The following is a 57,031-nucleotide window of genomic DNA, read 5'->3' as shown; positions in this document are numbered from 1 at the left end:
GACAGTGTTTCGCTAGCATGTAGTCAATGCCATTCATTGACCAGCTCCAGCGCTGGGCCCGCACCGCGGGCCAGAACGCCGCCGTGGTGGTGGGGGAGCATCGGCTCACCTTCGCCCAGCTCCTTGCCGCCGCCACGTCCACCCCCGGCGCAGCGCAGCTTGTGGAAGTCATTGACGAGCCAACCAGCACAGCCTTGGCCGCCAGATTCTGTGCAGCCGTCTACTCAGGCAAGGTGGCCATGGTGATCGACGCCCAAGGGTCACCCGACCTTCGGCACCGGCTACGCGATGCTGCACTGGACTGGGCCAACGGGGCCGACCATGGGGGATCAGCGGAGCCACCATTTTTGCTGGGACTGTCCTCAGGCACCAGCGGACTGCCTAAGGCGTTCACCCGCAGCAGCGCATCATGGCAAGAATCCATGGGCCGCAGTGTCGAGTTCTTCGAGGTCACAGAACGGACCGTCACCTTGGCTCCGGGACCCCTGGCCGCCAGTATGAATCTTTATGCCTTGGGCGAGTCCATCTATGCAGGGTCCACTTTTGTGGCGCTGCCGCACTTCAGCACCGCGGCAGCATTGGCGGCCATGGCAGAGCACAACGTCAACAGGCTGGTTCTGGTGCCGACAGTTCTGGAGCTACTGGCCGGCGCCGGGTTGCGCACACAACAGTCTGGCCAGCAACTGGCCTCAATCGTGTGCGCCGGCTCGGCACTCTCGGCAGGCGCCTTGGCCTTGGCCCGTGAATGGGCGCCCAACGCAGCCATCCACCAGTACTACGGTGCCGCCGAGTTGGGTTTTGTGGCCGCGTCCGGCGTCGACCGTACCGGGACGCCCGCCATGCCGGAAACCAGTGTGGGTACCGCATTTCCGGGCGTTCAGATCAGCATCCGTGATGGCCACGGGAAACGTGTGGACCGCGGCGTGGAGGGGACCATTTACGTCAAGAGCCCCTATGTTTGCAGCGGCTACGCCTGGGGCGACGACGGACTTGCCTTCAGCTCACTCGCAGCCAATGCGCCGTGGCGTCAAGACGGCCAGGATCGAGTCGAATCGGAACTGGAAGTCGAATCGGATGCGCGGGAGTGGTTTACGGTTCACGATCAGGGACGCCTTGACAACGCCGGACGGTTGCACGTGCTGGGCCGGGCCAGCGACATGATCGTCACGGCAGGGGCGAACGTCTATCCCCACGCGGTGGAGGCAGCCCTCGCAGCCGCCGCGGCGGCCTCCTTCGACGGCCGGCACGTCAGCGTTTTGGTGACAGGGCGGGAGGATCCTTTGCGGGGGCAGCGCCTTGTGGCAGGGCTCTACGCCAGCGAAGGGATTGCAGCGGGCGCGGGGGAACGCAACGCTACCGCGTTGCTGGCCCGCTGCCGTCTCGCTGCTGCCAAACTCCCGGCATCGCACCGGCCAAGCCAGTACTATCTACTGGACGCATTGCCGTTGACGGGCAGCGGAAAGATCAGCCGAGCCATCTTCACACAGTGGCTCAATGAAGGGGACCCCCGTGCACAACGACTCCACTGATCTGGCCCAGGTGACCGGCCACGCCGCGCGGACCACCGCTGTCATTGTTGCCGCCAAGCGCCTGCCCAACGCCAAAGCCAGCGGGGCCTACAAGCACATCAGGGCGCACGACCTTGCCGCTGCGGTGATCAAACCCCTGGTGGCTGACAATGACGTGCTTCCGCAGGACATCAATGACGTCATCCTGGGCAATGCCACGGGCGGCGGCGGGAACATGGCCAGGCTGGCTGCCTTGAGCGCCGGCCTGCCGCACCACGTACCGGGCCTCACGGTGGACCGGCAGTGCGGCTCGGGGCTTGAGGCGATAGTACTGGCCTGCCGACTGGTTCAGGCCGGCGCCGGTGAGCTGTATGTGGCGGGGGGAGTGGAGAGCATCAGCACTGCCCCCGCCCGCGCGCATCGCCATCCCGACGGCACCCTGGAGTTTTATCGGCGGGTGCAGTTTTCCCCGTTAGAACTGGGCGACCCCGATGCCGGTGTGGCGGCAGAGAACGTGGCCACGCACTATGCCATCAGCCGGAGCCGCCAGGACGCGTACGCCCTGGAAAGTCACCGGCGTGCCGTGGCCGCCACCGCGCAAGGGCGCTTCGCTCAGGAACTGGTGCCGTTTGAGTCACTGGCAGCAGATCAAGGGCCCCGCCACAATCTCAACGCTGCGCTGATGGCCAGATTCCCGCCAGTCTTTGTGCCTGGAGGAACGGTGACTGCCGGCAATTCCTGCCCCGACAGTGACGGCGCGGCTGTTGTGGTGGTGACGTCGCTGGCCAAGGCCCGGCGCATGGGCGCCGCTGGACTGCTGTTCCGTGACAGTGCCGTGACGGGCAATGATCCGAACCTGCTGGGCGTGGGGGCCGCCCACTCCACCAGGGAACTCATGGCGCGCACGGGTCTGAGTTCCGCCGCACTGGGCACCAGCCTGATCGAGTTCAACGAGGCTTTCGCAGCCCAGGTCCTGGCCGTTGCCGACCTTTTGGGCCTTGACCCGCAACTCTTCAACCACGACGGCGGGGCGCTGGCTTTGGGGCACCCGTACGGTGCCTCGGGGGCCGTGTCGGTGACGAGGCTGCTGGCCCAGGCGCGCCGAAATGATGAGCCGGGCAGGACTGCCGTGGCCATGATCAGCATGGCAGGCGGGATGGGCATTTCAGCGCAATTCCAGTGGGTAAAACTGTAGCCGCATGCTTGGTGCCGGCGGTCCCATGACTGACCTTCAGGGCCGGGACGCGTCGTCGTCCTCGGGATCACCCAAACCACGGGCGGCCAAGGCTTCCCCCGTGGCGCGGGCATAGCCCACGGTGGCAATCACCACGGGCAGCGAGCGGGCCAAGAGGTTGCGTTCCAAGCCGCGGGCGCGGGCGGCGTCGCGCACATCGCCAAAGGCTCCAATGACAAACGGAATGCTCCGCAACATCAGAGCCACTGTGAGAGAGAAACGCTCCGGATCGGCCCCGAACCGTTCCAGCGGCTTGACCACTGCGGCCAGGCCGTCCAGGAGTTCATCCACGGGTGTTGTGGAGGTGAGCACATTTGACGCCAGCACGGTCGCCACGATGGCCGCCATGACCTGCCAGGCCACCCACGGGCCGTGCTGCCACCACTGGTACCCGGCAATCAGGATCAGGAAGATCAGCATGAGCCGGATGGCGCGCCACATCCGATGCCAACCCAGCCCGGCCACAAAGTGGGCCACCATCACCGCCAACAGGGTCAGGGTTGTCACCACTGCCCCCACCCGGGTTGAGATGATGGGCGATCCCAGGGCGAGCACTGCCACGGCAAACAGCAGGGTTGCCTTAAGCCCCAGCCGCATGCGGTGCAGGGGAGAGGAGCCCGGAACGTAGCCGGCCACCAAGTGGGCGTGGCCGCGCACTAGCCTGCCAGCTCCCGGTACGCGGCAACGCCCTGGTGGGGGTCGCCGTCGAACACCAGGGCACCCTGATCCATGACCAGGACCCGCTCAAAAGTGGCAGCCAGCGCCAGATCGTGGGTGGAGAGAATGATCTGTTGGGGCAGTGCTGCCAAGCGTTCCATCAACAACCTGGTGTTGCGCAGGTCCAGGAGGGTGGAGGGCTCATCGAGCACCAGAATGTCCGGGACCACCGCCAATACCGTGGCCAGCGCTGTGAGTTGCCGTTCGCCGCCGGAGAGTTCGTAAATGCTGCTCTGGGCCAGATGCTCCAGACGGTATTCGTGCAGGATGGCCAGGGCCTGCTCCCGGCGTTCCTTCTTACTCAGCTTCGCCCGGCGCAGGGACAGCTCAATGTCTTCCTGCGGTGTGGGCATCACCAATTGCGAGAGTGGGTCCGTGAAGACAAAGCCAACGCTACGCCGCACGGCAGCAGCCTCGCGGTGGGTACTGCGGCCGTTGACCTCAACCGTGCCCGTGGTGGGCAGGACGAGGCCATTGATGAGCCGCAAAAACGTTGATTTTCCTGAGCCGTTGGCCCCAATCACGGCAATGCGCTGCTGGGTCAGGGTCAGGGACAGTGGAGCCAGAATGGTTTTTGACTCTTTGATGCGGGGATCGCTGGGGGGAATGCTGACACTGGCCTGGGCCAGTTCAATTCTGCAGCTCGGGGCGGGGCTCACTTGCGGCGTCGCACCAAAAGATCGGGGAAGGCCTTGTGCAGGCTCAGGGCAATCACCACAGCCAAGACGTTCTTGATGATGTCTCCGGGAAGGTAAATGGCGTCGGCCGCAATGGCTGTGGGCAGGCTCATGCCCTTGATGACAAAGCCCACAATTCCGCTGGCATGAATGACCACTGTGCCAGCCATGGCGGCCGCAAACAATGCGGCTGCACGCCAGCGGCGCCGGAGCGCCCAGGTGGCGAGCAGGCCCACCACGGCAACACCGAAGATGAAGCCGATGATGTAGCCGGCGGAGGGGCTGGCCAACACGGCCGGACCGGCGCGGAAGCCGCTAAAAATGGGCAGTCCAATGAGGCCCAGCAGAATGTAAAGGCCCACAGCCGCAGTGCCACGGCCGAAACCAAGGACCAGTCCGCACAAGCTGACAACAAGCGTTTGGAGGGTGATGGCCACACCGAGGGGGCCAACATTCACTCCGGGAACGGCAATGGAAGCAGCCAGCAGAGCAGCAAAAACGGCAATGAGTGACAGGTCCATGGCACTCCAGCGTTTCCGCCGTGAGTATAGACTATGGCGCGAGGGCGATCCGCCGGGCTGCCCGCCGGATGTACCCAACGTCTCTTTCATCGACTGTGATGAAGTCATTAGTGCAACTTTCAGTAAATTTCTCCGGGCGCAGGACTTGGTGGCCCGGGAACCTCGTTAGACTGGACAGGTTGTGCAACGCTCGTCTAGCCCGCAGGGGCTCAGGATTCGTTTCGCGGCACATACCCGCTTACGTGAAAGGTTACTACGTTGATATCGGTCCAAGACCTTGAGTTACGTGCTGGAGCGCGCCTGCTCATGGACGAAGTATCATTCCGCATCGACAACGGTGACAAGATCGGACTTGTGGGCCGCAACGGCGCCGGCAAGACCACCCTGACACGTGTTTTGGCCGGTGAAGGACTCCCCGCAGGCGGCAAGGTCACCCGCACGGGTGAGATCGGCTACCTGCCGCAGGATCCGCGCACCCCTGACATGGAGCAGCTGGCCAAGGACCGCATTCTTGCCGCGCGCGACATGGACAAAGTCATCACCAAGCTGCGCAAGGCAGAGAATGACATGGCCAGCGACGACGACGCCATCCGCGACAAGGCGATGCGCCGCTACGACCGCCTCGAGGCGGAATTCCTGGCTGCTGGCGGTTATGCCGCAGAGGCCGAGGCAGCTGCCATTTCCTCGAACCTTGCCTTGCCTGAGCGCATTCTGAACCAGCCTTTGAAGACCCTTTCCGGTGGTCAGCGCCGCCGTGTTGAGCTGGCACGCATTTTGTTCTCCGGTGCGCAGACAATGCTCCTTGATGAGCCCACCAACCACTTGGACGCCGACTCCATCGCCTGGCTCAGGGACTTCCTCAAGAGCCACAATGGTGGCTTGATTGTGATCAGCCACGACACCGAGCTGCTCGAAGCCACGGTGAACAAGGTCTACCACCTGGACGCCAACCGCGCCACGATTGACCAGTACAACTTGGGCTGGAAGAAGTACCTGGCCCAGCGTGAAACCGATGAGCGTGCCCGACGTCGTGAACGCGCCAACGCTGAAAAGAAGGCCGGCGTCCTCATGGAACAGGCCAACAAGATGCGCGCCAAGGCCACCAAGGCCGTTGCCGCCCAGAACATGGCCAAGCGGGCCGAACGGCTGTTGGCCGGTCTGGAAGAAGTACGCGCCAGCGACAAGGTTGCAGCGCTGCGCTTCCCGGATCCCTCGCCCTGTGGCAAGACCCCGCTGATGGCGGAAGGACTGAGTAAGTCCTACGGCTCCTTGGAGATTTTCACGGACGTCAGCCTTGCCATTGACCGTGGATCCAAGGTGGTCATCCTGGGCCTCAACGGTGCCGGCAAGACCACGCTGTTGCGCATGCTGGCAGGTGTTTCAAAGCCGGACACGGGTGAGATCATTCCCGGCCACGGGCTCAAGGTTGGCTACTACGCCCAGGAGCACGACACCCTTGATGTGAACCGCACGGTGCTTGAGAATATGCGCTCGGCTGCAGGCACCATGAACGACGCCGAGGTTCGCGGCATTTTGGGTTCATTCCTGTTCTCCGGCGACGACGTCAACAAGCCTGCAGGCGTTCTCTCCGGTGGTGAAAAGACGCGTCTGGCTCTGGCCACCATCGTGGCCTCCAGCGCCAACGTGCTGCTGCTCGATGAGCCCACCAACAACCTGGACCCTGCCAGCCGTGCGGAAATCCTGGGGGCCTTGAAGAACTACACAGGCGCCGTTGTCTTGGTCAGTCACGATGAGGGAGCAGTTGCGGCCCTTGACCCCGAGCGTGTGGTTCTGTTGCCCGACGGCGACGAAGACCTGTGGAACCCGGAGTACCTGGACCTCATCACGCTGGCCTAGTCCCCAACTGCTGCCCAAACCAACAGAAACTGCCGTGCGCTGACTTCAGCGCACGGCAGTTTCTGTTGCGGTGGTGGTTGCCAGGAGCTGTTCGTAGCTGATGGACAGCATGGCCTGGTGGCTTCCTGCCCCCGCCCACAGCACGGGGTACTGTGCCAATGAGGTGTCCAAAAAGGTGCGGATTGGGCAGGGGTGGCCCAGCGGTGCCACGCCGCCTACCGGCTGGCCCGCATGTTCCAGAACAAAGTCGGCCGTGGCCCGGCTGATCTTGGCCAAGCCGTGCTCACGGGCCACCAATTTGACGTCCACCTTGGCGGCTCCGCTGGCAAGAATCAGCAGGGGAGCGCCGTCGCACTCAAAGATCAGGCTGTTGGCAATGGCTCCCACATCGCAGCCCAGGACGGCGGCGGCGGCGGCAGCGGTGGCAACGGAATCCGGCACCACGATGACTGTGTCGGCAAGCCCTGCCGCGGCCAGGGCTGCGCGCACGTTCTCAACAACGGGGTTGCGGTTCTCTGTGTTTGTCTCAGTGTTCACGCCTGACAGTCTATGACAAGTATCACAGGGTGTGATGGGGTCGCTCAGCGGCTTGAGCGGTTGTTAGAAGCCTTGGGAATCCAGCAGGGCGTCTTCGGCCTCTTCTGCGGTGGGCCGTGAACCCGGCTTTTTGTTCTTGGGCAGTTGGCGTGGATGGAACGCCGAGCCTCGCCCGTAGAGTTCCTCCACGGGGACGCCCGACTCTTCCGCTTCAAGGGCGTCGAACTCGTCGTTGCGCCGTTGCATTCTGGCAGCGTAGCAAAAGCCGACAAAGGCCAGAACGCCGAAGGCTATCCACTGCAGCGCATAGCTCAGATGCGATCCCTCATCGATCGAGGGAGCAGGAAACGCCACCGGGTTGCTGGCGGCGGCTGGTGATTCCGTGGCGAGCTGGCCGTAGGCGCCGGTCTTGATGGGATAGCTGAGTTGGGCTGCGTAGTCGTTAAGTTCAATCGAGGCCAGCTGACCGGCGGGGGCGCTTCGGTCCAGTTTGGGCTCGGCGGGCTTTAGTCGTGCCACCACCGTGACGACTCCGCTTTCAGGCTGTGGGACAACGTCGGGGTGGCCGGGTTGGGTGTAGCCAATGGGCAGCCAGCCACGGTCAATGATGACGATGTCGCCATTCTCCAGCGTTAAGGGAACCAGTACTTCATAGCCGGGAGCGCCATTGAGCGGGCGGTTGCGGACCACCCTCTGGTCGGCTGTTTGGTAGGTGCCCTTCAGGCGCACCTGAGTCCATTCCCTGGCTGGATCGAGCGCCTCAAAGTTGCCGGCCACGGCGTCGTAATCCACAATGGCGCCGGAATAGTTGTTTTGAATCTTTGTGATGTTCTCAACAACCGCATTGCGGCGGTTCATCTGCCAGTTCCCCAACGCCACGCAGGCCAAGGCAAAAACAAGTGCCAAGGCGAAGTAGCCAACCCAGCGGCTGGAGAAAAGAAATTTATACGTCTTCATGAACTAGGCGGAATCCTTAGGGCTCATTGGCAGAGTTTCCTTCCACAGGGAACGGCTTTGAAGGTAGTCCTCCAGCCAGGCCACGTGGTCTTGGCAAGCCAACCAGATCTTACGACGGTCGGCTGTGTGAATCTTGGGATTGTTCCACAGGAGTTGCATGGTGGCCACTTCGCGGCAGCCCTTGCGGGAACAGATGGCTGCCTGGGGTGCATCCTGGGCGGGCAGCAGATCAAAAATATTCACGTCTTGTGCTCCTGCGCGTCCAATGGTTCGGTGTTGACGTATTCGGCGGCGGCCTCGTCGTCGGGAACAATTTCCCCGGTGAGCACCTCGGCGGCTGCCTCATCCGCTGAGGCTTCAGCGCCGGCGTCCACGGCATACATGGGCGCCTCATCCAACAGGTCAACAGTGTCTTGGTGGACAATGTCTGATCCACCGTTGGCAATCACCACAGCCACCCAGGGAAGAATCACTGCGCCGATGACGGGAATCAGCTTGAACCAGCCGTCGAAAATGAAGATGGACACCAAACACACCATCCGAATACCCATGGCTGTGGCGTATTTCACCATGCGCTGATGCATTTCATCGCTATGCGCAACGGCTGCATTGGTAATGGCGGGAACGTCGCGGGCAGGCGCGCCATGACGGTACTTGCTGCGCCGGCCAGCACCGAACTTCGGCGTAGCTGATTGCTCTTTCATCACACTCCAAGGGACCCTTCCATTCTCTCACTGCAGCTGTGCACAACCAAAAGCAAACTGTGTGCCTGCGCGGCTTTCACCGTAGGATTCGTTAACAAAAGCGAATTTCAATGGGCCAGCCGGGTGCCCGCTAGAGGCGCCCGAATGGCTGTTACAACAATGTGTTACAACAATGGAGGAATACATGAGTGCAGCGCAGAGCGCCGAGCGCCAGGGTCGCAGTGTTTTGGTTACGGGCGGCAACCGCGGCATTGGTTTGGCCATTGCCCAGGCATTTCTGGCCAACGGCGACAAAGTTGCCGTGACCTACAGGAGCCCCTCCGAGCTGCCCGTTGGAATCTTGGGTGTCCAGGCCGATGTGACCGACGCGGCGTCCATTGACGCAGCGTTCACCGAAGTTGAGGCAGCCCACGGGCCCGTTGAAGTCCTCATCGCCAACGCCGGCATCACCAAGGACACCTTGCTGCTGCGCATGAGTGAAGATGACTTCACATCCGTCATTGACACCAACCTCACGGGTGCGTTCAGGGTCATCAAGCGTGCATCCAAGGGCATGATCCGCCTGCGCAAGGGCCGCGTGGTACTCATTTCCTCAGTGGTGGGACTGTACGGTTCGGCCGGCCAGATGAACTATGCAGCATCCAAGGCAGGGTTGGTGGGCATTGCCCGCTCCCTGACCCGTGAGCTGGGCTCACGCGGCATCACAGCCAACGTTGTGGCTCCGGGCTTCATCAGCACCGACATGACTGCCGCCTTGCCAGAGGACACCCAAAAGCAGTACCTCGCCAGCATCCCGGCCGCCCGCTTTGCTTCCGCAGAGGAAGTGGCCAACGTGGTGCGGTGGGTCGCCAGTGATGAGGCTTCCTACATCTCCGGGGCCGTTATCCCCGTTGACGGCGGCTTGGGCATGGGCCACTAGACCAGCCCACTCAACACCTGCTCGGGATGCAAAGCGCCATACTCGGTAGTAGCCGGTTGCGCCGATAAGATCTTGCATGAGTCTTTTGTGCGGGTTTGACCGCACATTTTTTGAATATTTATTGCTAAACCTAAAGGAAATGTTTATGGGAAAGCTTGACGGAAAAACAGCCATTGTCACCGGATCCTCACGTGGGGTGGGTGCTGACGTTGCCAAGTTCTTGGCTGCCGAGGGTGCAGCAGTTGTAGTGAACTACCGCCAGAAGGCGCCGCGTGCAAACAAGGTTGTTGCCCAGATCGTTGAAGCTGGCGGCCGCGCAGTTGCCGTGGGTGCCGACCTCACCACTCAGGAAGGCGTGCAGGCGTTGGTCAGCGCCGCGTTGGAGAACTTTGGCTCCCTGGATTTGGTGGTCCTGAACGCTTCTGGCGGCATGGAAAGCGGCATGGCTGAAAACTACGCCCTCCTGCTTAACCGTGACGCCCAGGTCAATCTGCTCAACGCGGCCATGCCGGTCATGCCGGCCGGATCCCGGGTCGTGTTTGTCACCAGCCACCAGGCGCACTTCATCGAAACAGTGCCCACCATGGCCGAATACCTGCCTGTGGCCAAGAGCAAGCGTGCCGGCGAGGACGCCCTCCGTGCCTTGATCCCCAACCTGGCCGCCGAGGATATCTCCTTGGTGGTGGTTTCCGCGGACATGATTGAAGGCACCGTGACGGCAACCCTGCTGGACCGCGCCAACCCGGGCGCCATCGAGGCCCGCCGCGCTGAAGCCGGCCGCCTTTACTCCGTGGCTGAATTTGCTGGCGAAATCGCCGCCATGGCAACTGCCGATGTTCCCACCGGACACACTGAATACGTTGGCGGAGCGGACTCGTTCAAGTAGGGAACACTCCTGGTTCGGAACTGAACCCGGTGTAAGAGATATAAAAAACTCGGGCCTGGTGAACTGCTGTAAGAGCAGTTCACCAGGCCCGAGTTTTTTGCGGTGGAACGGGGCGCGGCGCCTTAGATGTTGGCCAACGCCAGGGCAACATCCAAATTGGGCAGGTTGATCTGGGCGTCAGCGGCCCGGCGCACGGCAGGCTTGGCGTTGAAGGCAACGCCCAGGGCTGCCGCCGCCATCATGTCCAGGTCATTGGCGCCGTCACCAATGGCCATGGTGGCGTCCTGGGCAATGCCGGACTCCCCGCTCCAGGTGCGCAATTGCACGGCCTTGGTGGCGCGGTCCACCACGGCTCCTGTTACTTTGCCTGTCAGGTGGCCGTCAACGATTTCCAGATCGTTCGCCAAGGCGTAGTCCAGACCCAAACGCTGTGCCAGGGGTGCCAAAATCTGCGAGAAGCCACCGGAAACTGCTGCCACCACGTGGCCGGCAGCCTTGGCCTGGGCCACCAAGCGTTCTGCGCCCACGGAGAGCACAATCGCGGCCCCCACCTCGGCCAAGACGCTCTCCGGGAGTCCGGCCAGCGTGGCCACCCGGTGGTGCAGGCTTTCAGCAAAGTCCAGCTCTCCGCGCATGGCCGCCTCGGTGACCTTGGTCACTTCAGCTTCCGTGCCGGCGTGGGCGGCCAGCAGCTCAATGACTTCCTGCTGAATCAGTGTGGAATCAACATCCATGATGATGAACTTGCGGGCCGCGTTCCGCAAGGAATTGGGCACCACGGCCGTGGTGATGTCTTCGGCGGTGGCCTGCGAAAGGGCCGTGCGCAGGGAAGTGAGGGCTTCCTGGCCTGAAATCGCGTTGCTTTCCTGCCCGCAGGACAGCTCAAAGCTGGTGGTCTCAAAGCCGGGGTGGCTCCGGTTTTGTTCAGAAACGATGGTGCAGCCATGGTCGGCGAGCACTGCGCGAACCTGGTCCAAGGCTTCGGGGGAGAGCGTTTGGCCATAGCTGACTGCGGTGTATGTGGAGGGCATGAATGCATTCTAGCGAAATAGCGCCACCGCCCGCGCACGACTCAAGGGCATTCTGGTTAGCGTTGGCTGCCTTTAGTGTCATAGGCTCCTTGTTTATGAGTGAAGTTTTGGGTTTGGCCGGTGTCAGCGTGGTCCGCGGCACTAAAACATTGTTGGACAACGTCGACTGGCGTGTGGCTGAGGGCGAACGGTGGGTGGTTCTTGGCCCCAATGGCGCTGGCAAGAGCACGTTGCTGCAGATTGCTGGCGCCCGCATGCACCCCACGCGCGGCGTTGCAGGGATCTTGGATGAGGTCATGGGCGCCGTTGATGTCTTCGAGCTGCGCCCGCGGATTGGTCTGGCCTCCGCGAGCTTGGCCGGGCAGATCCCTGAGCTTGAAAAAGTTCTTAACGTGGTGGTGACCGCCTCTTACGGTGTCACGGGACGCTGGCGCGAGGACTATGACCGTGACGACGAACGCCGCGCGTTCAGTCTGTTGGAGGAGTGGGGCGTTTCAACCTTCTTCAACCGCACCTTCGTGTCCCTGAGCGAGGGTGAGCGCAAGCGCGTACAGATTGCCCGCGCCCTCATGAGCGATCCGGAACTGCTGCTGCTGGATGAGCCCGGCGCAGGTTTGGACCTTGCCGGACGTGAAGGCCTGGTGCGCCGCTTGAGCGAGTTGGCTGCCGACCCCCTGGCTCCCTGCACGGTCCTGGTCACACACCACTTGGAAGAGGTTCCTCCGGGCTTCACCCACGCACTGTTGCTGCGCGACGGCGGCGTAGTGGCACAGGGCCCGATTGCCGATGTCTTGACGGAAGAAAACCTCAGCGACACCTTTGGCTTGCCGCTGTCCGTCACCAGCAACGCCGGCCGCTACACGGCAACGGCACGCAACTAGTCCGGCGTCGGACTTTTACGTGTCAGTGAAAACAGGCTAAGTGAACGCGCTCGAATCATTTTTCATCCTGATGGGTGGGCTGTGGGCCGGCACCATCAACACCGTGGTGGGTTCCGGAACGCTGGTCACCTTCCCCATCCTCATTGCCTTGGGCATCACCCCGGTCATGGCCGTGGTGAGCAACGCCATGGGCTTGATTGCCGGGGGAGTCTCCGGCGCCTGGGGCTATCGCAGCGAGTTGCGGGGCATGCGGCACAACCTGGTGCGGCTCCTGCCGGCCTCACTGCTGGGCGGAATTACCGGCGCCTACCTGTTGCTCCACCTGCCGGAACAGGTTTTCCTGGTGGTGGCACCGGTGTTGATTGTTGTGGCGCTGATGCTGGTGATCTTCCAGCCCCGCCTGCAGGCAGCCATCAAGGCGCGCCGGCAGAACACACCCAACGCCCGCTCCCATGAGCTGGTCATGGTGTTTCTGGTGTTTCTGACCGGCGTGTATGGCGGCTATTTTGTGGCTGCCCAAGGCGTCCTGCTCGTGGCTATCTTGGGTATCTTCATGAGTGGCACCTTGCAAAACGCCAACGCCGTCAAGAACGTCCTGGCGCTGGGAGTCAACTGCGTGGCTGCGGTTTCCTACCTGCTGTTTGCCCCCGACAAGATCATTTGGGCAGTGGTTGGGCTCATCGCGATCAGCTCCCTGGCCGGCGGGTTCCTCGGCGCCAAAATAGGGCGCCGCCTCCCTCCGCTGGTCCTTCGCGGCGTCATTGTGACGCTTGGCCTGGTGGCCCTGTACTTTATGGTGATGAAACTGGTAAATGCATGATCGTCCACATTGACGACGCCGCCGATCCCCGGGTCAGCGATTATTTGTCCCTGACTGATGTGCAATTGCGCAAAGTCAAGGAACCCGCTGAGGGCTTGTTCATCGCAGAAAGCTTGAAGGTGATCCGCCGAGCGCTGGCAGCAGGGCACCAGCCCCGCTCGTTCTTCATGACGGAGCGGTGGCTGCCGGACCTGGCGCCCGTACTGGAGCCGTACCCGCACATCCCTGTCTTTGTGGGCACGGCAAAAATTCTGGAACAGATCACCGGATTCAACCTGCACCGTGGCGCCATGGCTGCCATGCACCGGCCTGAGGCCGTCAGCATCCCTGAACTGTTGGCTGGTGCGCGCCGGGTGGCGGTGCTGGAGGATGTGGTGGACCACACCAACATTGGGGCGGTTTTCCGCTCGGCTGCCGCTCTGGGCGTTGACGCCGTGCTCGTCACCCCGCGATGCGCGGATCCGCTCTACCGCCGCAGCATCCGGGTCAGCATGGGCACAGTGTTCCAGGTTCCCTGGGCCAGGTTGCCGGAGTGGCCCGAGGGCATGGCCCTGCTTCATGAGGCTGGATTTACGACGGCGGCACTTGCCTTGAAGCCCGATTCGTTGACCATCCACGAACTTGCCGCCCGCAACGATGACAAACTTGCCCTGATCCTGGGGACCGAGGGAGACGGGCTCAGTGCCGCGACACTGGCCCAGACCGAATACACGGTCATGATCCCCATGTTTTCAGGGGTGGACTCGCTCAATGTGGCGGCCGCCAGTGCCGTGGCTTTTTTCGCCACTCAGGCAAGTCACAACTGAGCCTAGTAGTGTGAAGCCATGAAGACTGGTGAGAAGGTAGCGGATTTCGAATTGCTGGATCAACATGGCACGCCCCGGAGGCTCTCGGAGCTGGTGGCTGACGGTCCCGTGGTGATCTTTTTTTACCCCTTGGCCGGAAGCGGCGGTTGCACCCAGGAAGCCTGCCGCTTCCGTGATCTGGAAACGGAATTTGCCGAAGCCGGGGCAACCCTTGTGGGCATCAGCACGGACTCGCCGGCCAAGCAGCTGGCCTTTGCCACCGAGAACCGTTTCAGCTACCCGCTCCTAAGTGACCCCAAGGGCCACGTTGCAGACCAATTTGGTGTCCGGCGCCGTCTGCTGGCCAGAACGCTGCCCACCAAACGGGCCACTTTCATTGTTGATGCCGAACAGACTTTGCAGTTCCAGGTGGCCAGTGAAACCAACATGGATGTGCACGCCAACCGCGCGCTGGCGGAATTGGGCGTGCGGGCTTGGTGATTTGGGCTCGAACCGGTAAAGTTTCTAGCTGGTCCTCGTGACCAATCCATTCATCAGTCTGGCAAAAACCAGACGATAACACTTTGAGGTTTATAGTGAAGCAGAACATCCACCCCAAGTACGAAGCAATCGTTTTCAACGACTTGGCTTCTGACACCAAGTTCTTGACGCGCTCCACCGCGACTTCCAAGAAGACCATCGAGTGGGAAGACGGCAACACGTACCCCATCATCGATGTTGAAATCTCCTCAGAGTCGCACCCGTTCTACACCGGCAAGCAGCGCATCATGGACAGCGCCGGCCGTGTTGAGCGCTTCAACGCTCGTTTCGAAGGCTTCGGCAAGAAGTAATACTTCTTACCCACAGCTTTTCCAACTGACCCGCAGTAATGGTCGAAAAAACGCGCTTTTTGCGCGATTTTCAGCCACTACTGCGGGTCAGTTTTTTTTTGGGGCGGGCCGCTGCTTTTGCGCATCCAATCCACTACTGGGGATGATGGAGTCATGGTTTCTTTTCTTCACGGCGAATACAAGGTTCTTGGCGGCAAATTGGTGGTGGTCGACTGCAGCGTGGTTGACGGATTGCTGAACAACGTGCGCGTCAGCGGTGACTTCTTCCTCGATCCGGACGAAGCTCTCGATGACATCAATGCCGCATTGACGGGGCTTTCTGCCGACCTGCCGGCCGCTGCACTCAGCGACGCCATCACAGCCGCCCTGCCGGCCAACGCAGTGTTGTTTGGTTTCTCCGCAGCGGCTGTTGCCGTGGCTGTGCGCCGTGCCCTGACCAAAGCCACCAGCTGGCTGGACCACGACTGGGACATCATTGCCCCCACCGTGCTGCCCACGGCCATCAACGTGGCCCTGGATGAGATCCTCACCGAAGAAGTGGGCGCTGGCAGGCGCAACCCCACCCTCCGTTTTTGGGACTGGGATGAGCCATCCGTGGTCATTGGCAGTTTCCAGTCGGTGCGCAATGAATTGGACGCCGACGGTGTGGCCAGGCACGGCATCAACGTGGTCCGGCGGATCAGCGGTGGCGGGGCCATGTTCATGGAGGCCGGCAACTGCATCACCTACTCGCTCTACGTGCCCCAGAGCCTGGTGGACGGGCTCACCTTTGAAGATTCCTACAAGTTCCTCGATGACTGGGTGCTGGCTTCCCTGGAAGCCATTGGTGTGCAAGCTTTCTACGTGCCGCTTAATGACATTGCCACGGATCTTGGCAAGATTGGCGGCGCAGCCCAAAAACGCCTCAGCAATGGTGCCATGCTCCACCACGTGACCATGAGCTATGACATTGACGCCGAGAAGATGGTGCAGGTGCTGCGCATCGGCAAGGAAAAACTCTCCGATATGGGCCACCGCTCCGCCAAAAAGCGGGTGGACCCCCTGCGCCGGCAGAGCGGACTGAGCCGTGCGCAAATCCTTGACGTGATGAGAGGAATTTTCACCGACCGCTATGGCGCCCGTCCTGCCGTGCTCAGTGCAGAAGAACTTGCCGAGGCAGCGCGCCGTGTGGACACCAAGTTCGGCACCGAGGAATGGTTGCACAGGGTCCCGTAGCCCAGTTCCGGGCTACATGGCCTGCGCCCTGAGCGACCGCAGCAACTGGTCGCGTTGTTCCAAGACAATCCGGCGAAGACCCGTGGGAGCGTCGCTGTGCTGTTCCAGCCAGCTATCGGTACGCTGCAACACGGGATGGCTGCCAGGCGCTGTGCCAGGAGCCAATTCCTGCCGTGCAGGGTAGAGCCCGCGGACAATGCGCCCCGCAATTTCCAGGCTGCGCTCAGTCCAGACTTGATGGATCGCAACAAAGTAAGGTTCCTCAAATGGCTGCAGCAAGGTAGCCGGTGCCATGGTGAACCCGGCAATGGTGGCGCTCAGGAGTTCATTGCTCAGTTCGGTTCCCTCAACGACTTGATGCCACAGCAGCTGCTTGTGGTCGGCGTTGGGGAACGCCGCCGCGGCCGTGCAGTGGGCTGCCCTGAACTCGGCGGTGGTGTCAGCTGCAAGTTCCGCATTGAGTTCAGTCATGGTTGCGGCTCCCCGGGCGGCCAAGGACTGCCACAGTTGCCAGCGCAGGTCGCCATCCATGGTCAATCCGGCAGGTACGTCCACACCGTTGAGCAATCCTCTGATACGGTCCACAGCAGCATCGCTGCTGCGTCCCACAACAGCTAGGGCGCGGGCCCACACCAATTGCCCGTCGCTGCCGGAACTGGCGGCATCAAGGTTGCTCGAGACGCCGCCTGTGAGGAGCCCCAGGGCCGCTGCACGGAGTTCCTGGGAAGTGTAGTGGTTCAGGGCATAGCAAGCATTGTCCACCAAGGTCTGCAAGACACTGATGTCTGATTCATGGCCGCTTTGCTCCACCACAGCCCGGATATAGCTGGTGGCCGGCAGGAGGGCATCCCGCGTGGCATTCCACAACGCTGACCACACCAAACTGCGGGCCAGAGGATCGCTCACCGCCCCGGCGCAGGCAAGTGCTGTGGTGAGGGATCCGGCGTCGAACCGTACCTTGGCGTAGCTGAGGTCCTGGTCGTTGAGCAGGACCATGTCCGGGGCGGGCAGGCCCACGGCGGCACCGACCTCCGTCAGCTCACCGTGGACATCGAGGGTGAACGCATGGCTGCGTTCCAAGGTTTCGCCGTCGTGGTAAAAGAAGCCGACGGCCAGCCGGTGCGGACGCAGCGCATTTTTCCCTGTCACGGGGTCCATAGACTCCTGCGCAATGGTGAAGGAGGTGACCTTGCCATCCTCGACAACGATGTGGGGTGTCAGCGTGGACATGCCGGAGGTTTGCAACCAGTCGTTGGCCCAGGAGCTCAGGTCACGGCCTGAGGCATCGCTCAGCGGCTTCAACAGATCGGTCAGTGAGGTGTTTGCGTAAGCGTGGGAGGCGAAGTATTCGCGCGAGCCGGCCACGAACGCGTCTTGGCCAACATAGGCCACCAGCTGCTTGAGCACCGATGCGCCCTTGGCGTACGTGATCCCGTCAAAGTTCGCCTTGGCGGCTTCCACATTGGGGATGTCCGCCGCGATGGGGTGGGTGGTGGGGAACTGGTCTTGCACATACGCCCACGCCTTGCGGCGGCTGGCGAACAAGGTCCATGATTTTTGGCCCCAGGCCGTGGCCTCGGCGACTGCCAAGTGCCCCATGAAGTCGGCCACGGATTCCTTCAGCCACAGATCGTCCCACCAGGCCATGGTGACAAGATCACCAAACCACATATGCGCCATCTCATGCATGATGGTGTTGGCCCGCTGTTGATAGGCAGTGTCAGTGGCGCGGGAGGCGTGCAGATACGTCTCGGTGAAGGTCACCAGGCCCGGATTCTCCATGGCACCGAGATTGTATTCAGGCACGAAGGCCTGATCGTATTTGCCAAAGGGGTACGGAAAGTCGAACAGGTCGTTGAAGTACTGCAACCCTGACTTGGTGATGTTGAAGATTTCTGCCGCATCAAAGTGCGGGGCAAGGGAGGCACGGCAGTAGGCTGCCAACGGGATCTCCAACTGTTGGCCGGCGTGGGAACTCTCCGGCCCGAAGACCATGGAAAAGTGGTCCTCCACCTTGAAATACGGGCCGGCCAGGACCGTGGTGATGTAGGTGGAGATGGGCACTGTGGGGGCAAAGTCCCAGAGGCTTGAGGGTGCCCCGCCGGAACCATTGCCAGCCACCTGCTGTTGGTTCACGACGCTCTGGTTGGAAGCCACCTCCCACGCCGACGGCGCAATAACGTGGAACGTGAACGGCGCTTTGAGGTCGGGCTGCTCAAAGTTGGCGAACACCCGGCGTGCATCCGAGGGCTCAAATTGCGTGTAGGTGTACGTTTGCCCGTCGGCTGGATCCACAAAACGATGCAGGCCCTCTCCGCTGCTTGAATACGCCGCAATGGCGTTTACGGTGACCTGGTTCTCGGGGGCCAGCTGCGGCAGGTGGATTCTGGCACCGTCAACAACGTGGTCAACGTCCAATTCCTCGCCATTGAGGATCACGGAAACCACTTCCGGGCCCATGAAGTCCAGAAAAGTGCTGCCGGGGCTGCTGGCCGCAAAGCTAATGTTGCTGCGGGTGGGGAAGCCATGCACGCTCAGGTCTTGAACCCGGCTCAGGTCTAGATGTACGTCATAGTGATGGACGTTCAATTGCGACTTACGGGCGGCCGCTTCATTGCGGGCCAAATTGGAATTCAACACCCAGCCATCTAATCACGGGTTCGGTGACTTGTTGCCCGCCTCGCACGGCGGACCTGAAACGACGGACACCGCAGTGCGGGTTTTAGGCTGCCATGAGGTGAACGGCGCCAAACGCGAGGGTGGCGATGAGAGCCCAGGCGCACAAGGCCATAACCGTGGCGCGCAGGCCTGTATCAAACAATTCACTCATCCGCACACTGGAACCCAAACCAAAGAGCGCTGCGCCCAGGGCAATGTCTTGGGCCAGGGCCCCTGCTTCGATGGCCCCATGCGACAGCCACCCAGTAGAGCGCAGGGCCGCCATGAGCAGGAATCCAATGACAAAGAGCGGCACAACAGGTGGGAACCGCGGGGCTGCCACGGTCTCACCGGTCAGGGCGTTTCTGGCATCCTGGGCAAGACGATCCTTGGTGTGCCGTTTGCGTTCCAAAACGCCAGCCACTCCCACAATGGGTGCCAGCATAATCACGCGCGTCAATTTGATGACAACCGCAGCACTCAGGGCAACTGCACCGGCTGTTTGGGCAGTCGCCACAACCTGGCCGACGTCGTGAACGCCTGCACCCACCCACTGGCCAAACTCCAGCGCATTAAGTCCCAGGGGGTTCATCAGAAGCGGCAGAATGCCAATGGCAAGGGTGCCGCACAGGGTCACCAGCGCCACGGGCAGGACCGTGTCCTCGTGCTTGGTGCCCTTCACGGCAGCCATGGCCCCGATGGCCGAGGCCCCACAGATGGAGAATCCTGTGGCAATCAGCAGCGGCGCATCGCCGTCGAGCCTGAAGAGTTTGCCGAGGGCATAGGTGCCGGCAAAACTGAGCAACACCACCCCGGCTACCAGCAGCACGCTGACCCAGCCAAGATTCACAATGTCGCCGAGGCTCAGTTTGAGCCCCAGAAACACAATTCCCACCCGCATGAGGTGCTTGCCTGCGAAATTCAGGCCGGCACGCCACGGTCCCTGGCACAGGCTTGACGTTCCCGGGACGTTCACCGCCGCAATTCCAAGGACGACGGCGATGGTCATGGCGGGCAGCATCGGCACCAAAGCGTGGACTAGCAAGGAGACACCCACGGCCAATAGTGCCACCGCCAGTCCTGGGGCGAGCTTGCGGGCGGATGCGAGGAAGGCAGCTACCGTGGACTTGCCACGTGCGCTGTTGCCGCCAGTTTCCTCGCCGCCATTTACCACGGACTGGGCTTGTAGTCCTTGAGGAAGACCCCGTACTGGTCCTCACCCGATTCGCCCATCACAATGGGATCGTAAACCCGAGCGGCACCGTCAACCAGGTCAAGCGGTGCATGGAAACCTTCTTCGGCTAGGCGCACCTTGGTGTAGTGGGGACGCTCGTCGGTGATCCAGCCAGTGTCAACGGCAGTCATGAGGATGCTGTCCGTCTCCAGCATTTCCTTGGCGCTGGTGCGGGTGAGCATGTTCAGGGCCGCTTTCGCCATGTTGGTGTGCGGGTGCCCGGGGCCCTTGTAGGCGCGGGAGAACTGGCCCTCCATGGCGGAGACGTTGACAATGTATTTGCGGTGCGCGGTGGAGGCCTTCATGGCGGGGCGAAGCCTTGAGACCAGCAGGAAGGGCGCTGTCACGTTGCAGAGCTGAACTTCCAGCATTTCCAGGGGATCCACCTGGTCCACCACCTGGGTCCAGCTGTTGATCGTGGCAACATCGGGGACAAGTCCGCCAGCATCGATGGCGGTGCCGGCTTCAATGCGATCCAAAGAGGCCGAGCCCATGGACAGTGCCAGTGCGGCAATCTCGTCGCCAGCCAGCTGCGGGTGTTCCATCATTTGCGTTGCCAAAGCCAGTGGGTGTTTGTCATGGGCGTGCCCAAAGGTGACCAGTTCTGGCATGGGGGAGTCGGTGGGGAGCTCTTCCAGCTCGGCGTCCACCAGGGGCTTATAGGCGTTCCCTGAGCGGCGGACCGTCTGGGCGGCATTGTTGATGATGATATCCAACGGCCCGGCCTCGTTGAGGGAGTCGGTCAATGCCACCACTTGGGTGGGGTCCCGGAGATCGATCCCAACAATGCGTAGGCGGTGGATCCACTCACTGCTGTCTTCCATGGCGGAGAACCGGCGGGCGGCATCTTTGGGGAATCGTGTGGTGATGGTGGTGTGGGCACCGTCGCGAAGCAGGCGTAGGGCAATGTACATGCCGATTTTGGCCCGGCCGCCGGTGAGCAGCGCCCTTTTGCCGCTCAAGTCTGTGCGGGCGTCACGCTTTGAATGGTTGAATGCAGCACATTCGGGGCAAAGCTGGTGGTAGAAAGCGTCAACCTGGGTGTAAGGCTGCTTGCAGATGTAGCAGGGGCGGGGACGCAATAGCGTCCCCGCTGTGTCGCCGGTGGTTGACGGCTTGAGTTTGTTACCGCGAGTTTCATCATCTATGCGGTCGGGGGCCGCCGTGGCAGTCTTTGCAAGCACTGCCTTGTCGGCCTCGTTGACGGCGTCGCGCTTTGCAGTGCGACGGTACCGCTTGACTGCCTTGAACATCTTTCCTGTGGCTCGGCGAACCAAGACATAGTCGGGATGTTCTTCGTCATAGACATGGATATTCTCCAAAACTTTAAGACAATTTTGGATTTCTTCGGGTGTTAAGTCAGGGGCAGTCACCCCATAATTTTAGCCTCTTCGACAGATGCCACTGACCCAATTGCGTCGATCTGGTTCTTGACCACTAGATCTACGGTTTCCTGGGATACCAGTTCATTCCCAACGGCCAGTGACAGTGCTTCAGGAATTTCGGCTGCGGCAGCCAAGGCAAGCGCCCTCTCCGCATCATCGGGTGCGGGAACAATTTGACCCTTGCTTAATACAGTGAGGCCAGACTCGGTGACGAGGAAGCCCCGTGCCCTGTCCAGCTCCGGGTCCAAACCAATGGTGGCTCCCGCCGGAATCCTGACGTTTTTGTCAATGATGGCCCGGCGCACGACGGCGCCCGATCCCACAATGACCTTGTCCATCAAGACGGAGTCCTGGACGCGAGCACCCGTACCAACGAACACGTCGTTGGAGAGAACTGAGTTTTCTACAACGCCACCTGTCACAACTACACCAGGGGCAACGATGGAGTCCAAAGCGGTTCCCACCGTATTGTGCTCACCCCGGACAAATTTGGCGGGAGGAGAAACAGTGCTGCGCGTATAGATTGGCCACGCACGGTTGTACAGGTTGAAGATGGGCAGCGGGGAAATCAGGTCCATGTGTGCGTCGTAGTAGGAGTCAATGGTCCCCACATCACGCCAGTAGTTCCTGTCCCGATCGGTGGCGTCGGGAATGTCGTTGGTGGTGAAGTCATAGACATAGGCTTCATCTCGGTCCACAAAGTAAGGGATGATGTCCCCGCCCATGTCATTCTTGGTGTCCTTCTTGGCGGCGTCCTGTTCGAGGGCTTCGACCAAGGCATCGGCGTCGAATACGTAGTTGCCCATGGATGCCAGGAACTGATCGGGGGCATCCGGAAGCCCTGGAGTTGATTCCGGCTTCTCCACGAAGGCGGAAATCTTGTGTGCCCCGATGGCACCGGGAACTTCTGCATCATCAATTTCAATGACACCAAATTGATCGGCCAGTTCCAGGGGCTGGCGCACCGCGGCGACTGTGGCGCGGGCTCCTGACTTGATGTGGCTTTGTACCATCTGCTCAAAGTCCATGCGGTAAACGTGATCGGCGCCGACCACAACAACAATGTCCGGCTCGGCGTCGCCGATCAGATTCATAGACTGGTAAATGGCGTTTGCGCTGCCCAGGAACCAGCTCTTGCCGCGACGCTGCTGAGCCGGCACAGAGGCAACATAGTTTCCCAATTGCGTGGCCATGCGCCACGTTTCGGAAATATGACGATCCAAGCTATGCGATTTGTATTGTGTCAATACAACAATCTTCAAATAGCCGGAATTCGCCAGATTGGATAAAGCGAAATCGACCAAGCGAAAACCAGCAAAAGGTACTGCTGGCTTGGCACGGTCAGCCGTCAAGGGCATCAGTCTCTTGCCCTCACCGCCTGCCAAAACGATCGCCAAAACCTTCTTTACTGACATGTTTCAACCTCCCACAGCTTCACTGGTGCCCTTAAACTGCGTCCCGTTAGGTTCACAATAACTTCACACTAGAACAATTTCGTCCGCACAGACTACCTTGAGTATGTGCGTATAGATATTGTGACAAAAGAGTTTCCGCCCGAGATTTACGGAGGGGCTGGTGTGCATGTAGCCGAGCTTAGCCGCGTCCTTGCCGAAAAGGTTGATCTGCGTGTTCATGCCTTCGGTAAGGAGCGCGATGCTGACTTCCATGGTGCAACCGTTACCTCGTATTCGGATCTGCCGGAATTGGCCGATGCCAACGCGACAATTCAAACGCTGGGTGTTGATTTGCAGGTAATCCCTGCCATTGCCGGTTCGGATTTGGTGCACTCCCATACCTGGTATGCCAACATGGCCGGGCACATTGCTGCCTTGCTCCATGGCATTCCACACGTCTTGAGCGCCCACAGTTTGGAGCCATTGCGTCCGTGGAAGGCCGAACAGCTCGGTGGCGGGTATGCCGTTTCTTCTTGGGTTGAGAAGACGGCATATGAAGCTGCCGCAGCCATCATTGCTGTTTCCGACGGCATGCGCCAGGACATTCTGCGTAGCTACCCCGATGTTGATCCAGCCAAGGTGAAGGTTATTCACAATGGCATCGACGTGGCCACCTGGCAGCGCGATGAGAACGACGACGTGATCCGGTCCCTTGGCATTGATCCGGATCGCCCCAGTGTGGTGTGGGTTGGTCGGGTTACTCGCCAAAAGGGTGTGCCGTACCTGTTGAAGGCTGCGGCAGCTTTGCCGCCGGAAGTCCAGCTTGTGCTTTGCGCTGGAGCCGCTGACACTCCGGCACTTGGTGCCGAGGTCAACGCCCTCATTGAAGGATTGAAGGCCCAACGCGACGGCGTAATTGTCATTGAGCGCATGTTGCCCCGCGCCGAGCTGGTTCAGGTTCTGAGTCATGCAACTGTTTTTGCGTGCCCCTCCATCTACGAGCCCCTGGGAATTGTGAATTTGGAAGCCATGGCCTGCGGTGCTGCGGTTGTTGCCAGTGCCACCGGTGGAATTCCGGAAGTTGTGGCCCACGGTGAGACCGGGTTGCTTGTTCCGCTGGAGCAGGTCAGCGACGGAACAGGGACCCCGCTGGACCCGGAGAAGTTCATTGCTGACTTTGCCGCCGCCATGATCGAAGTTGTGAATGACCCTGCCCGTGCCCGCGTCATGGGACAAAAGGGCCGTCAGCGCGCCCAGGATCATTTCTCTTGGGAGTCGATAGTGGAACAAACCCTTGATGTCTACAGGAGTGTCCTTCCTCAGGAGTAGCTCAACTGCTGTCATCTGCTTGCTCTAATCTAGTTTTGGCGAAGGCCCCGATCTGTTGCTCGGGGCCTTCGCCGCGTTCAGCAGCGGAGTTTTCCTGTGGCAAGATAGCGGATCCTGTCCAATTTCTGCTGTTGCTGGGAGCGGAGCCGCGCATTTTGCCCTCTTTCTCTTGCATAAGTCCATGATGAAAGTTGTTGCGGCGAGGAGTCTGGGCGGGGTCAATGAGATACGGGGCGGTGAAGTAGGGGGTGCCGTTCTGCAGCGTCACGGTCCAGTTACTGTGGTGCAGAAGCGAGTGGTGGTGGCTGCACAGCAACACTGCGTTGTCGATGTTGGTCTCGCCGCCGTCCTGCCACGAAATGATGTGGTGGGCCTCGGTCCAGTGGGCGGGGATGGTGCAATCAGGGAACGAACAGCCGAGGTCCCGTGCGAACAGGATTTTTCGTTGGACTGGGGTAAAAAGCCGTTGGGCGCGGCCCACGTTGAGGATGTTTTGTCCTTCGCCTAGGTAGAGGCGGGTAATGTCAGGATCGCAGAGTGATTGGTCAAAGAGGTGTAGTGGAGCAGGGCCGCTGTAGGGAGTGAAAGCAGTCCCGGCTCCGTCACTCCGATGGATGTCCTGCTCACTGGTTGTGATGATCAGTTGTGTTTTTAAGCCGCCGTTCAGTGGCAGTTTTCCGCTCCGGGCCGCGAGTTTCACGCAGTCAAGAAGCCCGTCAAGCAGTTTCTGCGCACGGGTGCGGCGATCCTTGACTACCGGGTCTATGCTGTTGGGGTCGATTGGATCCAGTCCGTCCAGTTCTTCCCATGACTCTGGGCGGGGGATACGCACCCCGTCAACCATCCACGGATTCTCCTCACTGTCCACGCTGCCGGGTTCGCCACTTTCGTGGTCTCTTCGGTCTTCAGCGGAGGGATTCTGCTGATCCCGGGGTTCATGTGGCGCCTTTGAATCCTGTGGCTGATTCGGTGCCGCGGGCTGTGTTGGTGGTGCAGACTGTGAAGTTGAGGAAGCGGCAGTTTGGAGACCGGGTCCAAAGACGCTTAAGATTTCACCCAGATGCCCGAACACACTATCCGAGGCATCGTTGGGCCCGTCTGCCTGCCCTGAGTCATGACTCTGATCCTCCGTGGGATTGATAACCCCATGCTTGTTCGGGTTGGTAGCGGTTCCTACGGCTGCCATGAAGTGTTCATATTGCTCGATGATCATGTGACCGTCGAAGTGAATCAAACCGCGGCGAGGTTTGCGAAAGAAAATGCCTTGCTTCGCAATTAAGTCTCCTTCAGTGGGTTCTTGACCGTCGGGATCCAGATGGGCCATGATGCGGTTGCCTGCGTGCCGAAGAAAGTCAGGGTCCGCTTCCCGCCCTGTTGCTACAAGGCTGGCCTGTACTTCAAGGGATCGTTCATATGTGATCAAGCCCGCCTTGGCAAGGCCTTGGGCTTCTTCAACGAAGTTTGAAATCATCAGCGCCTGTTCTGCGGACAGTTCAGCATGGAAGAAGGCGTCACCGACCGTTGCCTGTAGAGCTGGGCTCACATCTCCTGTGAGGTTGTCCCTGAGTGGCAGCAGTGTTTCACTCAAGCGGATCCTGCGACGGGCCTCAACGGCGCTGATCTTCGCCGTCTGAACCAACAAAGCCACGGGCGCATGGACTCCGGTTTGCACAAATCGGCCAGCCGATACTCGCTGCGCTAATTCTCCAGCGATCTGAACATTCAGCGCCTGCTGAAACCGGCCCAGGCGCTCTAAATCCTTTGCCCACTGAACGCACTCGGTGTCGCTCAAGGACCCAACGTCCAATCCAAATGGCGGAGTCGAATGGCGATCGGGGCCACTGTCAACGGAAGCGGCTGGAGCCTCAGCTGTGCGGGAGCGGGTGCTGGCTGCCTTGATGATGGCGGAGGCAAGGTTGAGGAGTTGATGAATGTGTTCACCAACTCGAGATTCACCTGCTGTGGAGTCCGGGATTCCCGGCTCCTTTGCCATTGCTTCCATACATATATTCTAAAACAAGGCACTGACATTCACCGAGAGAAAGCCCTACATGTGGGGAAGTACGGCCCTAGCTTGGCCTGTGCACTAACAAACATGGTGGCCGCAAGCCGATGATCTTGAATTATTGGCCAGGCGGTGGCGGCCTACTTGGATTGTGGATAACTTCTGGCACGTCGTCCCCATGGCGTGTACCTTAGTAGCAAGCCACCGGGCAGTGATGTTAATGGCTACGTCTACCGCCCACTCAGCACTCACAGCAGGGGTCGGCGATGAGGGATAGCCACACAACAAGGAATAGCTCCACCATCTGTGCCGGGGTTCTGGAAGCCCAGGGTCCTTCATCTGGGCTTCGCGACCCGTCCAGCCAAAGTAACAAGAGTCGCTTGCGGGACGCTCTCCGAGTCTCACATCTCGGCCTTGTAGCCGCAGCGCTTAGCGCTTTACTCGTCCTGAGCGCATGCACTTCTTCGCCGCCTGGCGCCGGGCCAACCACGCCAGCCGGGAGTAGTGTCGGCGCAAATAGCAGCAAACCCACACCCGCCATCACTACTCCGGCACCAACCACCGTGGCTGCATACCAGCCGGCCACTGCCGAAGGTCCTGCCCAAAACGTTCCAGTGCCCATGCTGCCTGAGAAAGCCAAGGAATTCAGCAAGGAAGGACTCATAGCCTTCGCTGAATACTGGTACGAAACCCTCGGCTACGTCTACGAAACTGGGGACTCGGCGCCGATGATGGCAGTTACGGAAGCCGGTTGCAAAACGTGTGCCTTCATCAACGAACCAGTTGGGGAACTGTACAAAACTGGCGGATGGGTCGTCGGTGGAAAGATGACGGTGCACGAAGCAACAAGTACTTTCCAAGAGTTGCCGGATGGGACGTACCAAGCAGTCCTGATGATTCAACAGACGAAAGTCTCTGCTTACAGTGTGGACAAGTCTCTGACCACTGAGCATCCGCAACACAAGGCTCGGGCGAACATCGTTGTGGCCCGCTATCTGGATGACCAATGGCGAGCTCAGACTGCTGAAGCACTGACGGAAGACTGAAAATGCATCCATTTCTTCGCGGTCAAGTCAACGTCCTTTTGGTCCCCTTGTTCGCAGCCCTCTTACTGCCTGCATCAACTGCTGCTGGAATTGAAATTCCTGATTGGGACGGAACCGACGTTGTGGTTGATGGGTGGAGTCCCACGAATCAGGGTAACTATACCCAACAGGCACCTTCCGCCGGCCCCCAAGACCCATATGTCTATGAGGCCCGAGTTGCTTGCACATCGGGTGACAGTGTTACCTTTCCCGAGTGTGCATCCGTCATGCCGCCGTGTGCCGCCAGATCGGATGGTACGGCCGTTTACTGGTATCACTCCCTCAAAGCAGCCAGCCCTTCTGTTTGGACGTTTCATTCCGGTCCGGAGTGCGTCTATGGCGAGAAGCCCCGCGATATCCTTGCCGAAATCGCGGCCCAAATCGCTCAGGAGTTCCAGAGGACACCGGTCGCCCCGGCCACGATCGGGAGCCAGCCGGGGCCTCACACCCTGCGCGGCGAGGAAACCAACGTCTACGCCGATGCTGCCACACAATCGTTCAACCTGACGATGCTCGGCCAGCAGGTCACCATCACCGCCACACCGGTGGGGTACACCTGGAACTACGGCGATGGCACCATCTGGGGCCCTACACCCCACCATGGTGCGCCCCTGCATCAAGACAGAATCGGTGAACAAACCCAAACCAGTCACATCTACACAGCAACGGGCAGGCTCGCTCTCACCGTCACCACCCACTTCGACGGCACCTACAGCGTCAACGGCGGGCCCAGCCTGCCCATCCCGGGTCAGGGCAACATCCCCTCGGCCCCGCTTGGCCTCACCGTGTGGCGTGCGGAAACCCGCCTCTACGCAGATAACTGCATTCAGAACCCCAATGGCGTGGGCTGCTAGTTACCCCATGAAACGGCGACGGCGGCACCCAAGTCAGGTGCCGCCGTCGAGCGCGAAGTCGATCCGTAAGAAGGTTGACTAGTAAGAAGTTGACCAGTAAGAAACAGAGCCTAGACCTTGGAAGCTGACTTAGCCTTATGGATTAGCACCTTCTCATCGATGGGGCCGGCTGAACTGGCCCGCAGTTTGCGGTAGTAGTCGCGGGCTTCGTCTTGGCGTTCACGCTCAATGCCGGTGGCAATCGTGGCGCGCAGGTGTTCGGGGCCGTAGCCAAACGCGTCCACCAAGTCCAGGGCGTGCGGACGCAATTTGGCCAACACCCGGTTGATGTAGGGGGACAAAGTGCGGGCCCTTTGCATGGAGATGCGGCCATTCATCAAGTACCAGTCAAGGTGCTTCTCGATCAAGCCAAGGCCGAACACGTCGCGCAGGCGCGTCAGAACCTTCTTGGTTCCGGCATCAGTCACACGGTTCAGGGCGTCCGTGAATGCTTCCCATTGAAGCAATTCGGCATGGGCGCGGGCAGCCTCAATGAGTTCATTCTGGTGGTCGTTGAAAACTGCGGCCCCCTGATCCTTGGGCAGTTTTGCTGCTTCCTTGAGCGCGGCGGCAACCTGGGCCACCATCGTCTGCACGCGATCGGCGAGCATCTGGCGCTGTGTGTCCTCGTCCTTCAAAGCCTTGGCGGACTTTTGCGCGGAACCGGAGTCGGCAACAAATTGGGCCACTTGGCGCAGTCCGGTCTTGTTGAGCGTCAGGTCTGCTGCTTGGCCCACCACAAACCGGGCCAGAATGCCAATGTCAAGGTTGCGGAATTCCTTGCTGTAATCAGCCAGCAAACGCTTGGCCACCAATTGCAGCAGGACCGTGTTGTCGCCTTCGAAGGTCACATACACATCAAGGTCTGCGCGCAGTGAAGTGAAACGGTTTTCCACCATGAAGCCCGCGCCACCGCACGCTTCCCGGCACTCCTGAAGCGTGTCAAGAACATGCCAAGTGCTCATAGACTTCAGCGCAGCTGCAAGCGTCTCCAAATCCTGACGGTCTTCATCGGTGTCGTGCTTGCCGGAGAACACGTCGTCAAACTTAATGAGCAACTCTTCGTGGGCAAAGGCGGCTGCATAGGTTGTGGCCAAGAGGGGGAGCAACCGGCGCTGATGACGCTGGTAATCCAACAACACCACTTCCTCAGTGTCCGAGGCCGCGTTGAATTGGCGACGCTCGGTGGCGTACTGAATGGCAATCTTCAACGCCACCTTGGATGCGGCCACGGCGGCTCCATTCAAGGACACCCGGCCCTGCACCAAGGTTCCCAGCATGGTGAAGAACCTGCGGCCTGGGCTGGCAATGGGTGAGCTGTAGCTGCCGTCAGCTGCCACATCACCGTAGCGGTTGAGCAGGTTGGTGCGCGGCACGCGCACGTGATCGAAGGCCAGGCGGCCGTTGTCGATCCCATTCAGGCCGCCCTTGATGTTGTCATCTTTGCCCTGAATTCCGGGCAGGAACTCCATGGTGGCCGGATCGCGAAGGTCCACATAAAAGGCATGAACGCCATGGTTGACGCCCTTGGTGATCAGCTGCGCAAACACCACCGCAGCCACACCGTGAACGGCAGCATTGCCCAGATATTCCTTCCAGGCAGCCGCGAATGGTGTGTTGATAACAAATTCGTCGGTGTCGGCATCAAAGGTGGCAGTAGTGGCAATGGAGGCGACGTCGGAACCATGGCCAATTTCTGTCATGGCGAAACTGCCGGGGATCTCCAGGTTCATAATGCCAGGCAGCCACTTGTTCTGGTGCTCTTCGTTGCCAAGGTGCATCACGGCCGAGCCAAACAGGCCCCACTGGACCCCGCCCTTGATCTGCAGGGACGGATCGGCAATGACCAGTTCCTCAAACCCAGCAACATTGCCGCCATGGTCATCGCTCCCGCCAAGCCGAGTGGGGAATGCCCTGTGAACACCATCCTGCTCAACCAGGATCCCCAACTGCTTGAAAACCCGTTCGCGGTGCTCGGTGTGGCTCAAGCCCTCAATCTTGTGCAGCTCGGGATTCCCGGCCAGTTTCCGGGCGTCCAAACGAACCTGTGCCCACCTGCCAAGCAACACTTCACCGAGCGATGCAACGTCAACTGTTGCGCCGTCGTCGTGAGCTGCGGGAGAAACTGGTGTCAAAACGTTGGTCATGATTTTCCTTCTGCTGCGGTAACTGATTGGTGGGGCGCGGCGGGGGAGATGAACTGGCCCACGCCGTCGAAAAGCCATGCCGAAATTTGTTCGGCCATGGCGTTGGCTGCTGGTTTGTTGGGATCAGCCGGCGCTTGTAGCCACAATTCACCCGCGGTGCGCACCAGGCCGATAGCCGCCGTTGGCCAGTAGCCCATGAGGGGCGACGCCGGATCGCCCACCAACTGCTGCATCGGCTCGGTGATCATGGCAGTCACGGAGTTGAAGAAGCCGCTCAATTCCCCTGATGGCCGGGTGTCGCCGTCCGTGGGAATCGTCGCGAAGAAGTAGACATTGGGGGACGTCTGCGCCATTTGCAGGTAGGCGCTGACCATGGCCGTCACGCCCTCCCGGGGCTCGCTTGCGCCCTGCCTGGCGGCTGCGATGGTGTCCTGCATGTGCCTGATCACCACAGCCCCAACGGCATGGCGGAGTCCCGACTTGTCGCCGAAATACCTGTAGAACACAGACTTGGAAGTGCCTGCGTTGGCTGCAATGTCCTCCATTGAGGCGTCGGAGCCGAGCTGGTGGATGGCCCGGCGTGCTGCCTTGATCAAGGTACGACGCCGTTCCTCACGGTGCGCGTCCCACCTCGCCGAACGCCCATCAACTGTCCCGGCGCCGTTGGCTGGGCTGGGCTGGGGTGCGCTGCCGGTGCCAGCGGCCGCTGAAGCGGCAGTCGGCGCCCCGGACTCTTGTTGTAACGTGTTCACGATACTCAGCGTATCAGGTACGCTGAGTATCAGTAACAGACGGCGTTCTACCAAGAGAGAGCTTCATGACTACTCCAACAGCAGCAGGCAGTGAAAACGTGGGAACCAAAACAACAGGCGCACGCAGCGCTGGCATTCGCAAGGCCGTCGTCGTGGGCGGCAACCGCATTCCCTTTGCCCGAAGTGGGGGAGCCTATGCGCATTCCTCCAACCAGGACATGCTCACGGCTGCGTTGGATGGATTGGTGGCCCGTTTCGGCCTGGCCGATGAAGAAATTGGTGAAGTTGCCGCAGGTGCCGTTTTGAAGCACTCGCGGGATTTTAACCTCACCCGTGAAGCGGTTCTTGGCTCGGCCTTGGCTGCCACCACACCCGCTTACGACCTTCAGCAGGCTTGTGCCACCGGGTTGGAAGCCGTCATTGGACTCTCCAACAAGATCAAGTTGGGCCAGATCGATTCCGCCATTGCCGGCGGCGTGGATTCTGCCTCGGACGCCCCCATCGCCGTCAGTGAAGGCTTGCGCACCATTTTGCTGGATCTCAGCCGGGCCAAGTCTCTGGGCGACAAGGTCAAAATTGCCAGCCGCATCCGTCCGAAGCACCTTTCCCCCGACGCCCCGTCCACGGGAGAGCCGCGCACCGGACTTTCCATGGGCGAACACCAGGCGCTCACCACTGCCCAGTGGAAAATCAGCCGTGAGGCGCAGGATGAGCTGGCCTTTGCCAGCCACAAGAACCTTGCCGCCGCCTACGACAACCACTTCTTCGATGACCTGTTGACCCCGTTCCGCGGCCTGAGCCGTGATTCAAACCTTCGCGCGGACACCTCCGTTGAGAAGCTTGCCAAGCTAAAACCCGTCTTCGGCAAGGAGCTGGGGGATGCGGCCACCATGACGGCAGGAAACTCCACGCCGCTCACCGACGGCGCATCAACCGTTTTGTTGGCGTCGGAGGATTGGGCTGCCGCCCGGGACCTGCCCGTGCTAGCTGAAGTGGTTGACGGTGAAGCAGCTGCCGTTGACTTTGTGCACGGCAAGGACGGGCTCCTGATGGCTCCGGCCTTCGCCGTCCCGCGTCTGCTGGCCCGCAACGGCCTGACGCTGGATGACATTGACTACTTTGAAATTCATGAAGCCTTCGCCGGCACGGTGCTGAGCACGCTGGCCGCTTGGGAAGATGAAGAGTTTGGTACCACCCGCCTGGGTCTGGACGGCGCCTTCGGCTCCATCGACCGAGCCAAACTGAATGTCAACGGTTCCTCGCTGGCGGCAGGCCACCCCTTCGCCGCCACCGGCGGACGCTTGGTGGCCAGCTTGGCCAAGATGCTCCATGAACGCGGTGCGGTGGACGGGCGCCCAGCGCGCGGCTTGATTTCCGTGTGCGCTGCAGGCGGCCAAGGCGTTGTAGCCATCCTGGAAGCGAGGTAGGCCAATGACTTCTCAACACAAATCATTTGGTGTTCGCGAACAAGCCGACAAGTACACCGAATTTGTTAGCCGCGGCTTCGGCAAGGACTTGGCCAAACGCCTGGGCCTGCCCCAGCCAGCCATCTTGCGCCGCTACAGCCCCCAGGCCCCCTTGGTGGAAGGTCCCATTCTTGTGGTGGGTGCTGGCGCCGGGGCCGACGCCGTTGCAACAGTGTTGCTCGGCTGGCACCAAGACGTGCGCCGGCATGCAACGCCCAAGGAAAAGTTGGGCGCCATTGTGGTGGTCCTGGATGAACTGGAGCACCCCACAGGACTCTCGGCACCCATGCTGGCCGTGGGCTCAGCACTGCGGGATCTCAACAGGAACGCCCGCGTTGTCAGCATTTCCCGCCAGGCCACCACGGACGATGAGCCGGGCATTGCTGCCGCACGCGCCGGAGTCGACGGGATCATCCGGTCCGTGGCCAAGGAGTTGCGGGCCGGTGCCACAGCCAATGGCGTGGTGCTGGCCAACGGTATTGCGGCGGATTCACCCAGCGTCATGTCCGCATTGCGGTTCTTCCTCTCCGGGCGCTCGGCCTTCGTTGACGGCCAGTTTCTGACGGCCTCCTCCGAGGGATCCACAGAGGCACCCGATTGGGAGGCGCCACTGAAGGGAAGCGTGGCGGTCGTGACCGGTGCTGCCCGCGGGATCGGTGCAGCCATTGCCCGCACCCTGGCCCGCGACGGCGCCACAGTCATAGCTGTGGACGTGCCGGCAGCGGGGGACCACCTGGCCGCCGTCGCCAATCAGATTCACGGCACCGCCCTGCAACTGGATATCACCCATCCACAAGCCGGGGAGCGAATCCTAGAACATGCCATCCAGCGCTACGGTCGCCTGGACATTGTTGTCCACAACGCCGGAATCACGCGCGACAAATTGCTGGCCAACATGGATGCCGCCCGGTGGGACTCGGTGATCGCCGTGAATATTGATTCGCAATTGCGCATGAACAAGGCATTTTTGGCCAGCGAACACTTCACCCAGAACCCGCGCATTGTCAGCGTTGCTTCCACCAGCGGCATCGCCGGCAACCGCGGCCAAAGCAACTACGCGGCCTCCAAGGCGGGCGTCATGGGCATGGTCCGTTCCACAGCACCCTTGTTGGCGGCGCGCGGAGGCACCGTCAACGCCGTGGCGCCGGGGTTTATCGAAACGGATATGACAGCCAAGATCCCCTTTGCCACCCGCGAAGTTGCCCGGCGTCTGAACAGCCTGCAGCAAGGCGGCAAGCCCAGTGACGTGGCGGAGACCATTGCGTTCTTCGCATCCCCCAACGCGGCGGGGGTGAGCGCAAACATTTTGCGTGTGTGCGGACAGAACCTGGTGGGGCAATGACAGCCGAGACAGTATTGACCGAGATGCCCTCGCTCTCCAAGCTGTACGTCAATGCGGCAGCCACGGCGGCAAGGGCCCGGCTCACCCGCCCCGCGTTGGTGACGAGTCTGCCTGCCCGCGCCGTGGAAGTCCGCGGTGTGCGGGCCGACTTGGCCAAATTGACAGAGTTCGCCCACCTGATGGGCGAGCCGGCACGCGACATCCTGCCCTCAGGCTATCTGCACGCCCTCGTGTTCCCTGTGGCCATGAGCGTGATGGTTCAGGAGGACTTCCCGCTGCCGCTGCTGGGCATGGTTCATCTGCGCAACCAGGTGCAGCACTTTGTACCGGTGCTGTTCAGCGATGAACTGTCTGTGCGGGCCTGGGCGCGGGATCTGAGTGGGCACAGGATTGGCACGCAGGTGCAGATCGTTGCCGAGATTCACAATGCCGAGGGTACGGAATTGCTGTGGCGCGGTGTTTCCACATACCTGGCTAAGGGCGTGTTCCTGCCCGGGTTGGATAAGCCCTCGCCGGCTCAACCGCGGGTGGATTTCGTCCCGCCAGCACCCACAGCGCAGTGGCAGTTGGGCGTTGACACTGGCCGCGCCTACGCGGCCGTCTCTGGTGACTTCAACCCGATTCACCTGAGCGTCCTTACCGCCAAGGCCTTGGGTTTGCGCCGCTCCATCGCCCACGGCATGTACGCCGCAGCGCGTGTTTTGGCCACTGTGCCGCAGGCCAAGCCCCACGCCTTTAGCTGGGACATCTCCTTCGATTCGCCGGTGTTCCTGCCGGCAACTGTGTCCCTTGAGGTTTTGGATCACAGGACGGACGACGGCGCATGGCTGAGTTCCGAGTTCACCGCGTGGCACGCGCGCAGCGCCAGGAAGTACTTCAGCGGCACAGTGTGGGCAGGCTGCGCCTAAACAGCCATTGCAACTGATACGTAAATTGGGTGAGTTAGGCAGTTTGGAGAGGGGCGACCCCAGTATCCGAGCTGCCCTTAGCTCGTCAAGCGTCTGCTAATGGCCGGCTGTGTGGTTTTGGCAGCTTATGCGCCAGCTTGGGAGTTGGTGTGGCGCATAAGCCGGTTCCGCTTTGGGCATGCGCGCTGCTGGTACCGGGCGTGGCGCCAGTGTCAAAGCTGCGCCGCACTGGGTCCTGGCACGACGCATACCCAAAGCACGCGCGCCCAGAATGCGGTCTATGCGCCACACTGGTTGCCAAGGCTGCGCATAAGCCACGGCAGAATTTACAGGTGCCCCTGGCGCTGCGAATCCGCCCAGCAACTGACCCTCCCCACGCCCTCCCTCGCCTCGTTCCTTGGCCAGGGAACTCTCGGGCGTGGGGACTAGTTGGTCATCGATTCCTGGTACGGGTAGCTCTCGATGACCGACTGGATCCGCTCCACTGAGGCCGGATCCAAGCCACTGGGCAGGACGTTGTTCCACGATTCCACGGCCACGTCACCAAAGTTGTGGCCGTGGCTGTGGGGCACAGATTCGCCCAGGAACATGTCAAAGGCCACCTGAAGATAGGTCACCAGTGGGACCCATCGCATGGAGTCGCTGACATCCGGAGCCCGCCCGCCAGACTCGGCACTGCCGCCCAACCATTCCGGCTTCTCCCAGATCAGCCGTGGTGTCAGCCAGGTGACGGCATCCGTGCCGTGTTGCAGGTACGCTATCCGGCCTGATTCCCATGGGCCAGCAACCCGGGAAAAATCGCCATTGTTGGAAAGCCAGCGGACGTGCCGGCCGCCGTCGAACGTGGGCTGCCAGAGCGGCGACCCGGCATCACGCGCCTCTTGCAGGGTGCCCCAAGGCTGTGAGTTGTTGGGGGCGCCGGAGAAGACTGCCCCGTCCACGCTGCTGATGAGATCATCCACGTCGGTGAAGGCTGACTGCATGCCCGAGGCCCCCAGACTCAGGCCATAAACCAGCAGTTTGGGGCGCTCCTGCTCCGGCATGGACTCCCATTCGCTCCGTACCGCCTGGTAGAGGGCTTGTGCGGATTCGCGCGGGAGGTTTTGGTGAAAGAGGAAGGAAACCCAGCTGGGCTGGTACGAATACTGCATGGAGACAACTGCCGTGTCTCCACTGTGCAGGTACTCCAGCGAATCCACGGCTTGGCGCTCCAGCCACCCCGATCCCGTGGGGGTGGCAATCATGAGCGCCGAACGGTTGAAGCCGCCTGTCCGCTTGAGTTCGGCGACGGCAAGCTGGGCCCTGGCGGCCATGGAATCTGCCTGTTCCGAACCAACGTAGACCCTGACAGGCTGACGGGCAGGCCGGCCGGTGAGCTCTTCGATGGTGGCGGCCGAGGGGCCGCCACCAACAAACGCCCTGCCCTGCATGCCCAACTTCTTCCACTCCACAGCCGAATCCGGCCCGGCCGAGCGGAACTCCGAGGGCGGCTCGCTGATGCCCTCAGGAGTGGTGGCATTGCGGGCGGCATAGACGTTGTCAGTGCCAAACAATGCGGCGCTGACCAAGATCGTCAAGACCAGCACGGCAGTCAGCGCGCCCGTCAGAAGACCACCGGCCTTGACCAAGACTGGTTTCGGCGTGGCACGTGAGGCCCATGACCTCCCCAGGGAAGCCATTTTTCGCAGGCCCCGATGGGCTGCGTAAACCACTGCCGCCATGACCAGGGCAACCGCAAAGAACGTCGCCAGGTCCAGGCCGTCCACCGGCGGCATCTCAACATGGCTGCGCACATCGTTTTGCCAACGCACCGCCAGGGTGCCAAGGACAGCAATATAAAGTGCCACCGCCGCCGCAATCACCAGCCATGCCCACGGCGGCAAGGTGAGCTTGCGGGGGAGGGTGAGGATCCGGCGTCGTACCAGTTCTCGGGTAACCGTGCTGAACAGCCAGGCTGCCCCCAGATAGCTCAGACCAAACGTCAAGCCGACCAGGAATCCCTGAAAAAGTGCGGGGCGGGGGACGAGGGACGGTGTGAGTGCCAATCCAGCGGCGGCCACACCTGCCAGAAGTGCAAATATCCGGGTGGAGCGGCTGTGGTTTATCAAGCTAACCCTCTGATACGCGTCATATGAAAGTACCAGCCTATCCGCTGCAACAGGCCACTTTTTTCTCTTTGGACACCGAATGACGCGGGAGTCCATACCGGTGCAGCAGTAACGTAGGGGCATGGAGATACTTCACTACACGGCATTTACAACTGACCCCACCGGCGGCAACAGGGCGGGCGTGGTTCTTGACGCCAGTACTCTGGACAGCAGCCAGATGCAGGCGATTGCCACACGGCTTGGCTACTCCGAGAGCGCCTTCCTCACGCGTCGGGAAGATGGCAGCTACAACGTGCGCTATTTTGCCCCCTCAACCGAAGTGCAATTCTGCGGGCATGCAACCATCGCGGCGGCCGTGGCGCTCGCCCAGGCCTTCGGAACCGGCCCGCTGATGTTCCATACGCCGGTGGGGGAGATTCCACTGGACACTTTTGTCCACGACGGCGCTGTCCGGGCCACGCTGACCAGTGTTGACACACAAGTGGCGGAGCTTTCCGCAGAGGTGCGCGGGCGGCTTTTGACGGCGTTGCGGCTGAGGGCCGATGAACTTGACCCGGCGCTGCCGGTGCTGGTGTCCTTTGCTGGCAACTGGCACCCCATAGTTCCGGTGGCCTCGGCAGAAATCCTGGCGTCCTTTGATTACGATTTTGACCTGCTTGCGGCACTCATGGCTGAGCAGGGCTGGGGAGCAACCGTGAACGTTATGTTCAGGCTCACAGGTAATTCTTTTGAATCACGCAATCCCTTCCCGCCAGGAGGGGTTCGTGAGGATGCGGCAACGGGATCGGCGGCCGCATCTCTGGGCGGATACCTTCGGCAGGTGGATGAATTGGAACTGCCCGCGGTCGTTTCCGTCCTGCAGGGCCACCACATGGGCAGCCCCTCGCAGTTGCAGATCACCATTCCGGAGACGGGCGGCATTCAGGTGTCCGGATCGGCCGTGCGGCTGGAAATATAGCTCATTTTTCACCGCCGGGCCCGCCAACTGGTGTTTCTTTCGGCTACTCTCAGGTCTAAGAGAGTCACTTGAGCTAAAACAAAAGACTCCCTGAGAACCTAAGTTCTCAGGGAGTCTGTCCGTGCGCGAGAAGGGACTTGAACCCTCACCCCGTTTCCAGGACCAGCACCTCAAGCTGGCGCGTCTGCCATTCCGCCACTCGCGCAGGTGATGTCGGGAGCAATTCTTCCTTTCGGTTGAATCGTTGTCTCCCTCAGCAGCGATGAAAACAATAGCATGACTTTTGCGTAAAACAACAATCGAGCATTTCCTGTCCATTTTTTAGTCCTGACAGGGGCTCGATGGGCCCAAACGGTAGGCTGAGTTGTACGCCACCGCACAAAGGAGTTTCCCTGTGAATACCGTCAGGCCCGAGGATGAAGTTGCAGGCATCTGCGCCGATCTCATCCGCTTTGACACCAGCAACTTTGCCGACAATGAAGGTCCCGGAGAGCGGGCCATTGCTGAACACACGGCAGCTTTGATTGCTGAGGTTGGATTTGCACCTGAGCTGTACGAGTCCTCACCTGGCCGTGCCAACGTGGTGACCCGGGTGGAAGGCAGTGATTCCTCCCTGCCGGCCCTAGTGGTGCACGGTCACCTGGACGTCGTCCCGGCACAGGCCCACGATTGGAGCGTCGACCCGTTCGGCGGTGAAGAACGCGACGGGCTCATTTGGGGCCGCGGCGCCGTGGACATGAAGGACATGGACGCCATGATCCTCTCGGTAATGCGTTCCATGGGCAGGGAGGGCCGCAAGCCCAAACGGGACATCATCTTTGCTTTCTTCGCTGATGAAGAAGCTGGCGGCGCGTACGGGGCGCGCTGGAGCGTGGACAACAGGCCGGAGCTCTTTGAGGGAGCCACGGAGGCCATCTCCGAAGTGGGCGGTTTCTCCACCGAAATCAATGGAAAACGCGCCTACCTGCTGCAGACCGCCGAGAAGGGCCTTGCCTGGCTGCGGCTCACAGCCCATGGCCGCGCCGGCCACGGCTCACACATCAACACCGACAACGCTGTAACGCGGCTGGCCCGAGCCGTCACCCGCATCGGCGATCATCAGTGGCCCATCGAATACACCGACACGACGCGGGCCTTCCTGGAAGGCGTCTCTGAACTGACCGGCGTCGAATTTGATGAGTCCAACCCGGAAACGCTCTTGAGTCAGCTCGGTACGGTGTCCCGCTTTGTGGGCGCCACCTTGCAAAACACGGCCAATCCCACGTTCCTCAAGAGTGGCTACAAGGCAAATGTGATTCCGGGCACGGCTGAGGCCATGATCGACATTCGCACGTTGCCCGGCCAGCATGAGCAGGTGCTGGAATTGGTTCGTGAATTGGCGGGCGAGGGCATTGACATCTCCACCATTCACAATGATGTGTCCCTGGAAACCCCCTTCGCCGGTAATTTGGTGGATGCCATGATCGATTCCCTGCACTCTGAAGATCCCGGATCCACGGTGTTGCCGTACACGCTATCCGGAGGCACTGACAACAAGTCCCTGAGCCGTCTGGGTATCACGGGCTACGGATTCGCTCCGCTCCAATTACCGCCGGAGCTGGATTTCACGGGCATGTTCCACGGTGTGGATGAGCGCGTGCCGGTGGATTCCTTGAAGTTTGGTGTCCGCGTGCTGGACCGCCTGCTGAGCAACTACTAAGGGGCGCCCATGAGTGTGGAGCTCAAAGAACTCCTGCCCGATGAGCTGCTGGAACGGTTCCGAGACCGTGCCAGGGGCTATGACGAACGCAATGAGTTCTTCCATGAGGACCTGGCCGAGTTGAAGTCGGCAGGATACTTGGCCATGTTTGCTTCCACGGACGACGGCGGTCTCGGCTTTGGGCTGGAAAAGGTCGCCGCCGCGCAACGCAGGTTGGCAACTGCTGCCCCGGCAACGGCATTGGCCATCAACATGCATCTGGTGTGGACAGGCGTTGCCCACCTTTTAGCAGTTCGGGGTGATGATTCCCTGCACTACGTGCTGACCGAGGCGGTGGCGGGGGAGGTGTTTGCCTTTGGCAATTCCGAGGCCGGCAATGACCAGGTGCTTTTTGACTCCAACACGGTCGCAGTGCCGCTGGGCGACGGCGGCTATTCCTTTACTGGCACCAAGATCTTCACGTCCCTGTCCCCTGCCTGGACAAGACTCGGGATTTTTGGCAAGGATTCCACGGCCGAGGAGCCTGTTCTTGTGCATGGGTTTATCACCCGTGAAACTCCCGGGTACACCATCAAGGACGACTGGAACACGCTAGGGATGCGCGCCAGCCAGTCAAACACCACTGTCCTGGACGGCGCAGTCGCCCCGGCAGAGCGTGTCTTTAGGAAACTGCCGGTAGGTCCCAACGCGGACCCGCTGATTTTTGCCATCTTTGCTTGTTTTGAGACCCTCCTGGCGGCTGTTTACACGGGGCTGGGGGAGCGGGCCTTGCAGATAGGTGTGGCCACAGTCCACAAGCGCACATCCAAGAAAAATGGCGGGAAGAGCTACGCGCAGGATCCGGATATCCGTTGGCGGATTGCCGACGCTGCCATGGCCATGGAGGGGCTGTACCCCCAGCTCGAATCGGTCGCCAGAGATGTGGATCAGCTAGTGGACCATGGCGGCATGTGGTTCCCGAAATTGGTGGGGCTGAAGGTTCGTGCCACCGAAACGGCACGCACAGTAGTGGACCTGATCATCCGTGTGAGTGGTGGCGGGAGCTACTTTGCCGGCAATGAACTGGGCCGGTTGTACAGGGATGTTTTGGCTGGCATGTTCCATCCCTCGGACGACGAATCAGCCCACTCCACCATCGCCAATGCCTGGCTGGGGCCCATCGAACCTTAGAGGTGTGGACGGTGTGTCGGTTTCCGTTGGTGAGCTGCAGTAACGAGCGGATAACGCATGCGGGCGGAGAATCGATACCACCTCAGCAGTAGGCAGCCAAGCCTGTTATGGGGTGGAATGTTCGTTTGGTCGGGCCAAACGAAAAATCGCAATGAACCGTAAGAGGGTGATCCACATGTCACAAAAACTAAGCCACGGAGATATTCAGCAAGTCGTTAAATCCCTTGACGAGTCGAAGACCGTCAACATGGATGTCTCCATTCGCCAATTGGTGGAAAGTGTTGCCGGAGTAGTCTCCAACAAGGGAGATGAGCTCAGTCTGCACATTCTGTGCTGCAATGAGTATTTTCTCGTCACAGGCATTGTTGCACCGCAGCTGGAAGAGGTGAGGGGCCAAGCAGATTCAGTCCGCGAAGCCCTGTCCGAGTAGTCGCCGCAACCCCGGTGCGCACGATTGACATGCAGGTGGGCAAGTTCTTGCAAACTTCCCCACCTGCGCCGTGCCGCCCCGGCCCTGACCTGAACGGAAGAGGGAATAGCCATGGACTCAAATGGCCATGCACCCAACGTTCCTCACCGCGGCGATCGTTGGGGGTTGTCCAGGGAGGAACTGCTCACCCGGCTAAGCGAGGTGATCGTTTTTGCCAGCCAGCAAATCCCGCGGCTGGGCGACTACGAGGAATATCTCCCTGACTTTGGCGAAGGCTCCAGAGTCCGGTTCACCGACAAGATTCTTATTGAGTCGGCATTGCTTGTCCTTGTGGGCCAGCGGGTGGCCCGGAATGAACCGGAACTGGCGGCTGCCGTTGAACGGCTCGGAACAGTGCTCGGGCAGCAGGTTCGGAGCCCGCGCAACAAATTCTTGATCATGCGGTACCCGGAGATGTGCGCCTCAGTGGGCATTGGTCACGCAATCCTCACCCATGCAGGCAGCGTCGATACAGATTTCGACGCCGTGTTCCGTTCCGCTTTGCACAGTGGACAAGCCGCCGGTGTCGAGCGGTTACCTTATCGGTGGATGGAATTTTCTTGGCTGAACCAGCTTGTGGACCCTGCCTATGTTCCGGACTGGCAGCAACAGGTGCAAGGAGCCACCATCGCGTCCCCCACTCACCCTATTTTCATGTCCGGTGATGATGCCTACGCCATCACCCATGCGTTGATGTTCCTGGGCGACTTTGGGTTGAGGGCTGTCGAGGAGATCGACCGTGGCTTTCTCTCGAAGCAGCTACAGGCCATCATTGCGTGGCAACTGGCCGATGAAAATCTGGACGTCGCTGGTGAAGGTCTCCTGGGCCACGCCATTCTCGATCTGGAACCCACTCTGGCAGTCACCCTCGGCATCGAATCCCTGCTGGACACGTGGGATGACCTGGGTTTTCTGCCCTGTCCCAGTTTTCGCGCCGATGAGTTCGCAGGGCTTGCAGGAACTGCCCGCCGAGCCTACGCGTTCGAGCACACCTATCACACAACATTTGTGGCAGGGTTAGTCTGTGGAGTCCTGCTGCTTGAGCCTCTGCCCGCCGAGTCATATGGATGGGCGAACAGCGGCAGGAAGCCTTTGCACCCGGGTCTGGCCCTCCCCACGGCACGGGAACTTCGCGACGCCGCGGAACGCGCCTACGTTTTTTGCCGACGCGCAGGCGACGTGGGGGATTTGGTGCCAATCCGCGGCGCATCCATGCCTGCTTCGCCGACGGAGCGGCTGCAACATTTTTTCGATGGGCTTGGCCGCCCCCGGCGCCAGCTTCTCTCCAACACCGTGAAACGGCACCCGATGGACGGCGCATCGCAAGCGCTACTCTCAGATGCCATCCTGCTGCTCGCGGCGCATGAGTACCGGCTGGATGTGCTTGCGCAGGAACTGGCCGTGGCCTCCCAGGATGGCAGCAATGTCTCCGAAACGGCTCTGGCCGCCGCGAGCTACCTTCTCCATCAACAGAACGCGGATGGCGCTGTTGGTGGCTGGGCGAGCGGTGCCACGTCCCAAGGAAACACGACCCTCATCGTCAGCTATCTGGCCGCGGAGGCATTCGACCTGCTGGCAGACCGAACAGACGGACCAGAACTCAACACTCTCGAGGGTGCCAATGAAGGCTGGGATATCGCTGCCCGGGGCGTCTAAAACCCCACGTCCAAAAACCCGCTCGTCAACTACCTGATCGCCATGGGGTGCGGCCCTGGGCTGCGTGGACGGGCTGCGCGTGGGTTTCCAGTGCCCGTCTGGGGCCAAGAGATTCCATTAAGTCGCTGAAACTTGCGGAGGGCCTCACCCCCAGTTCCTGGTCCAACAGTGCGCGAAATTCGTGGAACGCGAGCCAGGCGGAGGCAATGTTGCCATTTTGAATGTGGCATTGCAGCAGGATCAGTTGTGCGCTTTCGCGCAGCGGCTCAATCCAGGTGGCAGCAAGTGCAGCTTCCAGGGCCCGCCCGGTGGCGCCCACCTGCAGACAATGTGCCGCCAGCGCCTCCAGCCCGTCGAGGCGCAACTGCTGCAGTCGTTCCTGTTCGAACACAACCCAATCGTCGTACCAGCCGGGCAGGAGGTCTGCATGATAGAGCGCATAGGCCGAATCCGCCGCCACAGTATTGCCGGTTTCCTGGATGCCGGCAATAAGTGATTGAACTTTGTGAAAGTCAATGGCGACTTGCGGTTCCAACATCAGGATTTCACGCGAAGGATGAACAAGCCCAGGGAGTTTGTGTGTGATCTGAAACAGGCTCGCACGCAGGTTCCCTGCGGACTGTGCCTGGGAACTCTCTGGCCAGAGCAGGCCCGCCATGGAGCATCTTGACCGGCCCCCAAGGATAGCCAGTGCAGCGATGAGGCGTTGTTGACGGTGGCCAACGATGACGGGATGGCCGTCGAGTTTGAGGAGCCAGAAACCCATAAGGTTGAGCTCCCATACATGGGGTGACTCACAGCTCATTCTTCCCCCAATCCCGACGACGCCACCGTTAAGTGGACTTGCAGGCCACGTACTCTGCCCCAGCGTGAGAGTCGTCTTTACGATTGTTCGCCCATCAGCTTGATCATGGGCGCATCATTGGGAGGAGTCAATAAATTGAGTCACCCCTTGTCCAATCGGATGAAGAATCGACGCAGCTGTTGACAGTCTGGACGGAGAGACTGCCCTGGCACTTAGTAGACGGTCAAGGTCCGTTCCACGCGCAGCACCTTGCGGCGCATGAGGTATTTTCGCTCTCCGCCCAAGTAGAGGGTGCTGCGTTCAAGCTCCCATTTGCCGTATTCAGCATGTTCACGCACGCGTTGATAGGCGATGGGAACAGACTCGCCGGGCGACACAGTGATGAGTAGATATTCGTACTGGCGCAGCGGTGTCCCACGCCCTGTCAGTGCTGGTTTCAGCGTTTCCCTCATGGACTGTCCTTTCTCGTCAAGGCCTGCGAACTGCCCGTCATCTACAAAACCTACCCCTTGACCCGGCAGCGACCTACCGTGGAAGACGAAAAGGACTTTCATGTTGGGGAACTCACTGGTACCGTCAATCGCATGAGCATTGATCCCCGCGAAGCACTGAGTGCATTGACCACAGCATTGGAAGAACATCTGGTGGCCGCGTCAGCCCGCCGTGGGGAAGAAGACCCCATTGTTGAGGCCACCTTCCTAGGCATCATTGACGCTTTTGAAGCCTATGAAGAGGCACTTTTCGATGCCTTTGACGAAGTGACACCCTTGGTAATTTACGGTGAAGATGGTGAAGAGTTCGATGAGGACTCTGAAGACTCCGATGATGCTGACGAAGAGCCCAAACCGGCCGCCGAATAGTTTTCCTTCGGCCCCTTTGAGGCTGATTGTTCTTGATTCTTAAATTGTGAAAGCCCTCTTTTGAGGGCTTTCACAATTTAAGTGCCGTTTTGGCTGAAGTTCCTGGCTGTTACAGCGCGGAGACCTCGTTCAACACGCTGAGGATTGGCTCGGGCAGCGGTGCCAAGGACGATTTGAGAATTTCATTGAGCTGTTCGGGACTGCGCGGACCAATGACTGCCGCGGAGACGCCGTGGTGGTCCAGAAGCCAGCTCAAGGCCACATCCAGCGGCGGCCGGCCCAGGCCCTTGGCGGCAGTCAGCAGAGCCTCGGTAATGCTAGCCGGGCGGCCTTCCAAGTACTTTTCCACGTAACTGCCCATCGTGGCGCTGGCGCCCCGGGAATCGCTGGGAATCTGCCCCCGATATTTTCCGCTCAAGACACCGCGGCCCAGGGGAGCCCAACAGAGCAGACCTGTACCCACATGTTCCGCGGCGGGGACCACATCCTTCTCCACAGTGCGGGCCAACAGGGAATACTCCACCTGGTTGGCCACAAGTGCTGTGTCGCTGAGCGTTGCTGCGCGGGCCAACTGCCAGCCGTTGTAGTTGGAGACTCCGGCATAGCGAACCCTGCCGCTGCTGACGGCGTACTCAAGCGCCCCCAAGGTTTCCTCCAGCGGGACGTTGTCATCCCAAATATGCGCCAACCATAGATCCAGATGATCCGTTCCCAGCCGCGCCAAGGATGCATCCAAACCAGCCAACATGGCTCTGCGGGAAGTGTCCACCATGCTTTTTCCGTTGCGGTGGCTGATGCCTGCTTTGGAGATGAGGACAACGTCACTGCGGGGGACAACGTCACCTATCAGTTCGCCAAGAATGGCCTCGCTGCGGCCTTCCACATAACTGACGGCAGTGTCCAGCGAAGTTCCGCCAGCATCCACAAAGTCACGTAATTGTGTGCGTGCAGCTTCTGCGTCTGTTTCTTTACCCCAGGACATTGTCCCCAGTGTTAACGCTGAGACGCGCAATCCGCTGGTCCCCATGAATCGTTGTTCCATGCCTGCAAGCTTACGGTGATCTGTGTCCCCTTTTTTGCGTCCGCCGCGGTGGGGATCATTGTGAACTCGCTCATGCTTTAGGCTGAATCCCGTGAACTGGTTCGAAGCGGCCTTCCTGGGCCTCATACAAGGCTTGACTGAATTCCTTCCGATTTCCTCAAGCGCCCATCTATTTGTCGTGGGCAAATTCCTCCCGTCGGGCGCCGATCCGGGGGCAGCATTTACCGCAGTGAGTCAATTGGGGACCGAGACTGCCGTTGTTGTCTTCTTCTGGCGCGACATTGTGCGCATCATCAAGGCCTGGTTTGGTTCCCTGCGGGGCCGGGTGCCGCGCACCGACCCGGACGTCCGCATGGGCTGGCTCATCATCGTCGGCAGCCTGCCGATTGCCTTGCTGGGTGTCGTGTTCGCACACCACATTGAATCGACGCTGCGGAATCTGTGGCTGGTGGCCACCACGCTGATCGTCTTTGGACTCATTTTGGCCGTGGCCGATTCGGTGGCCAGCCAGAAGAGGGAGCTGAAGGACCTCTCCGTCAAGCACGGCATCATTTACGGCTTTGCACAGGCACTGGCGCTCATCCCCGGCGTGTCACGCTCGGGCGGAACCATTACCGCCGGCCTGCTCATGGGGTACACCCGTGAGTCTGCTGCCAGGTACTCGTTCCTGCTGGCGATCCCGGCCGTCTTTGGCAGCGGATTTTACGAGCTATACAAGATCGTCTCGGGCCATGAGAATGCCGAGGGCCCCTTCGGCATCGGCGAAACCATTCTTGCCACGGTCATTGCGTTCGGAGTGGGATATCTCATCATTGGGTGGTTCCTGAAGTTCATCTCCACCAAGAGCTTCCGCCCCTTTGTCTGGTACAGGATTGGCCTGGGCCTGTTGCTCTACATTCTGCTTGGTTTCAACGTCATCACCCCTGACTGACGGCGACCTAAAACCGCTTCGCGATTTTTCGGGTCCCCCGGAGGATAGCGCCTTCCGGCCTCCCCAAAACACGCTCCGCGCGTTTCGGGGCCCCGCGGCCGTTAGCGCCTATCCTCCTCCCAAAAAACCGCTCCGCGATTTTTTGGGTCCCCCGGAGGATAGGCTTAGCTCTGTGAAAACTTGGAAGTCCCTCGCCCTCCCGCAGCTGCCAGGCGTTATGCCCAGCATTCATCTGCATGAAACCAGCCAACAACGAGTAGTCGCACTGCCTGACTCGGATCAGGCCAGCCTCTATGTCTGCGGCATTACGCCCTACGACGCCACCCACATGGGCCACGCGGCAACCTACGTTGCCTTCGACCTGCTCAACCGGGCCTGGCTCGATGCCGACAGCACAGTTACTTACGTGCAAAATGTCACAGACATCGATGACCCTCTGCTGGAACGAGCCACCCGCGACGGTCAGGACTGGCGCGAACTTGCCATCTCCCAGACCGCCCTCTTCCAGGCCGACATGGAGGCGTTGAACGTTCTGGCGCCCGAACACTACATCGGCGCCGTCGAGGCCATCGAGTGGATTGTTCCGGAAGTGACGAAATTGATTGAAGCCGGCCTCGCCTACCCTGTTGCTGGGACCGGCGGAGAGCCCGACGGCGATATTTACTTCTCAGTGGAGGCCGCCTCGGCCGCGGCCAAGACTGGCGGCCTGGACGCCCCTTGGTGGTTGGGTCAGATCTCCGGCCTGAGCCAGGAGGAAATGCTCCCGTTCTTTGCCGAACGTGGCGGCGACCCCGAACGGCCCGGGAAACGGCACCCCCTGGACGCCCTGCTGTGGCGTGCCGCCCGCGACGGTGAGCCGTCTTGGGACGGTGACACGCTCGGCGACGGGCGTCCTGGCTGGCACATCGAATGCACAGTCATCGCCCAGCGTTTCCTGCCCAAGCCGTTTACTGTTCAAGGCGGCGGAAGTGACCTGATCTTCCCGCACCATGAAATGGGTGCGGGCCACGCCTATGCGCTGGGCAACACTCCCATGGCCCAGCACTACGCCCATACAGGCATGGTGGGTCTTGACGGCGAGAAGATGAGCAAATCACGGGGCAACCTGGTGTTTGTCTCTGTTTTGCGTGCCGAGGGAGTTGACCCCGCGGCCATCCGGCTGGCCATCTTGGCCCACCACTACCGCAGCGATTGGTTCTGGACGCAGGAGCTGCTTGTTTCGGCACAGGATCGCCTGGCGCGCTGGCGTGCAGCGGTGGCCGTGGCCCCGGAAGGAACAGCCATGCCACTGCTGGCCGAAATGCGGGCGGCAATTTCACAGGACCTTGACGCTCCACGTGCCCTGGCAGCCATTGACGCGTGGGCTGCCCAAGCCAACGCCGGCACTCCTGCGGCCAGCGGAATCTGCGTGCGAGATGCCGCGCTGGTCTCGGACGCCATTGAGGCACTGTTGGGTATCGAGCTCTAAAACGCTTCGCGCGGAACGGGCCTGCCCTAGGGCTGATCCGTTCCGCGCCTACGCAAATAGCGTTCAAACTCCTTGGCAATGGAATCGCCGGTTGCCTCAGGCAGCTCGGCCGTGTCCTTTGCTTCCTCCAATTGCTTCACGTAAGCACCGATTTCAGGATCCTGGGCCGCGAGGTCGTTGACGCCGCGCTCCCACGCCTGGGCGTCGTCGGACAGTTCGGCCATGGGTAGGGTCACCTGCAGGAAATCCTCAATTTTGTTCAACAGTGCCAACTCGGCCTTGGGGGAGGGTGCCTGGGCCACGTAGTGCGGCACGGCGGCCCACACGGAAACCGTGGGCAGTCCGGCCAGCAACGACACCTCATTTAAGACACCCACGATGCCGATGGGGCCCTCATAGGCGGATGGTTCCAGGTTCAAGCGTTTGGCGAGCTCGGCGTCGTCGCACGAAGCCGAGACGGGAATGGGGCGCGAATGTGGAACATCGGCCAGCAAGGCACCCACCAGAACCACATAGTTGACGCGTAGCTCTGCCGCCTTGGCCAGCAGCTCTGCCGTGTAGGCGCGCCAGCGGTAGGACGGCTCTATGCCGTGGACCAAAATGACGTCCACCTCGGTCCCGGGAATACTGGCCTTGGCAATTTTTGTCACAGGCCACTTGATCTTGCGCCGGCCGGCGGAATTGAGCCGCACCTCGGGGCGGGTGAACTGAAAGTCGTAGTACTCATCCGGTTCAATGACGGCAACTCTCTTGGCGTCCCAGAATTTGTGCAGGTACTTCAGCACATCACTGGCTGCTTCACCGGCGTCGTTCCAGCCCTCAAAGGCCGCCAGCATGACAGTGACCCGGTCCTCACCCGCTGCGGGAGTTAGCATCAGCCCGGGTTCGCCTGATTCCGCATCATTGAATCTGCTCACGGCTCCAGCCTAAGGCTCTGGCAGCCGATGGCAATACTCACCACGCGGAACCCGCTTTGAAAACCGTGCAGCCGTTCACGCCCCGTAGACTAGTGGCATGCTTTCACCCAGTGCCGCCGCCGCGCCCCTTGCGACTCCGACCTCTCCCACGCTCAAAGCTGTCCTCTGGGACATGGACGGGACGTTAGTGGACACAGAACCCTATTGGATTGCTGCCGAAATTGAGTTGGTGACTGCTCATGGCGGGCAATGGGATGAGGAGAAGGCGCACCTTTTGGTGGGCAGTGCCTTGGACGCCTCAGCCAGGATTCTCCAGGAAGCCGGTGTCAATCTCACCAGCCGGGAGATCATTGATCACCTATCCAATGCGGTCATTGCCAAGGTGCGCCGTGAATTGCCGTGGCGTCCGGGAGCCAGGGAACTGCTGGCGGATCTGCACAACAGTGGCGTGCGTTGCGCGCTGGTGACCATGAGCGAGCGCAACCTGGCCGCGGAAGTGGCCCAGGCGCTGGACCACGAGTACTTTGAATTCCTGGTGACAGGCGATGACGTCAACAACGGCAAGCCGCATCCCGAACCGTACTTGACGGCCATCGACATACTCCGCAAGACAGATCCCACCATCACGGCGGCTCATTGCGCGGCCTTGGAAGACTCGGTTCCCGGGGTTGCCTCAGCCTTGGCCTCAGGTGTTGCCACGATTGCCATTCCCAACGCCGTGCCGCTGGCTGATGATGCTCGCCGGACCACGTGGGAGACGCTCTCAGGGAAAACGTACGACGACGTCAATGCTGTTCTCGCTTCCACGTTCGCCTCCTCCGGGGCTGCTTTGTGAGTAGTCCTGCCAACGGTGCCAAGGCGCGCCGTGAGGGTTTTGTTATTGGCTCGGTACGCGGCACCCCCATCATCTTGGCGAACTCATGGTTTTTCATTGCCGGTGTGACGGTGCTGATTTTCGGCCCGCAGCTCCAAACCAACTTGCCGGGCCTGGGCGCAAGCGCCTACCTGGTCGCCTTTGCCTACGCCCTGCTGCTGCTGTTCTCGGTGCTGATCCATGAACTGGCCCACGCCGTTGCAGCCAAAATGTATGGCTGGCCAACGCACAAGATTGTCTTGAACCTATGGGGCGGCCACACGGAATTTGATTTCGGCAAGGCAACTCCCGGCAGGGCCTTGGTGGTGGCCTTTGCCGGCCCCGTGGCGAACTTTGTCCTAGCCGGCTTGGGCCAGCTGGTGGTGCTGGCGCTCCCGGAACGCACCTCCCTGGGAACTGCCGTTGCCCTGCTGCTGGCCAACATTTTTGTTGTTGCCAATCTGCTCATTGGCGCCTTCAACGTCTTGCCCGGTTTGCCGCTGGACGGTGGACGCCTGGTGGAGTCCATTGTGTGGAAGTTAACCGGCAGCCAGGAGAAGGGCACTGTTGCTGCTGGCTGGGCCGGGCGCATTATTGCGGTGGTGCTGGCCGTTGCGGTCCTGGGAATTCCCTACCTGCTGGGTGGGCAACCCGAGCTGACCACCGCGTTCATCGTGATCCTGATGGCCGGTTTTCTCTGGATGGGCGCCTCGGCCTCCATCAAGGGCGCCGGCATCCGCCTGCGTTTGCCGGACATTAGTGCGGGCACCTTGGCTACGCCGGCCATCAGTGCATCAAACGCCTGCACCGTGGCCCAGCTGTGGACACTTCGTGGACAATACCCCCAGGAACCCATCGTTTTGTACGGCCCCGATGGCCGCCCCTGTGCCGTGGTTGATGAGTTTGCGCTGGCCCATGTGCCACCCGAGGTTGCGGCAACAACCCCCGCCACGGCCGTGGCCAGGACCCTATCATTGGGCGCCTACGTGCCTGATGTTGCCAAGGGGGAGGAACTGGTGGCCTACCTGGCCCAGCTCCCGGACACCGAATATGCGGTGATCAACCTCGATGGCAGGGTGACAGGGTTGCTGAGCCAGGCGAAAGTTGTTTCGGCCATCACCGGCAAGTCCGGACCCTAGGACCCACGTCCACAACAGCATGCGGCCCCGCCTCCACGGGCCAACCCCACGAACGCTTCAGCACCAACACGTTAGGAACTACCCCATGACTCACAGCGATTCCAGCCAAGAGACCTCCCTGCAGCCCCATGGCGCAGCTGCCCGTCGCGGACCTTTCCGCGCCGGTGAGCGTGTGCAGCTGACGGACGAGCGTGGACGCATGAACACCATCACCTTGACCCCCGGCACGGCGTACCACACGCACAAGGGCTTCCTTAATCACGATCTGCTGATTGGTGCCCCGGAGGGCTCCATGGTGGAAAGCAACGTGGGCCAGCAGTACCAGGCGCTGCGCCCGCTGCTCTCCGACTTTGTGCTCTCGATGCCCCGCGGCGCAGCCGTGGTGTACCCCAAGGACGCCGGCCAGATCATCACCATGGGTGACATTTTCCCCGGTGCCCGCGTGGTGGAGGCTGGCGTTGGCTCCGGCGCACTGTCCATCTCCCTGCTCCGGGCAGTGGGCGACAACGGCTACCTGCACTCCTTCGAACGCCGTGAAGAATTCGCCGACATTGCCCGTGGCAACGTGGAAACAATCTTTGGCGGACCGCACCCGGCCTGGAAGATCTCCCTCGGTGACTTCCAGGACCAAGTAGTGGAGCAGGAAGCCCCCGGCAGCGTTGACCGCGTTGTCCTTGACATGCTGGCACCCTGGGAATGCCTTGATGCCGTGGCTACGGTGCTGGCCCCGGGCGGGGTGTGGATCAACTATGTGGCCACCGTGACCCAGCTGTCCCGCACGGCCGAAGCTATCCGCGCCGACGGGCGCTTCACTGAGCCTGACGCCTGGGAGTCCATGGTCCGCGGCTGGCACCTGGAGGGTTTGGCTGTGCGCCCCGACCACCGTATGGTGGCCCACACCGGTTTCTTGATGGTCACCCGCCGCCTTGCCGACGGTGTCACCGGCATGACGCTCAAGCGCCGCGCCTCGAAGACGGACTTTGCCCAGGAAGACCTGGACGCCTGGACCCCTGCAGCCGTGGGCGAGCGTGCCGTCTCCGACAAGAAGCTGCGCCGGGCCGCCAGGGATGCGTCCTCCACCGTGCAGACCCGCCGCACCAAGAGCAAAGTTGCTGACGAAGAGACTGTCACTGACGCGTAGCACTACACTCAGCAGTAGCAGCCCGACCCGGCTCCGGAAGGATCAATTGTCATGAGCGAATCACAGCACCCCACGCCCGACATCCCTGCCACAGGCGCCCCGTCGCCGGGTTCGGCCGAGGCCAGCTATCTCACAGGTCCCGGCCAGCATGCAGTGTTGGAGCGCCAGCTCAACGTGCTCCGGGACAAGGCGCGCAACCTTGACCGCCAGCTGGCATCGGCAACCACCAACAATTCCAAGCTGGTGGCCATGCTGGAAACGGCTAAGTCGGAGATCCTCAAGCTCCGTTCTGCTTTGGAGCACGACGGCGAACCCCCCTACAGCTTCGGCACCATCGTTGCGCTCAACCGCCACAGCGCTGGCGGGGGAGTCAGCACTGCTGTGAGCCAGGAGAGCCTGGACATTTTTGCCTCCGGGCGGAAGATGCGCGTGGGGCTGAGCCCGTTGCTGCGCATGAGTGATCTCAACGTTGGCCAGGAGGTGCTGCTCAACGAAGCCTTCACTGTCATCGCCGGGCTGGGCTATGAGCGTGTGGGTGAGCTTGTCACCGTCAAGGAGCTGCTGGGCACTACCCGGGTGCTGGTCATTGGCCGTGCCGATGAGGAGCGGGTGGTTCGTCTGGCCGGCGTACTGCAGGGCGGTTCAGTGAAGGTGGGGGATGCCCTCACGGTGGACGGGCGCACGGGCTATGCCCTGGAAAAGATTCCGCGCTCCGAGGTGGAAAACCTGATTCTGGAGGAAGTTCCGGACATTTCCTACTCCGACATTGGCGGCCTGGCATCCCAGATCGAGCAGATCCGCGACGCTGTGGAGCTGCCCTTCCTGCACCCGGACCTGTACCGCGAACACGGCCTCAAACCGCCGAAGGGCATTTTGCTTTACGGCCCGCCCGGCTGCGGAAAAACTCTCATTGCCAAGGCTGTTGCCAACTCCTTGGCCAAACGGGCTGCCGAACGCTCCGGCGTGAAGGATCAAAAGAGCTACTTCCTGAACATCAAGGGCCCGGAACTGTTGGACAAGTATGTGGGTGAGACGGAACGCCAGATCCGGCTCATCTTCAGCCGCGCCCGCGAAAAAGCCTCGGACGGCAGTGCCGTGGTGGTCTTCTTTGACGAGATGGACTCCTTGTTCCGCACCCGTGGAACGGGTGTGTCCTCCGATGTGGAAACCACCATCGTGCCCCAGCTCCTGAGTGAGATTGACGGCGTCGAACGCCTCGACAACGTGATTGTCATTGGCGCCTCCAACCGCGAGGACATGATTGACCCGGCCATCCTGCGCCCGGGCCGACTGGATGTGAAAGTCAAGATTCAGCGCCCGGATGTGGAGGCTGCCGCCGATATTTTTGCCAAGTACGTCACCACGGCTCTTCCCTTCCACGCCGATGATGTGGCCGCCAACAACGGCAGCTTGCAGGAGACGGTTGACGCCATGATCCAGCGCACGGTTGAGGCCATGTACGCCACGGACAAGTCCAATGAGTACCTGGAAGTCACGTACGCCAATGGCGACACCGAAATGCTGTACTTCAAGGATTTCAATTCCGGTGCTGTCATCCAGAATGTTGTTGACAGGGCCAAGAAGTACGCCATCAAGGACCTGCTGACGCACGCTGAAAAGGGTATCCGGATTGAGCACATGCTCCGTGCCGTGGTGGATGAGTTCCGTGAACACGAGGACATGCCCAACACCACCAACCCCGACGACTGGGCCCGGATTTCGGGCAAGAAGGGTGAGCGGATCACGTACATCCGCACCATCGTGCAAAGCAAGGAAGGCCAGGTCCCCGGCAAGACGCTGGAGCCGCTGGAAACGCTGAGCAACACCGGGCAGTACTTGTGAGTGTTGTGCGGGTCATGGGGGCGGAAACCGAGTACGGCATCCATGCCCCCGGTGGCAGCTCGTTCAACGCCACCTGGCTGTCCACCCAGGTGGTCCATGCCTATTCGCAGGAGACCAAGCAGCGGGCGGCAGCCGGTGGGGAGACCCGCTGGGACTACACTGACGAGGATCCGCTCGCTGACGCCCGCGGCTGGTCCATGCCACGAAATGTGGCCCATCCCAGCCAGCTCACGGACAATGAATCCGAACTCACTGCCGCGCAGATTGCCCTTGAGGGCGGCGAAACCGGCGACCCCAGCATTCCCCTCATGATGAATATGGTGTTGGGCAATGGTGCACGGCTGTATGTTGACCACGCACACCCTGAATACTCCTCACCGGAGGTCACCAACCCCCTCGACGCCGTGCGCTGGGATGCGGCAGGTGATTTGGTGGCGTTGGCTGCCGTGCGCAGGATCGCCGCAACCCCGGGCCTGCCGGAAATCAACCTGTACAAAAACAACACCGACAACAAATCTGTTTCCTACGGCAGCCACGAGAACTACTTGATGCCGCGGCACGTGCCCTTCAAAAACATTGTTTCCGGGCTGACGCCGTTCTTTGTAACCCGGGCCATCATGTGTGGGGCGGGCCGGGTGGGACTGGGCCAGGACGGCTCCGGCATGGGGTTTCAGATCAGCCAGCGAGCAGACTTCTTCGAAGCCGAGGTGGGGCTGGAAACCACCATCCGCCGCCCCATCATCAACACCAGGGATGAACCCCATGCCGTGGCTGAGAAGTACCGCCGCCTGCACGTGATCATTGGCGACGCCAACCTGAGTCAAGTCTCCAACTACCTCAAATTCGGCACCACGGCGCTGGTACTGGACATGATTGAGCACGGCAACGCCCCGGAACTGGAGTTCGCCGACCCCGTGTCCACGCTGCGGGAGATCAGCCACGACTGGCAGTTGCAGCAAACCCACCTGCTACGCAACGGCACCAGGGTTAGTGCGTTGGACGTGCAGTGGCTCTACCTTAACGCAGCCACGGCCCACGCCGCTGCCAACGGCTCCACCGATCCCACAACAGGCGACAGCCATACAGCCGCACTCTTGGCCAAGTGGGAGGAAGTGCTCACAGCTCTGGGTAACGACCCCATGAGCCTGGCCAGCCAACTGGAGTGGGTGGCCAAACTCAATCTGCTCCAGCAGTACCGTGCCCGGGACAAGATGGCGTGGAATGATCCCCGACTGGGCCTGATTGATCTGCAATGGTCAGATGTCCGCCCGGAAAAGGGTCTCTATTACAAGCTCCTGCAGCATGGCCGCATGCAGCGTCTTGTCACGGATGAGTCCATCGCCGCAGCAGTGCTGGCGCCACCCACTGACACCCGGGCATATTTCCGGGGCCGGTGCATCCAGGAGTTTGGTGCCCACGTGGTGGGGGCCAGCTGGGATTCAGTCATCTTTGAACTTCCGCAACTTCGCCGGCTCCAACGGGTGTCCACCAAGGAACCCCTACGCGGCACACATGCGCTGACCGCCGGGTTGTTTGATGCCAACACTGGGCTTGCCGATTTCCTGGCCCAGTTGCTCTCCGGCCCACACTAGCTGGCGGCCCAAACACAAACACCACGGTGGCACGCAAACTGGGCAGGTCCGTGGCAGGATGGAGTCAGATACCAGCTACGGGTATCAGGGATCCGGATATGAGGGACTAACCATGGCTTCGCAGGAACAAAAAAACGTTTCCTCCCGCACCGAGGAAGAACACGTCGATGAGGCGCCCCTGCCCACTCCGGCACCAGATTCTGGCGCTGCCCAGGCGGCCACCTCAGGGGTGGATGATCTCCTGGATGAGATCGACGGCGTGCTGGAATCAAACGCGGAAGAGTTTGTCCGCGGGTTTGTGCAAAAGGGTGGACAGTAGCACCTCATGGACTCTCAGCGCAGAAGTGAGTTTCCGGCGCTGGAAGCTGCCGGCTCTTCGTCGTCGTTCTTTGACTATGTGAGCCGCAGCCATCCCGGGCTGTTGCCCTTTGGCCAGGTCTTGCCGCCGGGCAGCATGCCGGCCACCCCGCACGGCACCACCATTGTGGCGCTGACCTGCACGGGCGGTGTTGTCATGGCGGGGGACCGGCGCGCCACCATGGGGTCCATGATTGCCAACAGGCACATTGAAAAAGTCTTTCCGGCTGACAAGTACTCCGTGCTCGGCATTGCCGGCACGGCAGGCATCGCCATCGACATTGTGCGATTGTTCCAGGTGGAACTTGAGCACTACGAGAAAATCGAAGGCACCCTGCTGAGTCTTGAGGGCAAGGCAAACCGGCTCGGCGCCATGATCCGCGCCAATCTGCCCATGGCCCTGCAAGGCCTTTCGGTGGTTCCATTGTTCGCCGGCGTCGAGCCAGAGGAGCCCGCCGGCCGCCTGTTTTCTTATGATGTAACGGGGGGCCGCTATGAGGAATTGGAACACCACAGTGTTGGTTCCGGCGCCGTTTTTGCCCGGGGTGCGCTGAAAAAACTGTGGCGCCCGGAGATGGGTCCCGAGGAGGCCGTAGCCGTGGCTGTTGAGGCATTGGTTGACGCCTCCGACGACGACTCCGCCACAGGAGGGCCGGACCTGGTGCGGCAATTGTGGCCTGTGGTCTATGTTGTCACGCAGAAAGGCGCCACCCGGGTCAGCCCCGAAACATTAGCTGCCGTGGTGGAAACCATTACCGCTCGGCGAATGGCCGAACGCAGGGAGGCATAAAATGGCGCAGCAATTCTATGTTTCTCCCGAACAAGTCATGAAGGACAGGGCAGATTTTGCCCGCAAGGGAATTGCCCGCGGCAAATCCGTCGTGGTCCTGAGTTTTCGTGACGGCATGGCCCTGGTGGCAGAGAACCCCTCACCGACCCTGCATAAGATTGGTGAAATCTATGACCGCATTGCCTTTGCCGCAGTAGGGAAGTACAACGAATTTGAAAGCCTGCGCCAGGCCGGTGTGCGCTATGCCGATGTTCGCGGATACTCCTACAACCGGGTGGATGTTACGGCCCGGGGCCTGGCCAGTGTTTATGCGCAAAGCCTTGGCACTGTTTTCACCGCCGAGCAAAAGCCTTTTGAGGTGGAACTGGCTGTTGCCGAAGTGGGGGATCGGGAGGGTGAAGACCACATCTTCCGTTTGAACTTTGACGGGTCCATTTCAGATGAGTCGGGCTACTTGGCCATGGGCGGCAAGGCCGAGCTGGTGCAGGCCACCTTGGCAAAAGTGTGGAGTGCCGGGGCCGAACTTGGCCAGGCGC

Annotated in this window: 53 protein-coding genes and 1 tRNA gene (1 of these 54 cut by a window edge); 33 read left to right on the top strand and 21 right to left on the bottom strand. The window is 60.8% G+C overall.

Features of this window, described 5'->3' with window-relative positions:
* Window positions 1-26: 26 nt before the first annotated feature.
* Together CVS27_RS10735 and CVS27_RS10730 are read left to right on the top strand one after the other, a co-directional pair.
* Window positions 27-1,529 (top strand): AMP-binding protein, encoded by a 1,503-nt coding sequence (locus CVS27_RS10735; protein WP_103465731.1) that lies wholly within the window; start codon window positions 27-29, stop codon window positions 1,527-1,529.
* On the top strand, window positions 1,495-2,703 hold the full coding sequence (locus CVS27_RS10730) for a thiolase family protein (RefSeq protein ID WP_103465730.1): 1,209 nt from the start codon (window positions 1,495-1,497) through the stop codon (window positions 2,701-2,703). The genes CVS27_RS10735 and CVS27_RS10730 overlap by 35 nt, the downstream gene beginning before the upstream one ends.
* Before the next feature lie 36 nt (window positions 2,704-2,739).
* Here the strand turns inward: CVS27_RS10730 and CVS27_RS10725 are convergent, their stop codons facing one another.
* Genes CVS27_RS10725 through CVS27_RS10715 form a run of 3 tightly spaced genes read right to left on the bottom strand, consistent with a single transcriptional unit; the run spans window position 2,740 to window position 4,657 of the window.
* Complete coding sequence (locus CVS27_RS10725; protein ID WP_103465729.1) at window positions 2,740-3,399, bottom strand: energy-coupling factor transporter transmembrane component T family protein; 660 nt, start codon at window positions 3,397-3,399, stop codon at window positions 2,740-2,742.
* Window positions 3,399-4,094 carry an energy-coupling factor ABC transporter ATP-binding protein gene (locus CVS27_RS10720; RefSeq protein WP_103465848.1) on the bottom strand — a complete coding sequence of 232 codons (696 nt, stop codon included), beginning with the start codon at window positions 4,092-4,094 and terminating at the stop codon, window positions 3,399-3,401. The genes CVS27_RS10725 and CVS27_RS10720 overlap by 1 nt, the downstream gene beginning before the upstream one ends.
* Before the next feature lie 20 nt (window positions 4,095-4,114).
* Window positions 4,115-4,657: a biotin transporter BioY gene (locus tag CVS27_RS10715; protein WP_243399825.1), complete on the bottom strand. Its 543-nt coding sequence runs from the start codon at window positions 4,655-4,657 to the stop codon at window positions 4,115-4,117.
* 258 nt (window positions 4,658-4,915) lie between these two features.
* On the opposite strand from CVS27_RS10715, the gene CVS27_RS10710 reads away from it, so the two are divergent.
* Entirely contained in the window at window positions 4,916-6,514 is a 1,599-nt protein-coding gene (locus CVS27_RS10710; protein WP_103465727.1) for an ABC-F family ATP-binding cassette domain-containing protein, read from the top strand.
* A 45-nt stretch (window positions 6,515-6,559) separates the two neighbouring features.
* Here CVS27_RS10710 and CVS27_RS10705 read toward each other — a convergent pair whose 3' ends face one another.
* The 4 genes from CVS27_RS10705 to CVS27_RS10690 form a co-directional block, all read right to left on the bottom strand.
* Window positions 6,560-7,051, bottom strand: a complete 492-nt coding sequence (locus CVS27_RS10705) for a YbaK/EbsC family protein (protein WP_103465726.1) — start codon at window positions 7,049-7,051, stop codon at window positions 6,560-6,562.
* Window positions 7,052-7,114: 63 nt separating this feature from the next.
* A complete protein-coding gene (locus CVS27_RS10700) occupies window positions 7,115-8,008 on the bottom strand; it encodes an SURF1 family cytochrome oxidase biogenesis protein (protein ID WP_103465725.1) in 894 nt (297 codons plus the stop codon).
* Between the two features lie 3 nt (window positions 8,009-8,011).
* Window positions 8,012-8,251 (bottom strand): acetone carboxylase, encoded by a 240-nt coding sequence (locus CVS27_RS10695; RefSeq protein WP_103465724.1) that lies wholly within the window; start codon window positions 8,249-8,251, stop codon window positions 8,012-8,014.
* On the bottom strand, window positions 8,248-8,712 hold the full coding sequence (locus CVS27_RS10690) for a DUF3099 domain-containing protein (protein WP_103465723.1): 465 nt from the start codon (window positions 8,710-8,712) through the stop codon (window positions 8,248-8,250). Before CVS27_RS10690 ends, CVS27_RS10695 begins: the two co-directional genes overlap by 4 nt.
* A 184-nt stretch (window positions 8,713-8,896) precedes the next feature.
* On the opposite strand from CVS27_RS10690, the gene CVS27_RS10685 reads away from it, so the two are divergent.
* Both CVS27_RS10685 and CVS27_RS10680 read left to right on the top strand, forming a co-directional pair.
* Window positions 8,897-9,631 (top strand): beta-ketoacyl-ACP reductase, encoded by a 735-nt coding sequence (locus tag CVS27_RS10685; RefSeq protein ID WP_103465722.1) that lies wholly within the window; start codon window positions 8,897-8,899, stop codon window positions 9,629-9,631.
* Window positions 9,632-9,776: 145 nt separating this feature from the next.
* A complete protein-coding gene (locus CVS27_RS10680; RefSeq protein ID WP_103465721.1) occupies window positions 9,777-10,517 on the top strand; it encodes an SDR family oxidoreductase in 741 nt (246 codons plus the stop codon).
* A gap of 122 nt (window positions 10,518-10,639) precedes the next feature.
* Here CVS27_RS10680 and serB read toward each other — a convergent pair whose 3' ends face one another.
* The gene (serB, locus tag CVS27_RS10675) at window positions 10,640-11,548 is read right to left on the bottom strand and encodes a phosphoserine phosphatase SerB (RefSeq protein ID WP_103465720.1); all 909 of its coding nucleotides are present in this window, start codon (window positions 11,546-11,548) and stop codon (window positions 10,640-10,642) included.
* 95 nt (window positions 11,549-11,643) lie between these two features.
* Between serB and CVS27_RS10670 the strand changes: the two genes are divergently transcribed.
* The 6 genes from CVS27_RS10670 to lplAB all read left to right on the top strand — a co-directional run bounded on the left by CVS27_RS10670 (window position 11,644) and on the right by lplAB (window position 16,100).
* The gene (locus CVS27_RS10670) at window positions 11,644-12,429 is read left to right on the top strand and encodes an ABC transporter ATP-binding protein (protein WP_103465719.1); all 786 of its coding nucleotides are present in this window, start codon (window positions 11,644-11,646) and stop codon (window positions 12,427-12,429) included.
* A 40-nt stretch (window positions 12,430-12,469) separates the two neighbouring features.
* Window positions 12,470-13,249, top strand: coding sequence for a sulfite exporter TauE/SafE family protein (locus tag CVS27_RS10665; RefSeq protein ID WP_370739501.1), 780 nt, complete (start codon window positions 12,470-12,472; stop codon window positions 13,247-13,249).
* On the top strand, window positions 13,246-14,055 hold the full coding sequence (locus CVS27_RS10660) for a TrmH family RNA methyltransferase (protein ID WP_103465718.1): 810 nt from the start codon (window positions 13,246-13,248) through the stop codon (window positions 14,053-14,055). The genes CVS27_RS10665 and CVS27_RS10660 overlap by 4 nt, the downstream gene beginning before the upstream one ends.
* Before the next feature lie 18 nt (window positions 14,056-14,073).
* The gene (locus CVS27_RS10655; RefSeq protein WP_103465717.1) at window positions 14,074-14,535 is read left to right on the top strand and encodes a peroxiredoxin; all 462 of its coding nucleotides are present in this window, start codon (window positions 14,074-14,076) and stop codon (window positions 14,533-14,535) included.
* A 95-nt stretch (window positions 14,536-14,630) separates the two neighbouring features.
* The gene (locus tag CVS27_RS10650; protein ID WP_103465716.1) at window positions 14,631-14,885 is read left to right on the top strand and encodes a type B 50S ribosomal protein L31; all 255 of its coding nucleotides are present in this window, start codon (window positions 14,631-14,633) and stop codon (window positions 14,883-14,885) included.
* 153 nt (window positions 14,886-15,038) lie between these two features.
* On the top strand, window positions 15,039-16,100 hold the full coding sequence (lplAB, locus tag CVS27_RS10645) for a lipoate-protein ligase LplAB (RefSeq protein WP_103465715.1): 1,062 nt from the start codon (window positions 15,039-15,041) through the stop codon (window positions 16,098-16,100).
* 12 nt (window positions 16,101-16,112) lie between these two features.
* On the opposite strand, the gene pepN is transcribed toward lplAB, so the two are convergent.
* The 4 genes from pepN to glgC all read right to left on the bottom strand — a co-directional run bounded on the left by pepN (window position 16,113) and on the right by glgC (window position 22,792).
* Window positions 16,113-18,740, bottom strand: coding sequence for an aminopeptidase N (gene pepN / locus CVS27_RS10640; protein ID WP_103465714.1), 2,628 nt, complete (start codon window positions 18,738-18,740; stop codon window positions 16,113-16,115).
* An 82-nt stretch (window positions 18,741-18,822) separates the two neighbouring features.
* Window positions 18,823-19,836 (bottom strand): YeiH family protein, encoded by a 1,014-nt coding sequence (locus CVS27_RS10635; protein WP_243399834.1) that lies wholly within the window; start codon window positions 19,834-19,836, stop codon window positions 18,823-18,825.
* Between the two features lie 89 nt (window positions 19,837-19,925).
* Entirely contained in the window at window positions 19,926-21,365 is a 1,440-nt protein-coding gene (locus CVS27_RS10630; RefSeq protein ID WP_103465712.1) for an SDR family NAD(P)-dependent oxidoreductase, read from the bottom strand.
* Entirely contained in the window at window positions 21,362-22,792 is a 1,431-nt protein-coding gene (gene glgC / locus CVS27_RS10625) for a glucose-1-phosphate adenylyltransferase (protein ID WP_103465711.1), read from the bottom strand. Before glgC ends, CVS27_RS10630 begins: the two co-directional genes overlap by 4 nt.
* A 105-nt stretch (window positions 22,793-22,897) precedes the next feature.
* Here glgC and glgA point away from each other — a divergent pair, with 105 nt between their 5' ends.
* Window positions 22,898-24,100, top strand: coding sequence for a glycogen synthase (gene glgA / locus CVS27_RS10620; RefSeq protein WP_103465710.1), 1,203 nt, complete (start codon window positions 22,898-22,900; stop codon window positions 24,098-24,100).
* Window position 24,101: 1 nt separating this feature from the next.
* Here the strand turns inward: glgA and CVS27_RS10615 are convergent, their stop codons facing one another.
* Window positions 24,102-26,102, bottom strand: a complete 2,001-nt coding sequence (locus CVS27_RS10615) for an HNH endonuclease signature motif containing protein (protein WP_103465709.1) — start codon at window positions 26,100-26,102, stop codon at window positions 24,102-24,104.
* 269 nt (window positions 26,103-26,371) lie between these two features.
* On the opposite strand from CVS27_RS10615, the gene CVS27_RS21480 reads away from it, so the two are divergent.
* Window positions 26,372-27,151, top strand: coding sequence for a DUF6318 family protein (locus tag CVS27_RS21480; RefSeq protein WP_279325111.1), 780 nt, complete (start codon window positions 26,372-26,374; stop codon window positions 27,149-27,151).
* 266 nt (window positions 27,152-27,417) lie between these two features.
* Window positions 27,418-28,044 carry a hypothetical protein gene (locus CVS27_RS10605; protein WP_243400137.1) on the top strand — a complete coding sequence of 209 codons (627 nt, stop codon included), beginning with the start codon at window positions 27,418-27,420 and terminating at the stop codon, window positions 28,042-28,044.
* Window positions 28,045-28,154: 110 nt separating this feature from the next.
* Here the strand turns inward: CVS27_RS10605 and CVS27_RS10600 are convergent, their stop codons facing one another.
* Both CVS27_RS10600 and CVS27_RS10595 read right to left on the bottom strand, forming a co-directional pair.
* Window positions 28,155-30,230, bottom strand: a complete 2,076-nt coding sequence (locus CVS27_RS10600) for an acyl-CoA dehydrogenase family protein (protein WP_103465707.1) — start codon at window positions 30,228-30,230, stop codon at window positions 28,155-28,157.
* A complete protein-coding gene (locus CVS27_RS10595) occupies window positions 30,227-30,982 on the bottom strand; it encodes a TetR/AcrR family transcriptional regulator (RefSeq protein ID WP_103465706.1) in 756 nt (251 codons plus the stop codon). Before CVS27_RS10595 ends, CVS27_RS10600 begins: the two co-directional genes overlap by 4 nt.
* 65 nt (window positions 30,983-31,047) lie before the next feature.
* Between CVS27_RS10595 and CVS27_RS10590 the strand changes: the two genes are divergently transcribed.
* From CVS27_RS10590 to CVS27_RS10580, 3 genes are read left to right on the top strand one after another with little or no spacing between them, the layout of a single operon-like run.
* Window positions 31,048-32,409: an acetyl-CoA C-acetyltransferase gene (locus CVS27_RS10590; protein WP_103465705.1), complete on the top strand. Its 1,362-nt coding sequence runs from the start codon at window positions 31,048-31,050 to the stop codon at window positions 32,407-32,409.
* Between the two features lie 4 nt (window positions 32,410-32,413).
* The gene (locus CVS27_RS10585; protein ID WP_103465704.1) at window positions 32,414-33,790 is read left to right on the top strand and encodes a 3-oxoacyl-ACP reductase; all 1,377 of its coding nucleotides are present in this window, start codon (window positions 32,414-32,416) and stop codon (window positions 33,788-33,790) included.
* Window positions 33,787-34,698 (top strand): MaoC/PaaZ C-terminal domain-containing protein, encoded by a 912-nt coding sequence (locus CVS27_RS10580; protein WP_103465703.1) that lies wholly within the window; start codon window positions 33,787-33,789, stop codon window positions 34,696-34,698. Before CVS27_RS10585 ends, CVS27_RS10580 begins: the two co-directional genes overlap by 4 nt.
* Window positions 34,699-35,123: 425 nt before the next feature.
* Here CVS27_RS10580 and CVS27_RS10575 read toward each other — a convergent pair whose 3' ends face one another.
* Window positions 35,124-36,806, bottom strand: coding sequence for an alpha/beta hydrolase (locus tag CVS27_RS10575; RefSeq protein ID WP_165788292.1), 1,683 nt, complete (start codon window positions 36,804-36,806; stop codon window positions 35,124-35,126).
* Between the two features lie 121 nt (window positions 36,807-36,927).
* Between CVS27_RS10575 and CVS27_RS10570 the strand changes: the two genes are divergently transcribed.
* Window positions 36,928-37,764 carry a PhzF family phenazine biosynthesis protein gene (locus CVS27_RS10570; RefSeq protein WP_103465701.1) on the top strand — a complete coding sequence of 279 codons (837 nt, stop codon included), beginning with the start codon at window positions 36,928-36,930 and terminating at the stop codon, window positions 37,762-37,764.
* A gap of 122 nt (window positions 37,765-37,886) precedes the next feature.
* On the opposite strand, the gene CVS27_RS10565 is transcribed toward CVS27_RS10570, so the two are convergent.
* A tRNA-Leu gene (locus tag CVS27_RS10565) sits at window positions 37,887-37,969 on the bottom strand.
* 189 nt (window positions 37,970-38,158) lie between these two features.
* On the opposite strand from CVS27_RS10565, the gene CVS27_RS10560 reads away from it, so the two are divergent.
* The 4 genes from CVS27_RS10560 (at window position 38,159) to CVS27_RS10545 (ending at window position 42,758) form a co-directional block, all read left to right on the top strand.
* The gene (locus CVS27_RS10560; RefSeq protein ID WP_103465700.1) at window positions 38,159-39,463 is read left to right on the top strand and encodes a M20/M25/M40 family metallo-hydrolase; all 1,305 of its coding nucleotides are present in this window, start codon (window positions 38,159-38,161) and stop codon (window positions 39,461-39,463) included.
* A 9-nt stretch (window positions 39,464-39,472) separates the two neighbouring features.
* Window positions 39,473-40,633 carry an acyl-CoA dehydrogenase family protein gene (locus CVS27_RS10555; protein WP_370739500.1) on the top strand — a complete coding sequence of 387 codons (1,161 nt, stop codon included), beginning with the start codon at window positions 39,473-39,475 and terminating at the stop codon, window positions 40,631-40,633.
* A gap of 175 nt (window positions 40,634-40,808) precedes the next feature.
* Window positions 40,809-41,063: a hypothetical protein gene (locus tag CVS27_RS10550; protein ID WP_133159103.1), complete on the top strand. Its 255-nt coding sequence runs from the start codon at window positions 40,809-40,811 to the stop codon at window positions 41,061-41,063.
* A gap of 111 nt (window positions 41,064-41,174) precedes the next feature.
* Window positions 41,175-42,758 (top strand): DUF6895 family protein, encoded by a 1,584-nt coding sequence (locus CVS27_RS10545; RefSeq protein WP_103465698.1) that lies wholly within the window; start codon window positions 41,175-41,177, stop codon window positions 42,756-42,758.
* Window positions 42,759-42,783: 25 nt separating this feature from the next.
* Here the strand turns inward: CVS27_RS10545 and CVS27_RS10540 are convergent, their stop codons facing one another.
* Together CVS27_RS10540 and CVS27_RS10535 are read right to left on the bottom strand one after the other, a co-directional pair.
* Window positions 42,784-43,296 carry an AfsR/SARP family transcriptional regulator gene (locus tag CVS27_RS10540; protein WP_165788291.1) on the bottom strand — a complete coding sequence of 171 codons (513 nt, stop codon included), beginning with the start codon at window positions 43,294-43,296 and terminating at the stop codon, window positions 42,784-42,786.
* A 479-nt stretch (window positions 43,297-43,775) separates the two neighbouring features.
* The gene (locus CVS27_RS10535) at window positions 43,776-44,015 is read right to left on the bottom strand and encodes a DUF5703 family protein (protein ID WP_103465696.1); all 240 of its coding nucleotides are present in this window, start codon (window positions 44,013-44,015) and stop codon (window positions 43,776-43,778) included.
* 132 nt (window positions 44,016-44,147) lie between these two features.
* Here CVS27_RS10535 and CVS27_RS10530 point away from each other — a divergent pair, with 132 nt between their 5' ends.
* Complete coding sequence (locus CVS27_RS10530; RefSeq protein ID WP_103465844.1) at window positions 44,148-44,423, top strand: hypothetical protein; 276 nt, start codon at window positions 44,148-44,150, stop codon at window positions 44,421-44,423.
* A 109-nt stretch (window positions 44,424-44,532) separates the two neighbouring features.
* On the opposite strand, the gene CVS27_RS10525 is transcribed toward CVS27_RS10530, so the two are convergent.
* Complete coding sequence (locus CVS27_RS10525; protein WP_103465843.1) at window positions 44,533-45,465, bottom strand: aldo/keto reductase; 933 nt, start codon at window positions 45,463-45,465, stop codon at window positions 44,533-44,535.
* A gap of 91 nt (window positions 45,466-45,556) precedes the next feature.
* Between CVS27_RS10525 and CVS27_RS10520 the strand changes: the two genes are divergently transcribed.
* Together CVS27_RS10520 and mshC are read left to right on the top strand one after the other, a co-directional pair.
* A complete protein-coding gene (locus CVS27_RS10520) occupies window positions 45,557-46,396 on the top strand; it encodes an undecaprenyl-diphosphate phosphatase (protein ID WP_103465695.1) in 840 nt (279 codons plus the stop codon).
* A 172-nt stretch (window positions 46,397-46,568) separates the two neighbouring features.
* Complete coding sequence (gene mshC / locus CVS27_RS10515; protein WP_103465694.1) at window positions 46,569-47,864, top strand: cysteine--1-D-myo-inosityl 2-amino-2-deoxy-alpha-D-glucopyranoside ligase; 1,296 nt, start codon at window positions 46,569-46,571, stop codon at window positions 47,862-47,864.
* Window positions 47,865-47,890: 26 nt separating this feature from the next.
* Here mshC and CVS27_RS10510 read toward each other — a convergent pair whose 3' ends face one another.
* The gene (locus tag CVS27_RS10510; RefSeq protein ID WP_103465842.1) at window positions 47,891-48,739 is read right to left on the bottom strand and encodes a proteasome assembly chaperone family protein; all 849 of its coding nucleotides are present in this window, start codon (window positions 48,737-48,739) and stop codon (window positions 47,891-47,893) included.
* Between the two features lie 139 nt (window positions 48,740-48,878).
* Here CVS27_RS10510 and CVS27_RS10505 point away from each other — a divergent pair, with 139 nt between their 5' ends.
* The 8 genes from CVS27_RS10505 to prcA form a co-directional block, all read left to right on the top strand.
* Entirely contained in the window at window positions 48,879-49,616 is a 738-nt protein-coding gene (locus CVS27_RS10505) for an HAD family hydrolase (RefSeq protein ID WP_103465693.1), read from the top strand.
* Window positions 49,613-50,773, top strand: coding sequence for a site-2 protease family protein (locus tag CVS27_RS10500; protein WP_103465692.1), 1,161 nt, complete (start codon window positions 49,613-49,615; stop codon window positions 50,771-50,773). Before CVS27_RS10505 ends, CVS27_RS10500 begins: the two co-directional genes overlap by 4 nt.
* An 85-nt stretch (window positions 50,774-50,858) precedes the next feature.
* On the top strand, window positions 50,859-51,914 hold the full coding sequence (locus CVS27_RS10495; protein WP_103465691.1) for a tRNA (adenine-N1)-methyltransferase: 1,056 nt from the start codon (window positions 50,859-50,861) through the stop codon (window positions 51,912-51,914).
* Between the two features lie 51 nt (window positions 51,915-51,965).
* Window positions 51,966-53,756 (top strand): proteasome ATPase, encoded by a 1,791-nt coding sequence (arc, locus tag CVS27_RS10490; RefSeq protein WP_103465690.1) that lies wholly within the window; start codon window positions 51,966-51,968, stop codon window positions 53,754-53,756.
* Window positions 53,757-53,770: 14 nt separating this feature from the next.
* Complete coding sequence (gene dop / locus CVS27_RS10485; RefSeq protein WP_103465841.1) at window positions 53,771-55,348, top strand: depupylase/deamidase Dop; 1,578 nt, start codon at window positions 53,771-53,773, stop codon at window positions 55,346-55,348.
* A gap of 112 nt (window positions 55,349-55,460) precedes the next feature.
* Window positions 55,461-55,667 (top strand): ubiquitin-like protein Pup, encoded by a 207-nt coding sequence (locus CVS27_RS10480; protein ID WP_103465689.1) that lies wholly within the window; start codon window positions 55,461-55,463, stop codon window positions 55,665-55,667.
* A gap of 6 nt (window positions 55,668-55,673) precedes the next feature.
* A complete protein-coding gene (gene prcB / locus CVS27_RS10475; protein ID WP_103465688.1) occupies window positions 55,674-56,495 on the top strand; it encodes a proteasome subunit beta in 822 nt (273 codons plus the stop codon).
* Window position 56,496: 1 nt separating this feature from the next.
* Window positions 56,497-57,031: the 5' portion of a proteasome subunit alpha gene (gene prcA, locus CVS27_RS10470; RefSeq protein WP_103465687.1), read on the top strand. Its footprint extends 212 nt past the window's final position; the window shows 535 of its 747 coding nt (coding positions 1-535); its start codon is at window positions 56,497-56,499; its stop codon lies off the right edge, out of view.

The sequence above is a fragment of the Arthrobacter glacialis genome, from assembly GCF_002909445.1.
Classification (GTDB): Bacteria; Actinomycetota; Actinomycetes; order Actinomycetales; family Micrococcaceae; genus Specibacter; species Specibacter glacialis.
This window is presented reverse-complemented; position numbering and strand designations above follow the sequence as displayed.

Coding starts and splice junctions, on each gene's coding strand:
- CVS27_RS10735 (WP_103465731.1), top strand. CDS start 27: ATGCCATTCATTGACCAGCTCCAGCGCTGGGCCCGCACCGCGGGCCAG.
- CVS27_RS10730 (WP_103465730.1), top strand. CDS start 1,495: ATGAAGGGGACCCCCGTGCACAACGACTCCACTGATCTGGCCCAGGTG.
- CVS27_RS10715 (WP_243399825.1), bottom strand. CDS start 4,657: ATGGACCTGTCACTCATTGCCGTTTTTGCTGCTCTGCTGGCTGCTTCC.
- CVS27_RS10700 (WP_103465725.1), bottom strand. CDS start 8,008: ATGAAGACGTATAAATTTCTTTTCTCCAGCCGCTGGGTTGGCTACTTC.
- CVS27_RS10690 (WP_103465723.1), bottom strand. CDS start 8,712: ATGAAAGAGCAATCAGCTACGCCGAAGTTCGGTGCTGGCCGGCGCAGC.
- CVS27_RS10685 (WP_103465722.1), top strand. CDS start 8,897: ATGAGTGCAGCGCAGAGCGCCGAGCGCCAGGGTCGCAGTGTTTTGGTT.
- CVS27_RS10680 (WP_103465721.1), top strand. CDS start 9,777: ATGGGAAAGCTTGACGGAAAAACAGCCATTGTCACCGGATCCTCACGT.
- serB (WP_103465720.1), bottom strand. CDS start 11,548: ATGCCCTCCACATACACCGCAGTCAGCTATGGCCAAACGCTCTCCCCC.
- CVS27_RS10670 (WP_103465719.1), top strand. CDS start 11,644: ATGAGTGAAGTTTTGGGTTTGGCCGGTGTCAGCGTGGTCCGCGGCACT.
- CVS27_RS10660 (WP_103465718.1), top strand. CDS start 13,246: ATGATCGTCCACATTGACGACGCCGCCGATCCCCGGGTCAGCGATTAT.
- CVS27_RS10655 (WP_103465717.1), top strand. CDS start 14,074: ATGAAGACTGGTGAGAAGGTAGCGGATTTCGAATTGCTGGATCAACAT.
- lplAB (WP_103465715.1), top strand. CDS start 15,039: ATGGTTTCTTTTCTTCACGGCGAATACAAGGTTCTTGGCGGCAAATTG.
- glgC (WP_103465711.1), bottom strand. CDS start 22,792: ATGTCAGTAAAGAAGGTTTTGGCGATCGTTTTGGCAGGCGGTGAGGGC.
- CVS27_RS10615 (WP_103465709.1), bottom strand. CDS start 26,102: ATGGAAGCAATGGCAAAGGAGCCGGGAATCCCGGACTCCACAGCAGGT.
- CVS27_RS21480 (WP_279325111.1), top strand. CDS start 26,372: ATGAGGGATAGCCACACAACAAGGAATAGCTCCACCATCTGTGCCGGG.
- CVS27_RS10605 (WP_243400137.1), top strand. CDS start 27,418: ATGCCGCCGTGTGCCGCCAGATCGGATGGTACGGCCGTTTACTGGTAT.
- CVS27_RS10600 (WP_103465707.1), bottom strand. CDS start 30,230: ATGACCAACGTTTTGACACCAGTTTCTCCCGCAGCTCACGACGACGGC.
- CVS27_RS10590 (WP_103465705.1), top strand. CDS start 31,048: ATGACTACTCCAACAGCAGCAGGCAGTGAAAACGTGGGAACCAAAACA.
- CVS27_RS10585 (WP_103465704.1), top strand. CDS start 32,414: ATGACTTCTCAACACAAATCATTTGGTGTTCGCGAACAAGCCGACAAG.
- CVS27_RS10580 (WP_103465703.1), top strand. CDS start 33,787: ATGACAGCCGAGACAGTATTGACCGAGATGCCCTCGCTCTCCAAGCTG.
- CVS27_RS10570 (WP_103465701.1), top strand. CDS start 36,928: ATGGAGATACTTCACTACACGGCATTTACAACTGACCCCACCGGCGGC.
- CVS27_RS10555 (WP_370739500.1), top strand. CDS start 39,473: ATGAGTGTGGAGCTCAAAGAACTCCTGCCCGATGAGCTGCTGGAACGG.
- CVS27_RS10550 (WP_133159103.1), top strand. CDS start 40,809: ATGTCACAAAAACTAAGCCACGGAGATATTCAGCAAGTCGTTAAATCC.
- CVS27_RS10545 (WP_103465698.1), top strand. CDS start 41,175: ATGGACTCAAATGGCCATGCACCCAACGTTCCTCACCGCGGCGATCGT.
- CVS27_RS10540 (WP_165788291.1), bottom strand. CDS start 43,296: ATGTTGGAACCGCAAGTCGCCATTGACTTTCACAAAGTTCAATCACTT.
- CVS27_RS10535 (WP_103465696.1), bottom strand. CDS start 44,015: ATGAGGGAAACGCTGAAACCAGCACTGACAGGGCGTGGGACACCGCTG.
- CVS27_RS10530 (WP_103465844.1), top strand. CDS start 44,148: ATGAGCATTGATCCCCGCGAAGCACTGAGTGCATTGACCACAGCATTG.
- CVS27_RS10525 (WP_103465843.1), bottom strand. CDS start 45,465: ATGGAACAACGATTCATGGGGACCAGCGGATTGCGCGTCTCAGCGTTA.
- CVS27_RS10510 (WP_103465842.1), bottom strand. CDS start 48,739: ATGCTAACTCCCGCAGCGGGTGAGGACCGGGTCACTGTCATGCTGGCG.
- CVS27_RS10505 (WP_103465693.1), top strand. CDS start 48,879: ATGCTTTCACCCAGTGCCGCCGCCGCGCCCCTTGCGACTCCGACCTCT.
- CVS27_RS10495 (WP_103465691.1), top strand. CDS start 50,859: ATGACTCACAGCGATTCCAGCCAAGAGACCTCCCTGCAGCCCCATGGC.
- arc (WP_103465690.1), top strand. CDS start 51,966: ATGAGCGAATCACAGCACCCCACGCCCGACATCCCTGCCACAGGCGCC.
- dop (WP_103465841.1), top strand. CDS start 53,771: ATGGGGGCGGAAACCGAGTACGGCATCCATGCCCCCGGTGGCAGCTCG.
- CVS27_RS10480 (WP_103465689.1), top strand. CDS start 55,461: ATGGCTTCGCAGGAACAAAAAAACGTTTCCTCCCGCACCGAGGAAGAA.
- prcB (WP_103465688.1), top strand. CDS start 55,674: ATGGACTCTCAGCGCAGAAGTGAGTTTCCGGCGCTGGAAGCTGCCGGC.